Origin of the sequence: Veillonella atypica (assembly GCF_041431435.1) — a bacterium.
In the GTDB taxonomy this organism is placed as follows: domain Bacteria; phylum Bacillota; class Negativicutes; order Veillonellales; family Veillonellaceae; genus Veillonella; species Veillonella atypica.
In genome coordinates, this window is the sequence record NZ_JAPVXV010000002.1 from 1 (window position 1) to 57,671 (window position 57,671).

Sequence of the window (57,671 nt, forward strand, 5' to 3'; positions counted from 1 at the left end):
ATCTTTAAAATATAACCGCGAAATGTAGAGTAAGCAGCTGTGAGTCCATGGTTATCTACCAAGTATTGCCACAAGACACGCTTATAATAAAATTGTTGGGGTGTATCATCAGATAATAAAGTCTGTATTACGTCATAAAATTTATCAATCATAGATGGTTTATGACGATGTGGATCAGGCGTTCCATTTTCATAATGAGATTTTATGGTGCGTCTATCATAGCCTAATTCACGACCTAGTAAACTATAATTAGGTTTCAAATTGCAAACCTCCAGAATGACCCTTAATAATGGTAAGTCTAATAATGATGTTACAGTAAATGAACTGTTAATAGCGTATACGTATTGCATGTTGTTATCACCTCAACTATAGTATCGGTGATACAATTAAAATTGTACATTCTTATATCATCATTTTTGTACATTCTTAGAGTATCATTTACACCTATAGCACCAAATAATATTGAAACAATAGCAATAATCCCACGTTTATAATATAAACTGTCTCTCTTTTGAAAAAATCCTGTACATATTATAAAAAGTACGAAGAATCCCCAAGCTCCCCCAAAACGTGATATAAACTCATAATCTTTATAGACTAAAAAGTTAAAGTTTAGTAGCAATATACTTATAATGGCAATAATAGATAAATACTTGGTTAAATTGCCAAAAGTTCTGTGTCTTTTGATGTATTCATACTCTTCATCAATGACACGTTTACTAATCTCAAGTTTATATAACCCCATAGATAATGATAGAGACATAAAAATCCAAATATATCCTAACATTTCAAGTCTACTCATTTTTCTACCTTATCTTTCCACCGACGATACCCTTCTCATAACACATCTGACTCTTATTCTGCATAAACACCACTAATACGGCCTTTATCTACACCTGTAATCGTTTTACCTTTAAAATAAGACCATTATCATTATAAATAGTATACCAGTAAGAGTAATATTAAGAAATTGTATAATAACACCAAAAGACTGTAGCGAAATACAGTTTTACCGCATTTCACTACAGTCCCTTTTTAGGTATATTTCTTATTTTATTCAGGTATAAACACTTCTATCACAAAGATAAAAGCTATCTTTAAATCTATTTTATCCTAAGAAGCCACCATGCCCCATACAGATACAGTCTTCTTTTGTAATCTCATCGTCTGCGATGAGCCGTGGCACGATTTCATCAAAGGCTGTTGGTTTGCTAAACAATACACCACCTGGTACGCCTAGAATTGGGGTACCATCAGCACAGTATGCAATGCATACCATAGAGCCTGGCAATACAGGAAGTCCATAGGTTACAACGCGGTCTGCGTAGCGTTTAATGGCACCCGGTGTCAAATCATCAGGATCTACGCTCATACCGCCGGTACAGAATATGATGTCTGCGCCCGCTGCTTTCACCTTATCAATGGCCGCCACAATATCGTCTGTGTTATCCGTCACGATTTCATGGGCGATTTTTTTGACCCCAAATGGCGCACAACGTTCTTCGATGATAGGTGTGAAAGCATCTTTAATGCGTCCTTCAAATACTTCAGAACCAGTTGTAACGATGCCCATTGTTTTGCGCACAAATGGCTTAATAGTTAAGATAGGTCCACCAATTTTTTGAGCTGCTGTTACTTGTTGTTCTTCTAGCAATAATGGAATACAACGCATACCGGCAATTTTATCGCCCGCTTTCACAGGCGTATTATTCAATTTTGCAACGATGGTCAATTCGCCGATGCTATTGATAGCGTATAGTTTATCTACATCCACCTTGAGTAGACCATCCACATCGGCAATGGCCTCTATTTTGCCTTGTGCCATAGGACCATCGTGCATATGGTCGCCCTTGGCAATGGCATACAAGGCACGGGCCACATCTTCTTCGTGAAGAAAGCCTTCATCTTCTGGTTCCATCACATAAATATGTTCTTTACCAAGATCGAGTAATTTAGGTACATCTGCTTCTGTAATCACATGACCGCGGCGGAATGGTGTATCTTTCACCTCGCCGATGACGATGCGTACAATATCGTGTACCAATGCATGTCCAACTGCATCTTGTACTTTTATTTCTTTCATAATCTAACCTTTCAACATATATTCTATTTCATGTATATCAAACGTAATATATAGCAATATATTTACTATATCATATGAATGATAGCTGCTAATATGCATTTACGCACATACGAGTTTAGCAATCCACATACCGATGGCACAAAGGGCTAAACCGCCGAGGATTTGCACCGTCCCATAGAATAGAACATCTGTAATATCACCAGATGTTAAGAGCTGTAAAAGCTCAAAGGCAAATGTAGAAAATGTGGTAAAGGCACCAAGGCCACCAACGACTAAGAAGAACCGAACCCATTGAGGCCAGTCGGGTCTACAAAGATAGGCACCTAAGATGATACCGATGATTAAACACCCGATTAAATTAACCATAATGGTGCCAAAAGGATAAGGTCCTAACCGCGCCATTACCCATTCCCCTACCACTGTTCGCGCTAGTGCACCAAGAGCACCACCGCAGGCGATTGCTATATATTTTTCCATAATAGATCTCCATAAAATTAACGATTCGTGTAATTATCATATATATATAATAATTATCACATATTACGTATTAGTCAACAATGTATTTGCTAAGTATACTAAAAGCACAAGGTAGGGATCAGAAAGGAGGTCTTATGAAGGATCCTACACTTACAATGCCTGCCTACCGACGGAATCACTATCAGGACCCAAAATTCCAGCAACAATACATGTGCTTGGGTCACAAAATCTCTACCCTGCGAACATCGATGGGCATTTCACAACGACAATTGGCCGATGTCGTGGGCATTAGTCGCAGCTATTTGAGTAAATTAGAATGTGGATACGGAATATCAGGCGTATCCATCGAGGTAGTATTTAAAATTGCTTATTGCCTCAATATTTCTACGAGTCAATTGCTACATCTTCGTACGCAAGACTATAAATCCTGTAATAGACATCTTTCCAAACATTATGAAAGAGTCGAATTTTTCCGACTAGCACACCAGCGCTTTTTGGAACTAAAAAAACGTCTCTAATCTATAGACTTCATTCATGAATAGAGACAAAATTTATTCCTTATTACACTCTCTTATATTCAACAAAAACAACATTATATAACCTTCCAAAAATTAGATTAATAAAATTAAAATAATTCCTACTTAAGACGTACAACATATATAAAAGATACCCCCCTTACAATATCTTATATATGACTTTGCAAAACAAAGGACCCTATTTAGGGTCCTTTTTACTATGTCTATGTAGTTTTTATACTTCGTTCAATTTCTTATCTTGTAATTCCGCATTAGCCCGCTTAAAGATAAATGCATTATTGATATGCTTGCGCATCGCATTTTCTGCGGCCACTTCGTCGTGACGTTCAATGGCATCTACGATGTGATCATGTTCATCGTCACAATCGTGTGTGCGCACTGCATTGAAGGAACTCAAATACATATCGCGATTTACTCGTTCACGGAAATCGGCTAAGTAATCAACAACGCGATCATTGCCAGAGAATTGAGCGATCATGCTGTGGAATCGGCTATTAACCTCTACGCGTGCCGTAGCGTCCTCAATGGCATGCATCTCCTTGCATAATTCCTTAAGCTCTGCCACTTGTTCTGGCGTAGCGTGACGAGCACACAAACGCGCCCCCAAACCTTCCATAACTTCGCGACATTGATACAGCGCCACGATTTCTTCTGGTGTATCCGCCTTAACGGTAACGCCCTTCCATGGCACGATAACAACAAGATTATCTTTTGCTAATTTTCTGAAAGCTTCGCGAACTGGCGTTGCACTGACTTTGAGCTGTTCTGCGATCTTAACTTCATTTAGTTTTTCTTGCGGTAATAGCTCCCCTGTTAAAATAGCCTGTTTCAAGGTCACATAAACTTGTTCACTTAAAGGCAATCGTTCAATTGAATCTACAGCGGAAAAATGATACACATCTTTTGGTTCTTTTGTACCCTTCACGTCTTTTGTCATATTTCTAGCCTTAGGTCCCCTCTAATGTTTACACGCTTTCATACTTTCAATGAACGCCTAAAATGAGTATAATAGAATGTAAGCATTTTTATATACGAACACATGTATATATAATAATTGTATACCCTATAATTATAAGTCCCGTACATATGACTGTCAATTTCAAGATAGTCACAGTTAAAAAGTGAGGAAGTTACCCCTATGAGTCGTTGTTTGGTTATCATTAACCCTGTATCTGGCGGCGGTGCAGCACGCCGATACGCCCTTGATTTACAGTGGAAATTGAGCACCCTTTTTGACACAATTGAAGTTAAATTCACCACCGGTGCCGACGATGCAACCCATTTTGCAAAGGCCGCTTGTGAGGATGGTTTTGACGCCGTTTTCTGCATGGGTGGCGATGGTACCGTTAACGAAACGGTAAACGGTATCGCCCAAGGCGGTTTCAAAGCAACCTTTGGCTTTATTCCGGTAGGAACTGTTAACGATATGTCTCGTGCTCTCGGCATTCCACAACGACCATTAGAGGCAATTCGCCGCCTCGATATCAACCAAGTTCGCTCCATCGATATTGGTCGCTGCAACGATAAATACTTCTGCAATAATATTGCAGCTGGTGTCATTCCAAAGGTTATCGAAGAGGTAACACCAAAGGAAAAACGCATCTTAGGTCCATTAGCCTACTTCTTACGCGCCGGTCAAGCACTCTTCACTACAAAGGACTATACATACCGCATTCAAACGGAAGATGATGATTTCATCTGTAAATCGCCTCTTGTACTGGCTCTACTTACCAATGTAGTTTCCAGTTTTGAACGCTTTATGCCAGAGGCCTCCGTAGATGATGGGTATATGCGCCTCGTTATTTTTAAGGAATACTTTATCCTCGATATCTTCAAGGTTCTCCCTCTTATCCTAAGCGGCGCCATCTATAACTCTAGCAATACCACTACATTGACGGTCAGAAAAGCTCATATCGAACTATTGAGCAATGTAGATAATTTACCAACCAATATGGATGGTGATGCCGGTCCGTATATGCCTGTAGACCTCGAGGTATTACCACGAGTCCTCAAGGTATTTGCACCGACAAAACATCAAAAGAAAAAACCGCTTCTCTAAGCGATACGAACCCCCTTTGCTGGCAAATCAGTAAAGGGGGTTCGTATTATGCTAAGTAGATTGTCTTATATGTGCTTACAACAGAATCGCTTCATGCAAGCGGAAGCTATAAATATAACTTGCTTTCACAGGCATATTTGTCAATCGTTCTAGGGCCTCTTTGTAGAGGTCCATTTGTATTTTATAGCGACGAATGAGCTCATCGCCACTCTTAACGCGGTCCGTCTTATAGTCCACGAGGACCCATTGATCATCTTCTACAAAAACTGTATCGATAATCCCTTGTAAGAATAGACGCTCACCATTCTCTACATCAGGATATACCCGATTGCCGTCAAAGAGCATGCTAAACAGCAATTCTCGTTCCACTCGTTTTGATGCAATGAGACGCTGGCCAAGATCAGAGTTAAAGAATCCATATAAGCTACGATCACTTAATAGACTGCGTTCCTCATCACTAAATTTACCTTCTGCTTGCAATGAATCAAGCATATCTGTCATGGATTTTTGTGTATACTTTTTAACAGGTAGCCATTGCATCGCTTCATGCATCAATGTGCCCCATTGCGCACCCGTTACGACCTCATCAGCTGCTGCAATAGCCAGTGGTTTACGACCAAATACGGAATCGGCTAGCTCCGGTCCACTAATAGTAGGAATGCTTGTATCTAATATGGCATTCTCACCAGTCGTATCCTCAGTTATATCAAAGGATATTACTGGTTTCTGTTGCATTGATACATCTGTAGCCGATACAGCCTCCGCATCACGTTCGGCAAATCGTCGTTTCAATTCACTAACAGAAATCTTAGCCGTCGTCTTGGCCGCTACAAGATTTGGATAGGTGAAAGCAAAGCGCTGTACGATTTTCTCTGGCAATGCTACATCATTCACCTTACCTAATACGCGAACCGTATTGATGGTCGTTTCATCCACATCAGCCTTATAATCTAAATCTCCATAAAGAGAACCATCATGAATCTCTACCTTTACCTGACATTGACGGTCGAGCAAGTCAAAATTTGTTTCTCCTTCGAGTTCAATGATATTGCGAAGTGGTGCACCCCCATCTAGATGACGGGCGAAGGCGATGAGTAGCCAATGCAAATAGGAATTACCAGCTTTGATTAGATCGGCACCTAATGCTTGGGTCTGCGTCAAGGCCGCATGTTTTATATGAGCGCCAACGCCCTTTTCCTTTTTGATTTCCTTGTTAATATATCCGGTCAAGAATAGTTTATCCCGTGCTCGTGTCAATGCAACGTAGAGGATACGCTGTTCTTCGGCTTTCATAGCATCCGATTTGATGGATTTACAATAGAGCCACGGCATGGACGGATAGGATACGCGAATGTCTGGGTAGTAGCCCTTTAATCCGATACCGCCATTTTTATCGACTAATAACGGAGAATTAAAGTCCATGGTATTGAACTTCTTTTGTACGCCAGACAGGAATACAACAGGGAATTCAAGGCCCTTACTTTTGTGGATGGTCATAAGGCGCACTACGTCATCTGCTTCGGTAACTACATTGGCAACGGCCATATCTTGATTGCTATCGCGTAAGCTTTCAACAAAGCGAAGGAACCTAAAGAGCCCTCGGAATCCGGAGGATTCAAATCCCTTAGCCCGTTCATAGAGGGCCATCACATTGGCGCGACGCACGAGGCCATTCGGCATGGCGCCTACGTAGTTCACGTAGTCCAATGTTTCGTAAACATCCCACAACAAATCAGCTACACCATGACGGCGAGATAATGTGCGCCAACGCTCGATATGAGCGATGAATTGGAGCAAACGTTCATCTTGAGCCTGTTCTGTATAGAGAGGCATAACAGACCATAAAGATCCGTCCCCGGTAAGGCGCAATGCACCGAGTTCATTGGCATCAAGCCCTACAAGTCCTGAATGCAATACGGCGGCCATCGGCAAATCCTGCTCAGGATTGTCGATGATTTGTAACAAGGATAAGAGCAATTGGATTTCTTGCGCTTCAAAATAGCCATCTCGTTCATTAACAACGGCTGGAATACCGGCTTGACGCATAGCTGCTACTGCCCGTGTACCCCACCCAGCAAGGGACCTACGCAATACGGCAAAGTCGCGCCATTGAATTTGGTGGAACGAGCCATCCGCATTTTGCACCTGTTTCTTCGAGGCATGTAATTCCTTGATTTTTTGGATGATAAAATCCAGTTCTCGCTCATTGTTCTCCGGTTCATCGCCTGCGGTTTCGGAATCACCATCGGTTTCATCAGAACGATTCGTATCGCTCGTATCCAAGAGATGTAATTCTACAGCGCCGCCCACCCAATCGGATGGAGCCTCTTCTACGATACGGCCCGGTATAAGCGATTCTTTTTCGCCATAATCAAGCTCCGCTGCCTCTTGGGTCATAATTTGGTAGAAAATAAAATTCGTAGTAGTCAAAATATTTTCGTGAGACCGGAAATTCTTCGCCAAATCAATGCGGCGCTCTACGGCATCATTCATGAGCCCATACGTATTGTACTTGTTCATAAATAACGAACTATCCGCCATACGGAAACTATAAATGGCTTGCTTCACATCGCCTACATAAAAACGATTATCCACGCGGGAAATGAGGTTGATAATAGTTTCTTGTACACCATTCGTATCTTGGTATTCGTCCACCATGATTTCTTTGAACGTATCCTGTAACTCAAGGGCCACTTCGGATGGTTGTGGATCATCTTCTGTGCCTGGTTCCACAAGGAGTGCCAAGCAGAGATGTTCTAAATCACTAAAGTCCATGATGCCTTGCTCTTTTTTAGCCTCGTCATAGGCTTTGTGAAAGGCGATAGTCAATTCTACAAGGTTATGAATGAGCGGATATTGGTCTTTAAATTGCTGTTGCAGAACGGATTCATCAATATGAAATAGACCGTTTTTCATCCCCTTTAAGCTATCCTTGTTTTGAGAGCCTAGCGATTTAAATTCGTCTGCTAACGCACCATCGACTTCGCCCTTTTCTAAGGCTTTGCCAAGGCTTGTAAAATTAGCTTTTGTAAAGGTATCTAAATTACGGCATACATCGACCATATCGGACCAAGTCTGTGCCCCTTTTAATTGGGCTAATGCAGCTAATTGTTCTTGGTACACCTTGTCCCATTTCTTAGGACCTACAGGGCTTTCAAGTAAAGGTTCCATCTGTTCGATGCGGTCTGCAATGCGGTTGATTTCGGCCTGTTGGTCGTCCCACATAGCACGGCCCCATAAGGTATCTCGTAAATCCTGCTCTTGAGCAGCCTTATATGGTTCTACGGCATGGCGCATCCACCCGTCAGGATTCGATTGAGACATGGCAAATTCATAGAGGCTGAGCACCTTATCTTGCAATCCTGCATCAGATTTATCATCGCTAAAGAAATCAGATAGGTCAAAAATACCATACGTATTATGTTCATAAGCCTCTTTCAAAAGGTTCTCTAACACTTCTTGTTTTAAGAGGGCCATTTCCGCTTCGTTGCCGATGCGGGCTGTAGGCGGAATATCTAGTTTATAAAAATAAGATCGAATCACCCACTGACAGAAGGAGTGCAGTGTAGAAATATGTGCCGATGGCAATAGATTAAGCTGTCGCTCTAGGCGCGCTTGTAACGCTTTATCATCGGTGGATTCCATGGCCTTAGCTAAGGCGACGCCAATACGAGCGCTCATTTCAGCGGCAGCGGCCTTCGTAAAGGTAACGACCATCAATTCTTGTACGGATAAAGGATTCTCCATATCTTTCAACCGCGTAATAATACGCTCTACAAGAACCGCCGTTTTACCAGAACCAGCAGCAGCGGCGACGAGCAAGGTTTGAGCCCCTAGATTACTGTCCTTCGGGGACATGATGGCAGATTCCTGCTCCGGTGTCCATTTAACGCCCATTATCGTCACCTCCTGTCATAGAACTATCGGTATTAGAACTTTCACAAAAACTATCGTTAGACTCTGCCGAATTCGATGAATCATTGAGGGCATCGCGCATTTTTTCAAGGGCATTCGCCTCATTTAGAGCGCTCAAATAATTGTATTGATTGCGCTCATTATCAAAGCGACACACGGTCTTGTAATCGCAGTAGGAACAAGGAATGGCCTTATTCAACTGATAGGGAGCAATCGGGAATTCTCCCTTACCGATGGCAGAGCCGGTATCCGCCATAATCGATTCCGTATAGCGGCACATAATATCAAAGTCGCCGGAGGATTTAACAATTTTCATATCCCCAGAATGGATGGATCCCTTTCCCGTAATACGAACGGGCACATAAGGACCTTTGCTCTTATAGGTGAGCAAATTTTTATCCATCTTTTCCAACATATCGATATCATCTGTAAAATATCCTTTATTATTAAGGGCCCCATTTGTATCCGCCAAGGCTTTGGCCTCTTCATAGGACACAGGCTCACCCGCTGGCGTTCGTGGATTTTTTACATATGTATACACCACAGCGGCCGGTGTCATCGGTTGATCATGGTGTTTCTTATAAGCCGATTCTAATGCCAACAGATAGGTCATCAATTGTAATTTTAGGCCATAATAGATTTCTTGTGCATTAACCGATGTACTACCCGATTTATAGTCGATAACCATGCCGTACGTATGACCATCACGATTATATTCATCAATACGGTCAATTTGCCCTACTAAACGTAAATAGCGGTCATCTCCAAGGGATACCTTAATGGAGTCCCATCCATTGGGACGTCCAAAGTCCTGTTCTAAATACATCGTATCAAAGGAGGACCGGCTAGACCAATCAACAAGGCGCGATACCGTTTTCTGTAATGTTCTCACAACGCGCTCTTCAATAGCCTTATCATAGGCTGTCTTTTCATCCTCATCATAACGGTTTTCTTCTAATATATCCGCTGCTACGCGAGCACATAATTCTTGTTGCGCCGTTTCATCTAAATCACGCCATTGCTTATGCTCGGATAATAGTTGCGTTCCTAACCGCTCCAAATTGGCATGTAAAAAGGTACCAATTTCAGGGGCCCCAAAGGAACGAACCTTGCGAGGCTCTAATTTCAAGCCATATTGAGCATAGAATTTAAACGGACATTGACGATATTTTTCAAGGCGCGTTACCGACCCAGACATATAGCCCCGTTTGAGGAACAGACCAGTTACTAACTCCGGCGCAATAATAGGTACATCATTATTGTCGCGAATACCACGGCTCACGTCCTCTAAGCGTGGTCTGTAGGCCCCATCATGGCGAGCCCAGTTATAGAGTCCCCACCATAGGGGTGACACAGGTACTCCGCTAAACAAAGCGCCCCAACGTTCAGATAATAGAGATAGACTTTGGTATGGACGCCATAAGTATTCATCTTCTGTACCGTCTTGAATGGTGAAAGGAACCTCTATAGGGGACGTACAGAAACCGAGGGATTGTAATCGTTTAATGACGAGGGAACTTTCAAGTCCTTCCCCTTCATCATTGGAACCTGCATAGGATATGGTTAAATGCTGCTCGGCCCGCGTCATCGCTAAATAAAGAAGGAAATTTTCATTAAACGCCTTCGGCAAGGCGCCTTCCGCAAGAACGATGCCCGCCTCAGCTAATGCTTCCCGTTCTCTATCCTTGATCAAACCTTCGTCGCCCATGTTTTGTGGGAACACACCTTGATTAAGGCCCATCACATAGACCCGAGGCCACGATTGGCTGTACGCCCGTTCTATAGTGGTAATCGCTACGTGATCGAGGGACGGAGGAATCATGGAGTAATGAACATTGTCGAGGGCCTCTTCTAAGAGGGCTATCATTTCATCTAACGTCAATGGTTCCGTATCGGTGAGGACCATCATTTCATCGAGGAATCCAATGACCGCATTGTACATTTGCTCGTGACTGGCCTTAGATTCTAAATCGCCATCTCGTTCAGCCTCTAAGGACCATTCATAGAGACGTTGAGGCACTTGTAATTCTTCGAGGACTCTGTAGATATGTTTACACCATTCCGCCCCTGTATGCGCATCGCTAGACGTAGCAAAATCGAACCAAGGTATCAAAATATCCATGATGGCCTGTCTCGATGCATTCACGCGCGCATGTCTCGGTGCATCCGGTTGTTCTTCGTCTGAAAGCCCCGCTACGCGGCGCATATAGGACCAGTTATCTCGTTCCCACTGTAGATGATCAATACCAAATTCGAGCACGTAGTTTTCTAATTCATCTACGGCCTCGCGAGTAAGAGGTGTCAAATCCGTTTTCAATAAACGAAACATGATGTCACGACTATAACTATGCTTAACGATACCAAGCAAATCCGTCATCAATTCTCCGAGCGGATGATTGTTCATAGGTCGTTGACGGTCTCCAAAATGAGGTATTCCATAGCGAGTAAATACCTTTTCCAACGTATCTCCATAGGTTTCGGATTCACGCAGCATAATACATATATCGCGATAGCGCGCATTAGGACTGCTTTCAATATAGGAAAGAATATCACGAGCCACCCAATCCGCTTCGCGTTCTCGATTATAGGCACTTACAAGCGGTATATGTTCATCCGTAGTATTGTGCTTACCGTGAAAGAAATTTTCCTCTAAAGATTGCAACACAGGGGTCCCTCTATGCCCTGTAAAAGACTGAAAGGACAATTTCGTTCCATATTCCTTATGGAGATTTTCCAAGATTTCAACGGAGCGATTAAAGACGCCATGACGACCTTTATTAGCCAATATACGTTTAGGGTCAGCTGGTAAATCGACGGTGATTACAGATTCTACAGCAAGATCAAAGAGCATATATAACAGCTCAAAGTGAACCGGTGTAAACCAGTGGAATCCATCGACAAAGACATGACAGTTTTCCATCAATGGAGACTGTGGCAATGCATGAACAAGGTCCATGATAGGGTCCCCGTCAATTTGCCCATGAAGCTGCAATTTCTCTTCGTAGGCCGACATGCATAGTGCCAATTCCTGTAGCTTTTTCTGTAATACACCATTTGATACGCGCTGTGCACCAGATTCTAATTCATCAGGTCCAATGCGAAATGAGCGAAACTCAGAAAATAAACCTTGCAATACCGCTGAAAACTCTGGCCGTTTAGCGGCTTGCGACAACAGGCCTAATTCAGTTCCTTTTCGTTTCATCACAAGGCTTAGCAACATGGTTCTACCCAATTGAGATATACTCTGTTGCTGAGCCTTTACATTGCCTATCGATTGATATACCTGATAGGCCAATCGGCCAAAGCCAACGACGCGGACCGTCGTAAAGCCTCCTTGAGGCATAAATTCCGCAAGTTCCCGTTCCACGCGATAGGTGGCTGGCTCTGGAACGAGCAAAATAATAGGGTCACCTGGGCATTCGGTGATAACCTGCCGAATGCGTTCATATACGGCACGGGTCTTACCGGAACCAGCGCGACCATAATACATGGTAATACTCATACTACCTCCCACAACAATGCTTATATTTAGTAATTCTGCTTATATTTCATCATCCCTAAAACAAAATATATAGCACGGATACTTTATACGACATATAAATATATATACTATTGTACACCATGGAATATTAAAATTGTATTTGACAAATTCTCATTTTTCCCTTATTCTGTTTACAAAAATTAAAAAAATTAAAAAAATTAAATTTGTTTATATTTTATTTACATATTGACATTCATCATGTATAATGAAACCTAGATGAAGTGTTATTTGTAAAAATGTGAGATTAGGAGTCTTTATTATGAATACAAAACGAATTGCAACGGTATTTGCCGTATTGGCAGCAACAACAGTTTCTTTTTCTGCATTTGCCGCATCTATGGATGCAAATGCACGCGCTTATGAACGCGCTGCAGCAGAACAAGCTCAATATGAATACACACCTGTAAACAGTGCACCTGTTACACAAGCAAGCTATGTAGCAATGCCTCCGCGCCCTAACTATTCCCCATTGCCAGCTGTTCCTTATACAGCAGGTGATATGAGCCAACAAATGCCTGTTTCCAAAGAATTAGGCGACCCAATCTTCGTGGCTCCACAAACAACAGCTGTAGGCATGCAAATCATGGATCCAATTCCAAACCCTAATGCCCCTCAACAACAAGCTGTAGATGCACCAGCTACACTTACTTTCAGCAAAAGCGGCAGCGGTTATGTATCCACATACAGAAATAACCAATTGAACGCATTTGATGTATTGTTGAATGGTCGTTCTTATACATTCGATTTACCAGCTTATACAAATGGTTACCAAGTAAAAACTGCAAGTTCTTACAACCGTGCTGGTAACGGCATCGCCAATGTATTTACAACAAATGTTATTACAGAAGCCATCGTAAACAACACATCCTTACGCGTTACTGTTAACATGACACAACCTACATCCGTAGCTGCATCCAAATTACGCGCTATGCAACAATCTGGCCAAGTAACATTGGGCGAAGTTTCCACATTGTTCGCTTATAATGAAAGCTATGATGGCGTAAAACAAGCGGCTAACTACGATGTATACAATAATAATGGTCGTTTCATCGTTGTAAAATCCGGCGCGGTAACAGTACCAAATGGTGCACAACATCCATATGCAACAGCTATGTTCGCCATCACTGATGATACGGTAGCAGCTGTAACAATTTCTGGTAACAGTGGTGAAACTTATGAACTTGTGAAAGGCACTGCTTACGCTATCGCAGCTTCTGCACACGCTGCAGCTGACAAAACATCTAAACAAAAATAATAGACCTCAGTGTACGACGTATGTCGAGCACTACATATAACGAAAAGAGCACATCCTACAGGAACGTGCTCTTTTCTACTATAATCGTGTAAATGTTTCCAATGCCTTATAGGCCATCAAGCGATAGCCTCGCTCATTTGGATGAACCTCTCCGGCAAATACGATTTGACCGATTTGATCGGCTTCATGAAGAACGGTATAAAAATCGATAGTTTGTAAACCATGTTCTCTTGCATATTCTTGTAAACGACGGTTTACGTCCACTACCACATGATTAAGTCCATCCATTTCACTATCGATTTGTGTTTCAAGGCCCAGGATAACATGTCCCTTTTCACCGGCTATGGTAGCGGCTTTAATGAGCTTGTTATATACGTAGTCGCTATCGCGATTTTGCAAAATATCATTTGTACCGCACATAATGCATATATATCGATCCTCCTCATAGGACTTGTCGATACACCAGAATTCTAAATAATTGATTAAACCTTGCACAGATAGTCCATCGATGCCGTGATTTTCCATATGATATACGGGTAGTGCAGCGCTACATAGCTCAACCCAACCGAGACCTTCTCTCACATCATATCCACGGGTGATGCTATCTCCAAAACATATTATATTCATAAATTCCTCCCTGTACATTAATTCATCTACATTGTAAAATATATATGTATAAAGTACAATATGTTACTCATTTTCATGTATTCTTAAGTACACCATGGTACACTTTTTTCACATGGAGAGGAGAATTATAATGAAATATTTATTAGCTCTCGTGGGAACCCTATTGTGTACCTCGCAATCGGGATTTGCCATATCACAATACGAAATAGAGCAAAAGCCCACTCAGTATCAGCTAGCGTATTCTAGCGATACCGAGCATATGTATGTCGACCTTAGCTCAATTCATACAAAACAGACTGCTGCTAATTATAAAACGGTACAAGCTCGACTATTGAGCTTATACACTAAAAATAACGTAATTGCAGACTATGATACAAACTTCACATTTTATAGACAACAACCTAATGCAACGGTAACGATGACTGCGTGGAAAATATCGAAACCAACATTCTATGCGGAAAACGGATATCCTATCGATACATTACCGCAACAACGGTTAGCAAAGGATTACGGTCAACATGTGGCGGCCCCAAATAGCCCATCACAACGCATTGGGGAATTTATCTATAATACGTCTAAAGAGATGGAAAAGATTACCTATACATATGATAATCCATATATTCCACCTCAAGTATTCCCTCCTGTAGTCGATCAACAGACACGGACCGTATTATTTGGTCTCATGCCTCCTACAGATGCTGTTATTTCTACGCCAATGGATCGTGTTATACCAGCACCTCCAGCACCTCCAACTAATATGCAACCAAGCTTGCAACCAGGTCATATAGGCGGACCTAACCCAGATAGCTTAGGTGATCGTGGGCGCTTCTCACCAAATTTAAATGCACTTCAAACGGGTAAATTCCAACCATCTAATCAAAATATGGCTCTTCCAGATCGACAAGGACCTCCTGGCCCTCAAGGTTTTAGAGATAACAAGAATCGTGATAATCATCGCAACGATGGTAATCGTGACAACGGCGGTCGTAATGGCGGTGGTCGCGGGAATGGTGTCCATGGTGGTGGTCAAGGTCCTCATTAATTATTATTTACCAAAACATTTAGAAACACGAAAACCCTCATCGTTATCGATGAGGGTTTGTTTTATGGCTTTCACAAGCGAAATTTATTTTTTTAGTCTTACAAAGAACAAGGCAATAGCACCGATAACTGGTGCAATAGCAAGGGTCATCAATGCAGATTTATAGCTACCAGTTGCGGTTAGCATACTACCTAAAATCATAGGAGCCAACATAACACCGATTTGATTGAATAAGTTTACAAAACCTGCCGTAGTACCTCGCAAGTGAGGTTCTGCTGATTGTACAACGAGAGCATTCGTCAACGCACTGTGCATGAATGCGCCAATACCAAGAATTGGACCTGTAATAAAGAGCATATCTGGGTTTGTGGTGCTCGCAAAGAGTATTAAGGCCGGTCCAAATAAGAACATAACGAGTGCTGTTAAATGATTTTTCTTAATTGGCAAAATATCGGATAAAATACCAATGGTTGGCTTTGCAATAAGTGCAGCCAAGCCAAAAGCGGACATAACATGACCTGCATAGATGGCATTAACACCTAGTTGTTTTACCATGTACAAGTTTGACCATTGAGCCACCGCCCATGTAGCACCGGTAGCGAAAAAGCCGGCAAACGCAAGGCAACGAATATTGTGATTTTTTAACACGTGAAGCAAGTTTTCTTTTATGGATGGCTTGTCCCCTACAGGAACCGCTTCGACATGAGCCTCCGCTTCACGTTGAGCTAGGATTTCAGCACTTGGCTTACGAACTGTAAAGTAGCTAAGTATAAAGATAAGAACTGGCAACATAGCAGTTAAGAGGAATGCATTTTGCCAACCATAATTCGTTGCTACATAAGGGGCATATAAATTTACAGTCGCCACCCCAAGCGATGTACAAGACATGAAAATACCAACGGCTGCGCCACGTTGATTAGGACCAAAGTAATCCCCAATAGCACTCAAGCAAGAGGCTTGTACAGGACCGGATACGATACCTAATAAGAAACGCAACACCCATCCATAGGTATAATTATCAATGGTACTCATCAATGCGGTAATGACTGCCATAGCGAGTAAACTAACCAATATAGTATAACGATAACCGATTCTATCCGCTAAAATACCACCTGGCAATACCATGATGGCATAGCCCATGTAAAAGGCGGATAAATAGGTCGTCCCCATTTGTGGCGTAAAATTCAATGCTTCATTGACAATCGGCATCAATGACGCCCAAGATAGACGCATAACAAAGCTAATTAAAAATGTTAGCCAAACGCTGACGAGAATTAAAATCTGAGTTCGCGAGAAACCAATTCTACTCATACGAGCTCCTTTCTATAGAAAAATAACATATAGAGCTATCATACTATAAATAGAAAGAGTTTTTCAAATTCTTTCTATTTATCATACTACCTGTACCTTTATGTACAGCAGCAGCAATAATCCTACTTAAGTTATTTATACACTAATATTTAGGGGTTATAGGACAAAAAAGCAGTACTACTAACGTTAAGGCACAGAGTGGCAATAGCCAAGCGGCCAATCATACGTCTAGTAGTACTGCTTTTGATACTATAAGTATAAAATTGAATGGCGGAGAGGGTGGGATTCGAACCCACGGCCCCTTGCGGAGTCACTGGTTTTCAAGACCAGCTCCTTAAACCACTCGGACACCTCTCCATAATGGTATATTATAGCAGATTTGTATTGAAGTGTGCAACAATTGAATATAAGTAACCTCAGATATCTCCCATGTAGAACTACTTATATTAGAAACAAAAAAGCTGGCCTAAAGCCAGCTTTCAGCATATCTATTATAGTTATTATCTTAGAAAAGATCTTTTTTCCACATGCCAATGATGGCCACGATGGAACAGGCCACGGAGATGCCCACAACCTCGTAGAAACCATTTTCATCGTTTTGAAACGGCAATGGCACGTTGGTCCCCCACAAGCTAAAGATGATGGTAGGTACGGCCAAGGTAATCGTCAAGGCTGCCAACATTTTCATAACCATATTAAGGTTGTTTGAAATGATGGATGTAAAGGCGTTCATCATGTTCATCAAGATATTAGAATACATTTCAACCATTTCTATGGCCTGTTTATTCTCGATGATAACGTCCTCTAATAGATCCTCATCTTCCTCATACATCTTGAGAAGGTGTTTATAGGAACTGTGACCACGCAAGCGCAATAAACGCTCCATAACGGTACCATTCGTACGCAAAGCGGACGTAAAGTATGTCATGGATTTCTGTAATTCCAACAATTGGAAGAAGTCCTTGTTCTTTGTAGTATGACGCAATTGGACTTCGATATCGTCGGTACGACGGTTGATTTGTTGCAAGTAACGCAAGAACATGGTCGCCGTGCGATACAAAATTTGGAACAAAAAACGAGTCTTTTTATACGTATAGAACGTAGAAATCTGATTAGAAATAAACGGATAGAGCACTTCAGATTCTTCTAAACAGATGGTAATAAAGAAATCTGGCGTCAAAAAGATACCAAGTGGCACCGTATCGTACATATCATTGCCGCGAACAACAGGAATATTGATAACAACAAAGATATAATTGTCCTCTAACTCCACGTGAGAACGTTCTTCCATATCGAGGGCGGTCTTTAATACGTCTGTAGGAATTTCCGTTAGGATATTGATAAGGGATAACTCATCGGGGTCTGGGTTCACCAAATTTACCCATGAACCTTTTGTGGCATCTGATACCGTGTAATCGGCTACTAATTCTTCTTCTATGTGCTTGTACACCGTAATCATGTTATCCCTCCTTCCGAGCGAAAATACTGTATCTCATCTTTAAAATTATATACTATTTAGGTGTACTATTCAATTCTCTTGTGAAAGTTTTACATAGAAAAACTGCTCCTCATTGCCTAATACAATGTAGGAGCAGTTTATTATCTATCAGTATTATTTTCTACTCAAGATGCGGACAGAGTTTAAGATACAAAGGATGGATACGCCTGTATCGCCAAATACAGCCCACCACATGGATGCATAGCCTAAAATGCCAAGCAACATGATAAGGATTTTAACAGCAATGGCGAATACAACGTTTTGCCAAGCCACGCGCAATGTTGATTTGGACAAATCAAGAATATGTGCAATAGCTGTCAAAGATGGACGCATGAACACAACGTCGGCCGCTTCGATAGCCGCATCAGCGCCGCTACCCATCGCACCACCTACGTCAGCACCAGCAAGAACTGGCGCATCATTGATGCCATCGCCTACGAACATGGTAGGACCATATTCAGAGCGAATATCTTGAACAACGGACAATTTATCTTGAGGCAATAGTTGAGCACGTACTGCGCTTACACCCGTTTCTTTGGCGATATAGTTAGCGCTTGCTTCAGCATCACCCGTAAGCATAACAGTTTTAATATCTTGACGATTAAGATCAGCAATCGCTTCAGCAGAATCTGGACGAGCTTCATCGGCGATGATAATACGGCCAAGGTATGTATTACCTTCGGCTACAAGAACTTCTGTACCGTATTCAGCAGGTTCTGTTGGATAGCCTTGTACATCATAGCGTTCCATAAGGCGACGGTTACCAACAAGTACTTGTTGACCATCTGCCATACCTACCATGCCTTCGCCAGCTAATTCCTGAACGAAATCGGAAGGTTCCACTGTAAGGCCTTGATCTTTTGCTTCAGAAACAATGCTTGTTGCAATTGGATGTGTAGATACAGCTTCGATAGCTGCCGCCATGGATAATAATTGACCAGAACTTACATGGGAGCCTACAGTTTCTACGTTGTGAACTTTGAACTCACCAGATGTAATAGTACCTGTTTTATCAAGAGCTACTGCTTTCACATTAGCCAATGCTTCGATAACACGACCACCTTTAAGCAAGATGCCATGTTTGGATGCGTTACCAATACCGGAGAAGAATGCAAGTGGCACGCTTAGCACCAATGCACATGGACAAGAAATAACAAGGAATGTTAAGGCTGTATAAATCCATCTATGCCATTCGCCAGTAATGAGGGATGGAATAATCGCAACAGCAAGGGCAAGGGCTACTACGATTGGAGTGTATACACGAGCAAAGCGCGTAATGAATTTATCGATTTTAGGTTTCGATGCAGCCGCATTTTCAACAGCATCAAGAATTTTAGTAACCATGGATTCTTCTAGAACCTTATCGACGCGCATCGTAATACGGCCAGTTTCATTGATACAGCCAGACATCAATTGTGTACCTGGTTCTGCGCGAACAGGTACTGGTTCGCCGGTTACAGGAGCCGTATTGACGCGAGTTTCACCTTCAAGAATCGTACCGTCTAGAGGAATCAAATCGCCAGGACGAACTTCAATAGTCCAGCCCACCTCAACCTTTTCAGGGGACATAACTACAATTTCGCCACCGCCGCATGTATCTACAACACGCACCTCTTGAGGACGCATATCTACAGCATTCATGATTTCTGTACGGCTACGATCTGTTGCTTTTTCTTCAAAGAATTCACCGATACGGTAGAATAAAATAACACCAACCGCTTCAGGCAATGCATCGATAGCGATGGCACCTAATGTAGCGATGGACATCAAGAAGTTTTCATCAAATATTTCACCCTTTAAGATATTACGCGCGGCTGTACGCAATACAGGAAATGCAAGGAGTACATAAGCAACGTAGTAAATCGGAGTTTCAATAGATTCTGGCAATCCGATGGATGGAACAAAGGAAGTCAATGCATCATAGATCATAAATAATAGACCTACTACGATAACTGCAATTGTTACAGAGTCATTGTCCTGATTGTTTTCACGGCCATCATCCACAGCCGCTTTAGATTTACGTTCGTAATCAGCTACTGTTACGCCCTCTTCGATAGCATCACAGATATCTTGAATGTCACGCTTAAGAGCCTCACGGTCCTCCCAAGACCCAGTTAATTTTAATTGATGGGTAGCAAGTGTAAAGTTAGCTGTTTCTACCACATCCATTTTACGGATACGATCTTCGATTTTCGCTCCACAGTTCGGACAGTTTAAATTCTTTAGAAGTAATGTTTCTTCCATGATATCTCCTTTATCTATATTTGAAAGCACAGAAAGCTTTCATCCTATATGAATTAAAATAACATATGAATGTTCTTTCATATGTTATTTTATAGTGAAGGAGAATAAATGTCAATACCTATTGATATACTTATATAGGCCTCTGAATAAAACGCTCATATTCCAATATAAAATCTATTGTTGTACGTAGCATTATATGTTACTATATTAGTTGTAAAAAAATGGTGATGCATAAAGGTAATTTTAAAATGGGTCTATCAACAGCTGAAATAGAAAAAAAATATCATATAACTAGACAAACTCTCTATAATTGGATGAAAAAAGGATTACTCTCTAGACCTACGACAGGTAAAAACAACAAATTTGATTGGTTACCATCTGATGAGAAAAATATTCTTAACATTTTAACCGCAAAACAAATGCACAAAAGTCTTATCGAAAAAAGTGATAATGAATACTTACTAATCTCCAATCGCAGATATCTTGGCTCAAAGCAAAAATTGCTCCCATTTATTCTAAATATCGTAAAAAAGCACACTTCTAATGTAAAAATAGTTGCAGATATCTTCGGGGGGACTGGAGTCGTTGCACATGCCTTCTATACACAAGGAATGCAAATTATTATAAATGATATTTTACATTCTAACGTCATTTCATATGATACATGGTTCGGTAGTGATCCAGTTAACGAAAAGAAAATCAAAAAATATATTAAATATCTTAATCAATTATCTCCTACAAATGATAATTATGTCTCTATAAATTTTGGTGGGTTATATTTCTCCAATGAAAATGCAAGAAAAATCGGCCTCATCCGTGAAGAAATAGAAAACTTAAAAGTGTCGCCTCGTGAACGATCAATACTATTAACATCCTTATTGTATGCTATGGACAAAGTTGCTAACACTGTAGGTCACTATGATGCATATAGAAAAAAGATGGATTCATTTACTCCCATCTATTTAAAAGTACCTAAGATTAGCCACTATACAAACAATAATAAAATTTACAACATGGATGCTAATGAACTAGTAAAACAAATAACCCCCGACTTAATTTATATTGATACACCTTACAACTCTCGTCAATATAGCGATGCATATCATTTATTAGAGAACATTATAGATTGGAAGTTCCCCAAAGTTTATGGTGTAGCAAAAAAAATGGATCGTTCCCATATCAAATCTTCATATTCGACCCAAAAGGCTCCTGAAGCATTTGCCGACCTTATTTCAAAAATTAAGGCCAAATATATATTAGTATCCTATAACAATATGGCACAAAAAGGAAATGGTCGCTCTAATTCTAAAATATCAGAAACGGAAATTATTGATATCTTAAAATCTCGAGGCTCCGTCCAAATTTTCGAACAACCATTTCAAGCCTTCACTACCGGGAAAACGCATATTGATAATCACAAAGAGATTCTATACTTATGCACAGTAACTAAGTCTGGCAATTCAAATAAATTCACAAAATCCGCAATTAATTATACTGGTGGTAAAGCAAAATTATTAAATCAAATTCTCCCTTTATTTCCTAATGATATTCACGATTTTTATGATTTATTCGCTGGCGGAGCTAATGTTGCACTCAACGTAAAAAATAATGGTCGCCTATTTATTAATGATATCAACACTAATATTATCGAATTATATAAATTTCTATCTAAGTCTAATATATCCAATCTATTGACCAAAATCTCCAGATTACTAAATGATTATCAACTCTCAGAAACAGATAAATATGGATATTCATTTTATAACGCTAATTCATCTCAAGGATTAAAGGATGTAAACAAAAAGAACTATGAGAAACTAAGAAAAGACTTTAATAATCATACTTTTAAAAACGGGGATAAATGGATTGCATTTTATGTTCTTATAACTTTCGCCTTTAACAATCAAATTCGATTTAATAATATAGGACAATTTAATATGCCTGTCGGAAAACGTGATTTTAATATCAATATGAAAAATAAACTATGTCAGTTTATAGAAGCATTAAAGTCAAATGACATTGTATTTACTGCTTCTGATTTTAGAAAATACAAAAATCACTCATTTTCCTCAAACGACTTTGTTTATATTGATCCACCATATTTACTATCTACAGCCTCTTATAATGAAAATGGTGGTTGGTCAGAGAACGATGAGATAGATTTACTTAACTTCCTAACAGATTTAGATAATAGAAATATACGATTTGCATTATCTAACGTATTAGTCCATAAAGGCAAAACAAACCATCTACTAAAGAAATGGGCTAAACAATATAAAATTCACTACTTAAACCATAACTACAATAATTCTAATTACCAATCCACTGCTTCAAAACAATCTACAACCGAAGTCCTAATAACTAATTATTAATATTAAGGAATATAAAAAGCCGATGAAAATTTGATATGTCTCCTTTTTACTGGACAATCAGTAAAAAGGGGACATGTCAATTCATCGGTTTTTCTTAAGTTAAAAGATGTTTAATAATCGGAATTCTCCAATCATTTCTAATAACATCAATTTCCTCTTTATTAAATTTTTCTAGAACTTCCAATACAGTTTCACTAGAAATCTTTTTATCTAATAATTGTATTAATTCATCAGTAGTAAAACTAAAAATGTTTAGCCCTAAATATGTCCCCTCTATAAGAGTACCATTTAACTCGACATTTTTAATACTCCTAAAAATATTAATTACATTAGGATCTAATTCATTTGCAATAAAAATAGTTTGTACTTGTTTTGACTTGTGTTGTAAGGCAAAATTAACTGAATGCCTAATTACAGGTTCTAACTCGCCCCGTTTTTGAGTATTACTATCCATCAACGTTGCCTCGATTAATGTGGCATTACTATCAGTAACAACCTCAATATCACCCGCTCCACCTCCTTTATGAACTAACGGAAGTTTATTACCATCTAAAGATACACCAAACATCTTATATACTTTAAAATCTTTTTTATCTGATAAATAATACCAAGCAATAGTAAGTATATATTCATAAATAGTTGGAATCGTAGCTTCTTCAGTTACTAGCCTAGCAACTTGAGAGTCATCTCTATTCTTAATATAATTCAAAATATCAATAACTATATTAATTGGAAATCGTTTCTCAATAAACGTCCTATATTCACTTTCTCTTTGATTTTCTACAACTAAAGGGAGATTATCATCTAATTTATCTGTGCTAATACCTAAACAAGATCCAATATCTTCAAAAATTTTTTTAATTTCATCTTTAGATAGTGCTAAAATTCGAGTTAGTGCTATATTAGAAAACCAGGGACTTTCAAGATTAAGCTCATACTCTTCACGTGGAGAGACACCAATTAATTTAAATTTTTCGCCTAAGTTGTCTAATAATGGTTTTATAATATATCGGAAATTAAGGTTTACCAAATCATTTGAAAAGTTAATAATTCCTGTTATATTAAAGTATCTATAACACATATCTGAATACTCTCTAATTATATCCTCCGTTTTAGATAGTATAAACTGGTTATAAATATCTTCATAATTTCCAGACAATAATCTATTATCTTTATTATTATTCCAAAATGACTCTACAGTTTCTTTATTTCTACTAAAGTTAAATGGATTTTTCCCTAAGCCAAAAGCCTTTTTTATCTTATCGACTGTAGATAAACGCTTTAATCGTGAAAGAGATTCTACAGACCTATTAGCTAAAAAATCAAAGATAGAAAGTATAAACTTTTTATATTCTAAAGATATTTCACTACTTTTTCTATTCGGAAATGCTCTAATAAAATTCTCATCTGAATAATCCTCGTTTTCAAACATTTGTCGAACAAATAAACTATCGTCTTTATCTATAAAATCATTAAAAAAATTTTTCTTCCAATATGACTCAAACGTACTCCGTTCACTAACTACATCTTCATAAGATTCAAGAACTCGCTTTAATTTCTCCTGACTTATATTAGGCCGAATACTCTCCAAAATAGAAAAAAAATGCTTTTTATTTACATTTTCATATCGGCACAAAAACTTTAATGCAAATCTAAAACAATAAAAATATTTATCAGTTTCTGAATCATAGACCCGTAACTTCATATATTGTCTAAAATATAGTAGGTTATCTTGAGATAATCCTAAAAGTTCTTCTATAGAATCTGCCTTAAGATTCTCTTCTAAATAAACTTTCGCTACCTTAGAAACATTTCTTCTGTCATCAATTAATCCAGATTTAACTATAGCATTTGTTAGGGTTCTCCCTCTCTTATCTAAATCAGAACCTCTTAAATTTCGAGATAAGTTCTGAAATAAACCGGTTCCACTCTTCTCCTCTAAGCGCTGAACCTCACTAATAAACAATTTATAAAACTCAGCCTGAGCACTATTATTTCTCTCCCATTTAGGGATTCTATTAATGAAACCATTTAAAACCTTAAGAATTAATCGATTAACTTCTACAACTTCTTGAACACGAATAGAAGTATCTCCCATATTAAAAACACTTCCTGATTTAGCAAGTTTCATTTCGGCCCCCCATATAACAAAGATGAAGTAGTATATACTTGTAATTATAACATATTTCGATATTGATATATTCTCATCTTAATAGGCCTATATAAAAATAATAGGATTACCCACTTAAAAAAATACCTCTATTGTTTTTATATCAGAAAAAGAAATATTTTTTCCTATAGATAAAATTTGTTGACTTTCACTAATCATATCTACCGGCCCTATGATTTCTACATACTTATGATTATCATAATAAACGACTCGCACCCAGTCTCCACAGCGTATGGCTTGCAATGTCTTATTTAATTCATCGATTTGGTCCTCAGATAGCTCTACACGATTCTCCTTAGGCCGTGCTACGGCTGCCAGCAATGCTTCAAATCCCTTTAACGCCGCAAAAGGCATAAATTGTTTAGCCCGTTGCAAGCGCGACATCCGATGTTTCATGAATGTATACCTTCCCTCACGCAATACATCAATTCCTATTGTAAAATCTACTCTCCATTATGACCGCCTACCAATGTATTTCTAAACTGCATGGTCCCTTCTTCTTGCAAGCTAGATGCACGAAGGATAGCATTTTTACCAAAACGTCCTTTAATATTCAGCATGGTTTTCTGTATATGTTCCTCTTGCTCTGCTATATCCGTTAATGCATTACTAAACAGGTCCATTTCAGTCGGTACAGCGGCCTTATTAACTAAATCTTCAAAGCTAACGGCAATGCGTCGTATCAACTCATGAGGCCGTTTATTTTTATCAAACAAGGCTAGTACAGCTGGACATAACTCTTGAAATGAGTCCGTATAATGCGCTAAGGTCCTAGATCCACCAGTGGACTTTAGATCCTCTGCCGCATAGCCAATATGAACATGAATACATTTTGTAACCGCCTTAATCTGTAGCAGTTCAAGGACTAAGGACTCTACCATTTCACGCATGGGCAATCGCGCCTCATCAGCCGTATAATTGCGCAATAGAATTTGGCTTTGTGAAAGGGAATGTTTAGACGGTCTATAGGCGTGAATATCGGCAATGGTACAGCTTTCACGGCCCCACGCATGATCGATTAACAGCTCCGCGTTCACACCAAATTCCTTATACAATTTATGTTCCGGTACTTGGGTGATGCCATACAAATCAAAGGCGCCAAATTTACGCAAACGATTGGCGATACCGCTGCCGATTTGCCAAATATCTGTAATGGGCTGATGATGCCAAATTTGCTCTTTAAAAAGGCTTTCATCAAGATACCCGATAAAATCCGGCGCATGCTTCGCCAGTATATCAAGGGCAATTTTAGCGAGGAATAAGTTAGTCCCAATGCCAACAGTAGCGTAAATATGAGTAGCCTCGAGTACCGCATCAAGCAAAAGCTGTGCCAATTGACGAGGCGTTTTCTTATATAATTTCATGTATGGCGTAATATCGATAAAATATTCATCAATGGAATAGACATGGATATCATCAGGTGATACATAGTTTAGCAATGTTCTATAAATCTGGGCCGAAGCCTCCATATACCTCTTCATATGTGGCTTTACCGTAATATATTCAATATGAGAAGGAATTTGAAACAACCGAGCCCGATTCTTAACGCCTAGTTTCTTAAGTGCTGGAGAGATGGCTAACGTAATCGCACCCTTGCCACGAGAATTATCGGCCACCACCAACGGTGTCGTAAATGGATCTACCCCCAAATCGGCACATTCTACAGATGCGTAAAAGCTCTTTAAATCAATGCACATATACATCCGATTTGTATCAGCTGAACCCATACCAACACCTCCTTAAAACGCTAATGGATTGACTTTCACAAAAATTAGTATTTCCATAATTTCTATCATTAGTATAACAAAAATACGCAATATTTTCAAACGTATGTTTGCTATTATATAGATAATTTTAACTATAAAAAAGGTATCTATCATTAGACATATTTCTAATAATAGATACCTTTGTGCTTTGAAATTCTTTGGTGTTACGTATATACAACACCGAGTTCATTCATTTATTGTTCTGGGCCAACTTTTTCTTCGTCTACCGTATTAAGGAATCGCGTCAATTCGCCCATAAATAGAAGTCTTACCGTCCCTATAGCACCATTACGGTGTTTACGGATAAGAACCTCTGCCTCGTCCCCCATTTCAGAATTTTCATCATAGTATTTATCGCGATACAAGAAGATAACGATATCCGCATCTTGTTCAAGGGAACCAGATTCACGAAGGTCAGATAATACCGGACGCTTGTCTGGGCGGCTTTCAACACTACGAGACAACTGAGACAAAGCAATAACAGGCACATTAAATTCACGAGCAATCAGTTTTAGGTTACGAGAGATTTCAGATACCTCTTGTTGTCGATTTTCACTGCCCTTACCGGAGCTACGGCCTTGCATAAGCTGAATATAATCGACGATAACAAGATCAAGACCATGTTCTACCTTGAGGCGGCGTAACTTAGCGCGCATATCCTGCACCGTAAGTCCTGGCGTATCATCGATAAACAGGCTGGCTTGACTCATCTCATCCGCCGCAGCCATCACCTTTCCCCAATCATTAGGGTCCATGTCAGCCTTGCGCAACTTGTCTGATTCAATACCGGCCACGGAGGACAAAATACGTCCTACCAACTGTTCCTTGGACATTTCTAGAGAGAAGAATGCTACAGTCCGCTTAATCCCCATCGCTACATTTTGAGCAATGTTCAAGGTGAAAGCCGTCTTACCCATCGCCGGACGAGCCGCTACGAGAATAAGGTCCGACCGTTGTAACCCATTTAACTTGAAATCCAAATCTCTAAATCCAGTTGGTACACCTGTAATAGACCCCTTATGTTGTTGCAGTTTGTTCAGTCTATCAATATTCGTAAGGACTATATCCCTGATTGGTGAAAACGTCGATTCAGATTGTGTTTGACCACCTACATCAAGAACGAGTTGTTCCGCCTTATTCATAATAACGGTTGGTTCATCCTCACCAGCATAGGTCATACCGACAATCTTATTACCTGCATCAATGAGGCGGCGCATCTGTGCTTTTTCTACAATAATGCGCGCATGTTCTTCAATATTATAGCCTGTCGCTTCATTCGCAAGAGATGTAATATAAGCAATGCCACCTACGGTATCCAATTTTTTACGTCGTTCTAGTTCTTCACTTAACGTAATGAAATCTACGGTCTTGTTGCTTTTTACAAGATTTAAAATAGCATCATAAATGATCCGATGCGTATCACGATAAAAATCATCACGATCTACGATACTTGTTACCAGATCAACGGCTTCGCCAGATGATGAACCATCTGTTAACAATGCCCCTAATACGGCCTTTTCCGCGTCCTCATTATGCGGTGGTATGCGTACGTCCATGTTCTTCTCCCCTTAACTAGAATATGAGTATCTTCCCTATGAAAGCGTGCGTCACGCCTCTTCTATGCACAAAAAGAATCACCACACTCTGTGAGCATGGTGATTCGAAGATTATTCAGCGACTACGTTAACCTTGATAGTGCTCGTAATTTCTGGATGTACACGAACCACTACATCATGAACACCTAATGTTTTCAACGGTTCTTTAATTTCGATTTTCTTTTTATCGATATCTACCTTATATTGAGATTTCGCTGCATCGGAAATATCTTTAGCAGTCACAGAACCGAATACGCGGCCTTCTTCACCCATGCGAACCTTAACAGTAACTTCAACCTTAGTCAATTGAGCTGCTAAGATTTTAGCTTCATCATTGGCAACAGCTTTGTTATGTGCAATGGATTCTTGTTTTTGACGTGCATTGTTTACATTCGTAGCTGTACCTTCAAGACCAAGGCCTTTTTTAATCAATACATTACGACCATATGCGTCACTTACTTCAACGATTTCGCCTTTTTTACCAACTTTTTTTACATCTTCTAACAATACTACTTTCATTGTTATTCCTCCTCTTTTTCAGCGGAATGAAGGGCTTCTAGCGCTTTATCTAGAATAGCCGCCTTCGCTTCCTCTATCGTCATACCTTGTAGTTGGGCACCAGCCACTGTTCTGTGACCGCCACCACCCAAGGCTTCCATTACAACTTGTACATTTACCTTGCCTTTGGATCGAGCGCTGACGCCGATACCGCCATCATTAAGTGAGTAAAGTACAAAGGCTGCTTCAATATCTTCATTGCTGATGAGCATATCCGCACTTTGTGCGGCCAATGCCATCATATCCTTCATACCTGCTGGTGCCACAGAAATAGCAATACCTTCGGTACGATTGGCTTCAAATACCATTTTAGCACGCAATTGGATAGAATCGAAGGTTTCAATAAATAATTCTTTTACCCGTTCAATATCCGCCCCTGCACGACGTAAGAACGCTGCCGCTTCGAAGGTACGTGCCCCAGTTTGTTGATTAAAGTTTTTCGTATCTAATACGATGCCCGCATAGATACCTGTGGCTTCCGCTTTTGAAATTTTCACAGGAACTCCTGCATATTGTACAAGTTCTGTTACGAGCTCACTCGTAGATGATGCAGCTGGTTCCAAATACGTAAGCAATGGATTTTCAATAAAATCTGCTGCTCGACGATGATGATCGATGACAATGCGTCGCTCAGATACTTCAAGAGCCTCTGGCGCTGCTACCATCGGTGTTCTATGCGTGTCACAAACGATGGCCAATGTATTCGCATCAGCCCACAATTTTGCTTCTGCAGGCGTTATGATATGAGTTTTCCAAAATTCGTCTTCCACAAGAACATGTACCATTTTATCGATAGCATTTGTTTCTTTTGAAAGTACTAATCGCACCTCTTTACCAAGAGTACGTGCAATTGATACGACGCCAATAGCACCGCCTAATGCATCATAGTCCTCACGTTGATGACCCATAACAAGGATTTTATCAGAATCATTCATCAATTCATGAATAGCTTGACTAACCACACGAGCACGAACGCGCGTATTTTTTTCAACACCTGCTGTATTGCCTCCGAAGAAGCGGGTGCTTTCACCATCCATAATGCAAACCTGATCACCACCGCGCCCTAAGGCAATATCGAGGGCTGCGCGAGCACGTTCGGACACATCCTTAACAGAGCCTGCATTTTCGCCAATCCCGATACTAATCGTAGCAGGCACTTGACGAGGAGAAGGCAATTTACGGATACGTTCAAGCACACTAAAGCCGTTGTTTTCCATGTCTTGCAAAGCGCCCCGAGAAATGGCAAATGTGTACATATCATCTTGGAAGTTCCGAATGAAACCTTCGTGTTTATCGATTTCATCAACGACGATATTGTTGATTTCCGCCCATAGATTTGTATATTCTCTATCGCTGAGGCCCTTCGTCAATTCTTCGATATTATCGATTTGAATCATGCCCCATACAGGCTGTTCTTCTTGCGCCTTAATACGTTCCTTCTCAATGGCTGTAATATCCTTAAAATACAAAGCCATAACCGCATGTTCCGTTAATTCATCATTAGGATCTGCATCAGGTCTTGTATCGCGAGGGTCGATGAACTTGTACACCACTTGGAAATAGCGATCTCCGTATTGCTCTTTCAAGAACCCCGATTTGCCCCAAATCTTATCAATTCTAAATCCAGGAATCAAAGCGGACATTTTTTGCAATTTATTCCAGTCCACCGGAACCCAATCGGCAAACACACTATTATTCCATACCAATGTACCTTGCTTATTGACAAGTACAATAGCGGTCGGTAAGTTTTGTAATGCAAAGTTAGCCGCCTGCGTCACATTCTTCATCATAGCACCAAATTGTTCGCGTGCTAAGCGACGACGATTGTGGATGGTATTGTAATTAATCAAGTATACAGCAACCACCACTATGACTGACAATATGGCTAATAGCCAATTTAAATAAGCGATGATTAAGATTAATAGAATGATGACACCAATAAAGGTCCATTCCATTGCTTCCCATCTTCGTTGAAAGGATTTCATAGTAACCTCCTTTCTATTAATAACCTCGTTGATTGAAACGAGATCGTAAATCTAAAAACATATCCATAACACCAAACGTTACTAGAGATATTGGCATCATGACATATAAAAGAGCTATAATAACAATTTTTAATACCCTTGATACACCATACCCTTCTAAAACGCCAAGCAAAGAAGCGATACCATTAAGGCCACAAGCAAAGGCGCCAAATAAAGCAATGTTCATACCAACAGTTGTAAGCAGCTCATTATTGATACCAACAAAGGATGAGCCATAAATAATAATAAGACCTACAGCCAATACACCAGCCGTCCAAACAGGTATTTGCCAGGTTGAAATAGCAGGCAATGGTTGTACAGGATTATTAGTACGTTTTGCAATATATGCTGTAAACCGTGCCAAGATATAGGACGTAACAGCAAACGCACAAAACGCATAAGTAATAAGCATCCTTTTAATCTGTACTAAGCTCGCTTGTATTTGTTGTATATAAAGCTCTGTCTGTTCTGGTGGCAGCGATTGTTGTTTCACTGTGTCTATAAATGCATTTTGTACTTCATCACCAATATTTTGAATAGATGTCTGTAAATCAACAGACATAATAGACATTGATGCTAAGAGTGTAATAATAGTAGTCACTGCTAATGCTAGCGTAGGCACCAAGATTAATTTTAAAGGGGACCAACGTTTACGAAAACCGAGTCCAATAAAAATGCTTGGTACTGCATACATCAAGATTGTTCCTACAGCTGTCAATGGTCCCAATAAAATGGAAACAATGACAAAGGCTACTACAGCCGCAGAGCAGCTATAACGAACGCCCCACCTGATCCCTACTGTAGCAATCGCCGCAGGAGCTACGATAGTAGCTAACAGAGATAAAACAGGAAGACTAGCGCCTATAACGGTTAATACAACTACGATGGCCGCTAAAAACGCCGTTTCCACCATAGCTCTTGTATTTGTTTGTTTCATAATACTCCATTCAACACTAAAAGGATACTAGTTATCTTTTAATTATAGCAGTTTAATAAAGTAACTTCAAATACCCTATATAGTAGATAACTACAGCAACTACGCTACTTATGGTGTCTCAAAATAATAAAGATATCCCCCTCAAGACTGTTCGCCATGTAATCACGGCATTCTGCTTGAGAGGGATATGTTATTTAGTGTACGTCTTGAATGATTGGTAAAATCATAGGTCTACGACGTGTTTTGTCATAGAAGAATTTACCCAATGCATCGCGAACATTTTGTTTAATTGTAGTCCAGTCCTTGATACGTTGTGCTTCACAATCATCTAATACTTGATGAACGCGACGTTCTGCTTCAAGCATAAGTTCTTCTGCATCACGTACATATACGAAGCCACGAGATACGAGATCTGGGCCTGCAATGATGGTACCGGAAGCAGTATCCATGGCCATAACAACGATAACCATGCCTTCTTGTGCCAATTGTTGACGATCGCGAATAACGATATTACCAACATCACCAACACCAAGGCCATCAACGAAGATAGCACCCGCTTGTACACGGCCACCCTTACGGCCACCGTCTTTATCAAATTCAAAGATTTGACCATTATCGCCGATGAGGACCTTCTTAGGGTCTACGCCCATAGCCACACCAAGTTCACCATGACGACGTAACATACGGTACTCACCATGAACCGGGATAAAGTATTCTGGACGCACAAGGTTGAGCATTGTTTTAAGCTCTTCTTGGCTCGCATGACCAGATACGTGGATGCCACGATCTTTGCCATATACAACATGGCAACCTAGACGAAGTAAGTTATCGATAGTTCTACCAACAGCACCTTCATTGCCTGGAATTGGTGTAGCAGAGATAATAACAGTATCATTTGGTGCCAATTCTACAGTGCGGTGGTTGCTTGTAGCCATACGGGATAAGCCCGCCATCGGTTCACCTTGAGAACCAGTTGTTAAAATCATGATTTGATCATCTGTATAGTTGTGCATTACATCTACGTCGATAATCGTATTTGGTGGAATATTCAAATAACCGCGTTCTTGTGCGATTTCTGTAACATTTACCATGCTGCGACCCATAACGACAACCTTACGGTTGAACATAACCGCCGCATCGATTGCTTGTTGGATACGAGATACGTTAGATGCGAATGTAGCCAAAACGACGCGGCCTTTTGCAGCACCTACAGCTTGTTTAATAGCAGGTCCAACGGAGCTTTCAGAACCAGTAAAACCAGGTTTTTCTACATTTGTAGAATCGGACATCAATGCTAGTACGCCCTTGTTGCCAAGTTCTGCGAATTTATGAATATCCATCAATTTGCCATCAACTGGTGTTTGGTCGATTTTAAAGTCCCCTGTATGGAGTACAGTACCGATAGGTGTATCGAAGTACACCGCAACGGAGTCAGGAATGGAATGATTAGTTTGGATAAAACCAACCTTCACTTGACCGATTTGCACTTCATCGCCTGCTGCAATCGTACGAAGGCATTTTGGAGATACTTTATGCTCTTTAAACTTACCTTCAATCAAGCCACAAACAAGATTTGTAGCATATACAGGGCAGTTAATTTCCTTCATAAGGTACGCTAAGGAACCGATATGGTCCTCGTGACCATGGGTAATAACGACTGCTTTCACGCGGTCCTTATTCTCAATGATATAGCTCATATCAGGAATAACGATATCTACGCCAAGCATGTCTTCACTAGGGAACGCAAGACCTGCATCAAGAACGATGATTTCATCCTCGTATTGAAAAATGGTCATATTTTTACCGATTTCACCAAGACCACCAAGAGGGATAATTTGAAATTTACCCTTATTGGAGCCCGCTGGTTGACGACCAATTAAATCGGATTGAACCTCTTGGTTGCGAGTCATCGGACGGTTGTTAGTGCGCGTACGACGGTTATTAGTATTTTCATTACGATTATTATCATTCGCATTACGTGTACGCGTATTACGTGTATTTCTTGTATTACGAGTATTCTCGCCATTTCGTTCAGTACGATGTGTATTTTCACCGCTTCGAGTTGTACGGTTTTGACGAGGTTGGCGAGGTTTACGTTCTGTACCTTGTTGTTCGCCTTGCTCTGCTGGACGTTGACGACGTGTATTCGTTCTTGTATGTGTCGTACGTCGTTGACGGCCTTCGCCATTTTGACTAGCTTCGCCTGTATGACGGCGTTCACCAGTGCGACGACCTTCTGTATTGCGGTGTTCTCCCACAGATCGACGTGTGTTGGTACGACGGCGCGTTGGTTTTTGCTCACCTTGAGCAGACGGAGCCGTCTCTACTGCAGTCACTTGTGCAGTATGTTGATTATCTGTTGTATTCACAGTTCCTCCTAAAATTTTATTCATTAATTTGTTTAACATATATTTTCACCTATCATTAAAATTTGATCTTTACAGAGGAACGGACAAACGAAAAAGGCGCTATCCAGCAGCGTCTTTCAAATGGGCGCAAAAATAGCGCAACTCAATTGTTACCGTTCAAGTCCTTTTGTCCATTCGCCTCGTGCAAATGAGTATAGTGTACCATTAAACGCGTCAGCCGCGACGTTACGTTCTCTTCGTTACCGTTTAATGTTCATTATAATCCGATCGTTCTGATGAAAGCCTCGCTTTCATACGTTACTATTATTGTAACATAAAAATAGCGTTAACAAAAGAGGACCCTTATGTTGACGCTATTCCATTAATCCTGTACGAATTTGAGCTGATAATCGCACAAAATCTAACCGTGTTTATACATCATATTTAGTTATCATCATCAGGCAAATGTTTGTAAAAGCCTTCAATATGCCACGCACCATTTTCTTCAATAAGAGAAATATATCGCTTCATCGGTTTAGCCTCTACCATGCCTTCGCCAACCTTTGTGGTTTGTAAATCTGCTTCAAATACAATACGTTTTAAACTACCTGAACGACTCAGCCGTGCCACATCCAAGGTAACCATATCCACTTTTGTACCTTGCTGCATAGCTATGAGCCATTTTTGTTTTTCTACTGGATTGGCCCTAACTCGGTTCATCACATACGTGAAAGCCTTATCATAGTCCTTATTATTTACCGCATCAAAATAGCCTTGTACTGATGCACGAGCGGCCTCTTCACTGCCTTCACCAACAATGGCATTTGTAAACCACCCTGAAGGGAACACTTCATTTTCCGGTCCCATAGTTCGTAAAGAAAATCCAAATATACATACTATACTTACAAGCACAACAATTAAAACTCTCGTTGTTAACGAACTACTCGTAGGGGATACTTTCATAATTGAAGCTAGCCGTTTATCTATGACGATATGCTGCAATGCACCACCATATTGATTGTCCTGTGGCTGCCCCTTTTGACATAACAAGGCAAGCAAAATCAAGGGTCCTATAAAGGGGATGAGGAACAGCAACAAGCTCATACTGCCTCGTCCCGTATCATGAAGTCGGCGCACACATAACGACCCTAACGGAAGCAAGGATACTAAACATAGTATAGCCGTTAAGAACCCACCTAAACCGATTAAATACGGTCCCGTTTGAAATATAGCGGTTATAGCATAGAAAAAAGCGAGCAAACCAACTATACATACATGCCACAGCAATAGAAATTGTAAGAATTCCCTCCGCGAAGCGCGACCATCCGTATCCATGAACTTATTCATCACATAGAGATATGTATCCTTATAGCTAAGCTGATAATGGGATAAAGGATAAATTACATCACCTTCAGGTGCAATTCGCTCCACCTCTGTAGCCATCGTATACTGCCCACATGTAGGGCAAAACATAGCCGCCTCATCGCAATAATGACGGCAAGCATCACAATAACGTTTCATAAGTATCTCTCCAAAAACTCTCAAATGTTTACTATTTTAAGTATGTATCTATAGCCTCCGCAAAGCCCTGACGATATAGATTAGCACCGCCGTTTGCAGGGTGGCGCAACCCAATAGCAGACAATCCAAATTTTCCCATTGTATCTGCAGATTTTTGGCCTACGGCGAGCACAAGAGGTTCTACGCCGCCTAATTCTATATGTAAATCTAACAAGCGTTTTGTATACTCCCAACCTAATTGTTGCTCTTTATCCGTAGGTGTGCGGTTCGTCAATGGATTTCCATCCTTATGAGGATGGAAGGGGAATATATTCCACAACAACGTATCATATGGATCTATCCCCTTTTCAACGATAGCACTCCACACTACCGTATCAGTAGGTTCGTTAAAACCGTCCTTCTGCTGTGTTCCTTTTAATAAAGAGCTAGTAGGCGAACTAGTGCGTTCCAACCGAATCGGCGTTACATCCTTCGCACGAATGGTTTGGTGCTTATCTAATAGCATTCTTTCACAAGTAATAGCAATGCCACTAAAACGTCCGCCTTGATATCCTACTGCCTCTGCCACTACAAATACCTTAGCTCGACCTAATCGCGGCAATAAATAGGCTACCAAATTATCTCGACGCACTTGGGCCGCATCAAAACCATCTGTAACAATCTCTAAATCAGGATTTACCTCACCCCAAGGATTATGGACGAGACCACCTTGATACTGAGCGAGCCAGTCTACAAAATCGTGCACCTTCGCCACACACTCCGCATCGAAAGTTGCTATATATTCATCAAAAGACAAGGTCTTCTCTAACTCAAATAAAGACATACAGCCTCCAATTTAAATTTTATAGGTAATAAATAATATATATCTACTATACATGATAATGACACAAATTGCATAAGAAATAAAAAAACCACCTAGGTATGTCGTAGTCCCTAGGTGGTTTCTTTTGTGCACTCAGTGGAGCACTTACAATCTTTAGCTTCTTATAGTATACACCATAACAACTAAATATAGAACTCGATTTTGTCTTCTTTTGCTAATTGGAATTGTTCAAAGATATGGTTACGAATATTAACAAAGGATGCCGATGTGCGGTCAGTTCTATCGATGATATTTACAGGGATGATAGTTTGTACACGTCCCGGGTTTGCCGCTAGTACCACAACGCGGTCTGCTAGGACTACGGCTTCTTCAATATCGTGGGTAACAAATACAACAGTTTTGCCTTCTTCGCGGCAGATGCGAGAGATTTCGTCTTGTAAGTTGATACGTGTTAATGCATCGAGGGCACCTAACGGCTCGTCCATGAAGATAATATCAGGATCAACAGCTAATGCACGAGCGATGGATACACGTTGTTGCATGCCCCCAGATAGTTCTGCAGGGTAGCGATTACGGGCATGGTCAAGGCCTACCATTTTAACGTATTTGTCGATGATAGCAGGACGCTCTTCTTTAGGCACCTTTTTACTTTCGAGACCAAGCTCAATATTGCTTTCCACCGTACGCCACGGCAACAAGCCATAGTTTTGAAATACCGTTACATATCTGAGTTGAGGCGCTTTCACCTCTTCACCGTCGATAGTAATGGAACCAGATGTAACGAGCTCAAAGCCCGCTATAGCGTTTAATAGCGTACTTTTACCGGACCCAGAAGGGCCTAAGAGACAAATAAACTCGCCCTTTTCAATGTCTAAGTTGATATCTTCAAGAATGGTGAGTGGTTCCCCATCTTTCATAAATTCCTTGTGTGCATTGCGCACCGAAATGTAACCCATGAGGCCACCTCCTATTTCTCAATACCCCAACGTTTGTAAATCCATTTTTCGATGAGGGACACGCCCCAATCGAGTAAAAGCCCAACGAAACCGATGATCAAAATGGCTACCATCAAGAGATCGTTACGCAAGTTATTTCTCATATCGATAATGAGGAAGCCAAGGCCTGTTTGGGAGCCTACCATTTCACCGGTTACAAGGAAGATCCACGCCGTACCAAGCGCGATGTGAAGACCCGATGCAATACCAGGGAATACGGCAGGCAACACGATTTTAAATAACAGTTCTGGCTGTTTAATACCAAAGTTGCGCGCTACCTTGATGTACACAGGGTCGATATTTTGAATAGCAGACACGGTAGACAATAGCACAGGGAAGAATGCTGCGATAAAGATGATAACGATAGCTGGTGCTTGACCGATACCGAAAAAGAGAACGATAAACGGCAACCACGCCACAGGAGAAATTGGTCGAATGACTTGAACGATTGGATTGATGTAGTTCCAAATCCCCTTATACCACCCCAAGATAAGGCCGAAGAATACGCCGGCTACAACAGAAATAAGATAGCCGATAAAGAAGCGTACTAAACTGTCTGCAATATCTTTAAAGAGAACACCATCTCCGATGAGTTCTCCAAAGCCGACCAACACCTTATACGGCGTTGGCAATAGCGCTTCATTAAAACCCCCGAGGCGAACGATTAACTCCCAAATTAGCCAAGCTGCGATAAATGAACCTGGCACATATGTATATTTCTTCATGATCCCCCTCCTATGGTAACAACGATGTATCTACAAACTCTGAATAACTCGGCACTTTTTTGATTAAATCAATATGTGTCATGTGATGCACAAGAGCATTATAACGGTCCTCTGTAAGGGCTAAATCTTTAAACCCAATCACTTTGAGGGAACGTTCAATAATTGGGTCATTAAACTTCATGTACTTTGAGGAAATCTCCTCTTGTGCCTTTGGATGTTCGTCTAAATATGTACCTGCATCGAGATAGGCTTTTGTGAAAGCTTTTGCCAAGTCATGATGTTCATCGACGAATTGACCATTAAACACAAGAGCACAGCAAATATTATCATGCCAGAGATGGTCCGGATCTTCAAAGACCTTCCCAGTTCCCATTTCAAGGGCTAGAGAGCCAAATGGTTCGGCTACACTATACCCAGCAATTTGTCCTACCGATAGAGCAGAAGGCATTTCTGGAGGACTCATTTCTACGATTTGCACATCTTTTTCAGAAAGACCCGCTTGTTCAAGCATGAGGTCTACGAGAATTTTTTGAGTAGATTGTTTATGAGGGATAGCAAAGGATTTACCTTTTAAGTCTTGAACGGAGTTAATATCCTTATTTACGATGATAATATTACCCTCTGTATGACCAAGTGCAGCAGCACGAACATCTATGCCTTGTTCACGAGCCTTTACACCTAGCTCAACGAGTACCGATGCAGCATCTACCTTGCCTGTATTTAATGCATCCATCAACTCTGGCCAAGATCCATATTTAACAAGCTCTACATGAACAGGACCATCTGCTGTTTCTAATTCTTTTGTAGCGAATACCGGCAATGCATGGGTAATTGGTAAATAGGCTACGCGTACAGTCTTTAATTCTTGAGCCGTCTTTGGTTTATGGTGTTCATGATAACCATAGGCTATGCAGCCAATAACCAAGAGAACTACTCCAATGATTAGATACCATGTCTTCTTCATAACTTCCCCTCTTTCTACCTCACAACAAGGGGGCGATTTTGACACATGCCACTTCCGCACTTTTCTAAAACCTAGATGAAATAAGGTTTCAAAACACCTCGTCCTAAAAAATTATATAACCTACTATACCAATATGTTTTTAATATGTCAACAATGCATATAACTATAATAGGCTTTATTTCTAAAAAAATATAAATAGTAATTAGGACATAATATATACATTAAATATTCGATTATATACGCAAAAAAGCATCAACCGCATTGAGCGGTTGATGCTACTTTCACAAACACGATTAACAATATATTATTCTTCAATATAAGCTTGTCGTTTATTCAAAATATAAATCTCAGAGCTACCAGCCTCGCTGTACTCACCAACATATGGTGCAATACTAGACTGTTTAAAATGGTTAATTTCGCCTTTTGGAACGATGACCATGATTTGCTTACCTTCAGCCAAACGCTTGATAAACTCGTCCTCCGTCACTTGTTCCATAAGGTATTTCTTATCCCATTCAGCACTACGATGTTTTAATTTATCCTTATCATCCCAACGACTACTGTCACCCTTAATCCGAACCACCTCATGTCCAGTATAATATACGAGAGATGTGCTGTATCCATTGTAATAATATACATCACCATTATATTTATCTACAACAGGGATAAGATTGATAGAACTACGTTGTTTAACAAGAGGTACCAAACCCTCGAGTACTACAATCGATGAAATGAGCATGGTTCCGATCACGACAATGCTCAACAAACGATACCGTTGGCGAGTCCACCAGAACCATAACAGCCCTAATATGGATACGCCTGCCAAAACATAGAGCAATCCATAATAGCCCCAAGGAGCAAAGAAAGACGCCCCTACATAAGCGATCCATAACAATAGTGTGGGACCGACTACAATCCATGGGACATAACGAGGCCGACCCGGACGCAGAGCTTTCATAGCCCCTAATGTACCAAGAATACTGAAAGGTACAAGACTAATAAATGTATATAGAGGATACTTAGTGGCCATCAAGGAATAGAATAGAACAGTACCCACGCCCCAACACATGCAATACACGTACCACTTATGGTGCTGTTTAAAGCCCGTTATCATACCATAAATAACAGCGCCCGTCCATGGTAAAGAAGCGCCGAGGAAAATAGCGATATAGTACCACCACACATTATCTTCCGGGTGTTCAGACTGAGTCGCACGTGTTACATTGTTAAGGCCTAAGAATCCATCCAAAAAGGCTTGTCCATGGGCGCTATACATATAAACATACCACGGCATAGCGACGACAAGAAAGGCCAAAATCCCCTTCCAGTCAAAGAGGCGTAATAACATTTGTTTTGAACGGCAAAGCGCAACATAAACGAGTAAAATAAGGCCAGGTAAAACAAGTGCTACGGGCCCCTTTGTCAAAACGCCTAATCCGGAAAATACGTAAGCTACGACCATGGCCGTACTAGAATTTTCATTCAAGCCTTTGTACGCATACATCATAACCATCAAGGTCGTATATAACAGTACCATGTCGGTTATAACACCATGAGCAACAGCCCAGAACATAAGAGATGTACCAAGGATAGAGGAACCTACTAGGCCAACGAGCCAACGTCGACTAAAGGTCCGTAAAGTTTGAAACATGGCAGCCACTGACAAAGCCCCAAATATAGCACTTGGCAAACGAACTACCCAATCAGCGATACCAAAGATTTTAAAAGCTAATGCAATCAGCCAATAAATCATAATCGGCTTGTCATACCAATATGTCCCATAAATCTGTGGCGATAACCAATTGCCAGACAACACCATTTCCTTAGCAGTTAACGCATAATTCGATTCTACTGGATCGGTTACAGGTAGTATATTATTAGCTACCATAAAGAATACCAGCCAAACAACAAACAACACAGGCGTCAAACGAGACAATTTCATTGTGACCTCCTTATGATTTACGGCGATTCTTATAGTATTTAAATCCGAGCACTGCAGCCACAATAGCAAAGATGACAATCACAACTAGCAAAAATTCATGATTATACTGAATAAGATCTTTCCAGTTTTCCCCAAGTACTTTTCCTAAATATACGAGTAAAATCGTCCAAGGAATAGTACCGAGTACAGTCCAAACGATAAAGTGCCACAATGGATAGCGTGCCATGCCAGCCGGGAAGGAGATAAATGTACGAACACCAGGTAAAAGACGGCCAAAGAATATAGCTACTCCACCATATTTATTAAACATCTTTTCAGCGAGTTCAAATTTATGCTCATTAAAGAATACATATTTACCGTATTTCAATAACAACGGACGGCCGCCATATTCCCCCATCCAATATGACAAAATGGATCCAACGATACCAGCCAATGTACCTACGACCATTGTCGTATGCAAACCAAATATACCTTGAGAAATTAAATACCCTGCAAATCCAAGCACAATTTCACTAGGAATCGGTATATTCGCATTCTCTAGAACCATCGCAATAAACATGGCTGCATAGCCATACGTTTCCATAAACGAAATAATATATTCCACTTGTTATACCTCGTCATAACTCCCCTACAGCGGATTTATGATTTTTTAATGCTAACTAATGCTGGTAAAATATCACCATGTATACAATCTATTTTACCATAATAAAATGACCCTCACCATACGGGAGGGCCATTCGGGGCATCCTTAGCATTCTGTTTTTGCAAGAATCAACTAGTCATACACAGTTATTCAGTTTTTAGTGCTTGTATAAAATCAAATGATTTTACGGCTGCTTCTGTGTCTACAAAATGGAACGGTTCCAACAGGCGACAGAATTTAAATAGATAGTCACGCTTGTGTAACACTTCTTTCACATGAAGAACAGTATCCCGTGCACAACGGGCAGAGCTATAACCATTCATAGCTGCATATAGGTAGGTATTTGGTAAGTCTCCTTCGCGGATGAAGCTATGAATAAAAATCAGTAAATCCCATCCAGCAGGCGTGAATTCTGGCCAACGGCGTGCATTTTCCCAATCGAGGAGCATGACACTATCCGCATCTGGATTGTATACGATATCTCGTAATGCAGGACGACCATGAGCGATACCGTAATCGTGGAGCATGCCGAGAGCTTTACCAAAAGCATAAAAAATATGAACAGCCATATCTTCTAGGGAACTATCTTCTGGATGCTCCTGCGGTAAATGGCCATAGTAGGTCAAGTTCTTACCATAATTCGGTGTCACGAAATAATTTTCTCGAAAGCCTACAATTTCCGGAGCTAATGGTAATTGTGTACGCACAAAGTTCATCATATAGAACTCATGATCAAAGGATGCACGAGGGGATGGTTTGATCCATGATGACCGGTTATTACCTACAGCACGTTTTACAAAATACTCATTACCTTGAAAGGTGACTGGGAATACGCGCCCCAAATCTTCGTTATTCAATTTATGGTCTATATATTCTAATAAGGCTTCGTTCATGAGACCTCCTAATGTCATCAATACTTACCTATTTATTATATAATAAACACCATATATGTATCAAATAAAGACCCCCTAGCCAAGGCCAGGGGGTCTTTACGGTAATTATGATAATAGGTTTAATTTAGGTTTTATAAGCCAACTGAGGCACTCTAAATTAAAACGAATTAACCTACAAATTTTGTCACTGCTGCAGTATCAGTTAAGTGACGTTTAGGCATGCCCATTTCTTCAGGAGTGATGCCAAGAGCAAGACCCACTAATTGGGACATGTGCAAGATTGGCATATCTTTGCCACCGCCAACAACTTCTTTTGCTTCTTTTTGGAACATATCAAGTTGCATTTGGCAAAGTGGGCAAGGAGTTACTACGCAATCTGCGCCTTCTGTAGCTGCATCTTTGTTGATGGAGCCAGTCATTTGCATTACGGAATCATGTGCAGGGTATACAGCATGGAAACCGCAGCAATCAAGTTTACGGGAGAAGTCGATTGGTGTAGCACCGATAGCAGAGATCAAATCTGCTAAAGATGTAGGCATTTGATAGTCTTCGAAGCCCATTTCAGTTTGAGGACGAAGAATATGGCAACCATAGTATTCAGCTACACGTAAACCTGTTAAAGGTTTAACAACTTTTTCTTTCAATTTATCCAAACCGTAATCGCGAATCAATACCCATAAGAAATGAGTGATATCAGTTGTACCGCGGTATTGTTTACCGATTTGAGCTAATTTTTTGTTCACTTCTTCTTTTTCTTTTTCGTTATTGTCTAATTCGTTTTTAGCTTCACGAAGCATCAAAGTACAAGTGTTACATACAGTTAAAAGGTTCAAACCTTTTTCTTCTGCCAATGCAATGTTACGTGCGTTTGTAGCTAATGTAATTTCTGGAGCGATATCTTGAACGTGGGATGCGCCGCAGCAAGTCCAACCGTCAAGTTCTTCTAGTTCGATGCCGAGTTTTTTAGCTACTGCAACAGTTGCCATGTAATCTTCTTTGGCAGCGCTTTCAAGAACGCAACCTGGGAAAAATGCGTATTTCATTATTTGCTTACCTCCTCAGCTGCTTTCATAAGTCTGCGAACACCATCAATACCATTAACTGGTTTTTGAGGTACTACAAGTTCGAAAGGATTAATTTTGCTGTGTTTCCACAAACGTAATGCATAGAATGCTTGTTTAGCGGAATCTACAACACCGTCAGATTTCAAGCTCATAGAAACTTCTTTCAAGCGACCAGTTTTGTAAAGGTCTTCTTTGAAAGCAACTGCATGGCGAACGCCTTTGTTGTTTGTAAGGCCAGCTTTTGTAGCTTCTTTACGCATGTTGGAAATATCTTGAGCAGGTTTTAAGTGTTTAGGACAACGGGAGATACAGTTCATGCAGTGAACGCATTTCCAAAGACCATTGTCATAAGCAGGTTGAATGTGAGCCATAGGTGCATCATCACGGCTATCCAATACGAAACGGTTAGCTTTAGTGAATACATATGGTTCCAAGAAATCGTCTTGACGTGCAGTCAATTTGTTACATTCAGATGCGCAACAACCGCAAAGGATACATTCTGTACCAGCAACGAATTTTTTGAAATCAGCTGGAGTTTGACGAACGATTTTGTCGCCTTCGTTGAATTCTGCTTTAAGGAAAATCCAAGGAGCAACTGTTTTCAAACGATCAACTTTAGATTCCCAATCAACAACTAAGTCGCGGATTACACGGAAGTTACCGATAGGAGCGATAGTTAATTCATCTGTACCATAACGTTCTGTCAATTCATCAATTTTAGATTCACAACCAAGCATTGCTTCGCCATTTACGCGAATGGAGCAAGCGCCACAAACTGCGGAACGGCAAGCTGCCAAGAATGTTAATGTTGGATCTTGAGTATCTTTAATTTTTTGAAGGCCCCAAAGAATTGTACGGTCAGGTTCGTAATCGAATTTGAAAGTTTGTACAAACGCGCGACCTTGTTGGTAACGGTGGATATGATAGGTGATTTGTCTCATCTTAGTACTTCCTTTCTTGTGGTTCGTATTTAGTGAACACTACGTCGCGTTCTGTTAATTCGTATTGACCGTCAGCGCCTAACTTAATCAAGGAATGTTTTAAGTATTTTTCATCATTACGTTTTGGATGGTCTTCACGAATATGAGCGCCACGGGATTCACGACGGTGTAAAGCGCCCATTGCAATAGCTTTTGCTACTGTTAACATAGAACCGATTTCACAATAGTTTACGAATGCCATGTTGTAAGTACGTTCAGGGTCACCTACATAACAAGTTTTATAATCTTCGATCAATTGATCGATTTCTTTTAATGCTTCAGTAATACCATCTTCATTACGGAAGATACCTACTTTATTCCACATTGCATCAGCCAATGCATCGCGGATTTCTACAACTGGGCGACCGCCTTCACGAGTTGTTACTTCAGTGAATTTAGCTTCCCAAGCTTTTGCAGCTGCAGCTAATTCTGCATCTACGTTAGGTTGTTCATGTGTTTCAGCATAGTCAGCTGCACCAGCACCGGATACTTTACCGAATACTACGCCGTCTGCCAAGGAGTTACCACCTAAACGGTTAGCACCATGGATGGAAATACAAGAAGCTTCGCCAGAAGCGAACAAACCAGGCAATTCACATGCACAAGTTTTGTAGTCCACTACGTCGATACCGCCCATTGTATAGTGACATGTAGGACGAATAGGTACTGGTTGAGTCAATGGATCGCAGTGTTCGAAGCACATTGCCAAGTCACGGATACCATGAAGTTTTTCGATGATAACTTCAGGTCCTAAGTGACGAAGGTCAGCTACTACATATGCGTTAAGACCAGAACCGAAACCACGACCTGCAGCGATTTCATCTTCGATTGCTTTCGCTACAACGTCACGGGATGCCAATTCCATTTTATTTGGCGCATATTTTTTCATGAAACGTTCGCCTTCAGAGTTAAGAAGGTAACCACCTTCACCACGAACCGCTTCAGACATCAAGATACCAGTACGACCAAGACCAGTTGGATGGAATTGAATCATTTCCATATCTTTCAAGCCGTTACCAGCACGGAAAGCTGCTGCCATGCCATCGCCTGTGGAAAGGAATGGGTTTGTAGTACGAGTCCAGAAAATACGACCTGCACCACCAGTGGACAAGATGATAGCTTTCGCTTTAATTTGTTCTACGCGACCTTCTTTCATGTTCCAAACTACAGCGCCACCAACATGACCGTCTGCAGATTTAACAAGATCTAAAAGGTACCATTCTTGTAAGAAGTGTACGCCTTCTTTCAAGCATTGTTCGTAAGTTGTGTGCAAAATAACGTGACCAGTTTTATCCGCAGAGTAGCAAGTACGTGGATAGGATTGACCACCGAAGTTACGTTGCGCAATTTTATTTTCTTGAGTACGAGAGAAAGGAGCACCCATGTGGTCCATTTCAAGTACGCCTTCTGGACAACGAGAGCAGAAGAATTCGATCGCATCTTGGTCACCAAGATAGTCAGAACCTTTTACTGTATCGAAAGTATGTGTTTCAACTGTATCTTCAGCTGCTACGTTGTTCAAACATGCATTGACACCGCCTTGCGCCATTGCTGTTGCTGAACGGGTTGGGAAAATTTTAGTAATAAGTGCTACATTTAAGCCTTTGCGACGACCAACTTCAAGAGCCGCACGCATACCAGCGCCACCGCTACCTACTACTAGAACATCAAACTGTTCCATAATGACCTCCTCATAACTACCTATAAAAAGAAAATTTCTTAGACTATCTAGATTCAAAAACCTTATAAAAATTTTTGATAACCTAATCATTTTTCCTTAAAGAAAAGCCTCACACTTGTGCGATTTTTCTTATAGCTTTACTTATAATTATAGAGAGCATTGCCCCGTATGTCTAAACCTTATTATGCATAATTAATTTCGATGATTTTAATTGATACTCTATATCATTTCACATTTTTGTAGATGAATCTTGAACATTCTGATTATATTAAATGGAAATTCTATTTATTTTTATGTATATCATTTATATTGATTCGGTTCCGAATTTTTTACTTTATAGATAACCATATGAGACCAATAAATACTATGTTTTACCGACTATACCACCCCAATAAGGTCATTTATTGTTATCAAAATTTTTAAATTCCTACTAAAAATACACGGAATTTAAACGGCTTATATATATTAAAACCTCTCGATTTTAGTATACTTTTCACTTTTGATAATTATTATCATAAGTTTTTATTGTGATTTTCTTTACATCTTTCAAAATCAGTAAAATCGCTCTTATCTATGCATAAATAGCAATCTTCGATATACTTCATTTTATGAAATCTAATTACGCTAGGCAAAACTTATATAGTGGTGCTTACATGCTATATATATATGAATATATAGGGTTTTACCATTTATTACATTCATTTTTCACTCATTCCGTTTGTATAAGGTATGATAATAGATAAATTAGTTATATAATATAACTTAAATATGTTAATATTAATTTAATTACTAATGTGTTGCAGCTTTCACAAAATGGGATCTGATTAGTAATTAAGTTGTATTAAGAGAGAGTTATATAATTTAATCATACATAAGGAGAACAAACATATGAAGATTTTACTTGTAGAAGACGAAGAAATGCTGAATGGTATTACGGCCAAATATTTGCGTGCTGAAAATATGACTGTCGATACATGTTTCAACGGTCAACAAGCTATCGATTATGTAAATACATCTAGTTATGATGTCATCGTTATGGATATCATGATGCCTGTATTGGATGGCATTAGCGCATTGGCTCAAATGCGTAACGAAGGTAATACAACACCTGTTTTATTATTAACGGCGAAGGATTCCTTACAAGATAAGGTTACAGGTCTCAATACAGGTGCCGATGATTACCTTGTAAAACCTTTTGATCTTGAAGAATTAACAGCTCGTATCTATGCGTTAGCACGTCGTAACGCACGTCATGCACAAAATGATATCAAAGTTGGTCCTTTGACAATCAACGTTCCGCAACGTACGGTAAAGCGCGATGGCGAAGCGATTACATTGACAGCTAAAGAATTTGATTTATTGTATTATTTAGCAAGCAACGAAAATATCGTTTTGTCCCGTCAACAAATTCTAGATCATGTTTGGGAATACGATTATGAAAGCTACTCTAATCTAATTGATGTATATATTAAGGATTTACGTAAAAAGATTGACACGGATGAAAATGTGAAATTGATTCAAACCGTTCGTGGAGTAGGATATGTCCTCAAAACAGAAAACTAAGGAACAAGGTCACGACCTTAATTCTATGTCCGGTGCATTTAAGCACCTGTGGAATCGCATACCACTAACCTTTAAAATCATGTTGTGGTATACGTTGTTTCTGATTACCCTTCTAATTTCCATGTCCATTTTCTACTATAACTATATGGGCACGGCACGCAGCACGGAAATCAGAGATCGATTACAACAACAAACGCTCATCATGTCTACGGACATTCGCAAGTTTAAGCCTTATGAAGATGGCACATTCTATCTCGTTTACACACAAGATGGATTAATTACGAAAGGCTATTTACCGGATGGATTCCCAAATCAATCGAATTTATCGCTTGGACAGGTTGGTGAAATCGAAGCCAATGGTATGACATTTTACTATTACGATGTTCCTATCAATGCACCGAATTACCGAGGTTTCTTACGGGCTATTACGAGCCAAAAGATTACGGATAAAAACGGAGATATCCTATACGCCTTATTGCTTGTCAATTTGGTGGCGTTGCTCATCTCTTCTATCGGTGGTTATCTATTCATAAAACAAGGTCTAAAACCGTTGCGTAAACTGACTCACACAGCAAAGGTTATCGGTAAAAACAACGACTTGAGTCGTCGTATTGAATTGCCGGAAATCGCGAAGGATGAGGTCTATGAGTTGACGACCACATTCAACCGCATGTTATCCGGCCTCGAAGATTCATCCAATCGGGAAAAGCAATTCAGTTCTGACGTATCTCATGAATTGCGTACACCGATTGCCGTTATCCAAGCTGAAAGTGAGTATGCCATCAAATATGCGCGAACACCAGAGGAAATGCAAGAAGGCTTGACCCATATTTTAGAGCAAGCCAAATTCATGTCATCCCTGGTAGCGCAATTATTGGATGTAGCACGGTTAGAAAATAACTATGAAATGAATGTAGCCCCTGTGGATGTAAGTACCATGTTAAGAAACATGATACATGATTACACTCGACTTTGTGCGGAAAAGCATATCACCATCAATGCTGATATTGATAGTGATTTAATCATTACGGGCCACGAAGTATCCTTGCGTCGTGCCGTAACGAATCTTATCGACAATGCGATTAAATTCACAAAGTCGACCATCAATATCACGGCCAAGCGCAATAATCTATATTTGATTATTGAGGTTACCGATAACGGGATTGGCATCGAGGCAGATAATCTATCACAAATCTTCAACCGTATGTATCAAACAGAGCAATCACGAAATAAAAAGTCTAATCACGGTATAGGCTTAGGCCTCTATTTCGTAGACAAGGTTGTTCATTTACATCACGGTACAATCACGGCAAAGAGTGAGCTAGGTGTATTTACTACCTTCTCCATTACCCTTCCTCTATCGGAAGCATTAATAGAATAATGTAATACGTTGTACATAAAAACACCCCTCTATATGACAAGTCTCAACTACGAGAAGCACTCGTCATATAGAAGGGTGTTTTATTTTCGTATATGTAAATACTGTAATTTACATGTAAACTAGACAAGGTATTTAACCGAGTAAAGCTAATAATGGTACATAGACGTACTCAAGAAAACTCCATACCACAAGGCCAGCTACGGCACCTACAATGGCACCATTAATACGAATCCAGCTGAGGTCATCCTCTACCTTAGACTCGATAAAGTAGATAAATTTATCGGTGCTAAGTCCGCCTAATACTTGGCGTATGATGGTTTCGATGAGATCATACCCTTGTTCTAGCACATACCGTGCAATATCGTGGAGGGTAGTTTCAATGCGATTGCGAAGATCTTCAGATTGACCATATACATTCCAAAGTTCAAGGGCGATATTCACAAGAACTTGAGCTGGCGTTTCGCCATTTTCATCGCCTTCAACAAGCAACTCCTCAACGTATGGACATAAATGGTTCTCGATGATAGATTCCCAATCTTGTTCTCGTATCCAACGTTCCCAAGCCTCATCGAGAGCATCGCAGACCACATGATTTTCCTCTATGTGGCGAATCGGATCTACCCACTGACGAAGCCATGCTGTCCGCTCAGGGCTATTAGGGCGTTTCCAGTTTTCCAACATAGCATACGCCTCTGTTACAATGGCTTCTGCCATCTCACGATAATTAACAACATCAGTGGCCTCGGACAAGGAAATCAAGAAATCAGAAAGGAAGCCCTTTCGTTTTTTCTTATGCGCTTCCTCTGCAACTACGGCCGTTAGCCACGTAACCATAGCTGGATGGTTAATACGCTCTTGAATCACATTCAAGACCTGTACAACCATGCCTTCATAGCGATTGTGTTCACATAAATCAAGTAATACATGCTTTAACACAGGTACGAGGGAATGTTTTTCTAACAATGCACGAATGCGCTTAGCCCCCCACTGTGCCCATTCCTCAGTTGTTTGAGATTTCCATAACAAATGTAATCCCTGATGAATGACAAGGCGTGCGGCCCGCTGTCCCTCTGGAGATAGTAGGAATTTTTCAAATAAAGGTACGAATTGTACCTTGCCTAATAGCACTTGGCAACGATCTCGCGTTAGCATCTTCGTTTCCACCAGCTTAATTACACCATTGATCAGGCGTTCCTTATTGCGAGGAATCAAAGCCGTATGATACGGAAATCCTAAAGGTTTACGGAATAATGCAGTCACGGCAAACCAGTCCGCCACACTACCGATAAGAGCAGATTGTACTGCCCAATAGAGTGGCTGATACCAGCTTTCATCATCAAAGAAAAACTGGCCTACAAAAACAAAACAATAGAGCACGAACATCAAGCCAAAGATTCCATTGGCTCGCTGTTTCAAGGTAAGCGATTTAATATATCGTATCATCCGATCACCCCCTTAATGAGGAGGGTAAGGCCGTAGAACAGCCCGCCGAGGACGGCCCCCACAAGTGAGCCATTGATACGAACCATTTGTAAATCATAATACATTTTACCGCGTATAATGTGCGTAATCTCGTCCGGTGAATAACGAGATAGTTCTTCGCCCACCACACGATCGATAAGAGGGTTCAATTTTTGTAGCCATGGAATGCTACGCAACAAGAAGAATCGTTCAAACGGCGCTTGTTTTTCAGGATTTAGAAGTATTTCACTGCCGAGCACGTTAAATCGTTCGAGCACAATATCCATGAGGCGCACCCAATCGAGCGTATCCCCATCGATGAGCTTGCCTTCCCATTCTTCGAGGACCATTTTGACCCATTGGTCCTTATGTTCTTCGATGAAAGCCTGCCATTCCTCATTAGTTTCCAAATTATTGAAAAATCTGATGGCCTGCCCCCATATATAGCGTCCCAATGGCGAATCGATATCTTCGTTATCTTGTAAAAACTGAACTGCTTTTTTCTGTACCGTATCAACTAATCGTTCAGGTGAAAGCCCATCACCACCAAAGGCAATGGCTAGTTCACGCATAAATGAATCCTTAGTATAGGTTTTCATAATGTCTAGCATGACGCGATACAAATATGGATACACCTGATTTGACGCGATAACACGTTGACAAGTTCGGTTAAAATAAAGCCAAAATACACTAGCTGTATGGCGCTCTAGCATGCAACGCCCGAATAGAATAACGAGAGGTGTGGCCTTCCAATTGGATACCCCTTTATAAACAGCCTTATTAATCTCCTTACGCATCGGCTCAATATCCATATGGGATAATACCTGATTGCCAACACCGTATAAGAGTTCTCTCATCTGTTTTTGCCCTACATCACTCATGCCATATTCGATGATACGCACCATAACGCGTTCTCGTTTGATGGCATAGTACATTTGTGGCACCCGAAGTAATTCTTCGCTGAGCATGGTCCGGCCAATCTGTATTAACCGTTCTTTACTACGCGGCAAGATAGCCGTTTTGAAAGGAATACCTAAAGGCTTTGTAAAGAGCGCTGTCACTGCATACCAATCCGCCAAACCGCCAATCATCGCGGCCCCCGAAACGTGCATGATAAACGCCCACAGTGCATCGTGCCTATGAGGGTATGAAATTAAAAATATGATAGCCATGACAACCAACAGGGTGGTTGCCACTGGTTTAGTTTTCATCATCACTTGATCCTAACTTACTCAATTACGTATATAGACTCTCCCCATACAACGTAGTGACCACATAGGTCACGAACTTTCACGAACTACAAACTGTGAAAGTATATTTAGAATGTGCATTCATCGCCATCTTTTTGAGGCTCCCATACAGGAACATCGCCAAAGAGAGCTTTAAAATACACGGATGGCGCCCATAGTGGACCATTTAGATGCATAGGAATAAACGCCTTTTTCACCTGCACGCGGCGTAAGAATTCAATAGCACCCCATTCCATGGCATCTTCTAAACGATTATCTACAGGGAACATCGCCACATCTACGGATAGACCTTCTAGTTCCTTAAATTCACGCCAAGCCATGCGTTTTGCATCCGCATTATTCTCCGGCGTATCGCCAAGCCAATGCCACCAGTTAAGGTCACCCGCATGGAATATGGAGTCAGAGTCGATATTTGCAGTATCCGTTTTTACATAGAAAGAACCGCCTTCGTCGGTGCTACCGTACATATGAACCCCTACATCATCGAGATTTGCATCTTGGCCAGGTCGCATGGTAATGCATTTTCTTACCTTACCTTCTAATGGCACATCTTGATGGCAAATATAACGCGTTTGAGGCCCATCAAATTCCGTAATAGACGGATTAAAATGATCTGCATGGCTGTGACTAATAAAAAACCACAATTCACGGCCACGCTTTGCCAATTGCCAAACAATATTGTTTGGATCCTTATAATAATCAAACACATAGCAGCGCTTGCCATCATCTACGAGAAAGCCGCTGTGTGCGAGAAATGTTACATCTAACATCGTTATCAATACCTCTACACTATTGAGAATTTATATCATTCGTATTCTTTATTATACCATATTTTTCTATATACGTTTGTGTAAAGGAAGGCCCTATTTCCAAAAAGCCTCCACCGGCCAGGTCTGTCCCTACGGGACAGGGCCAAAGTCGTTTTTTGAAAACAGGGCCTTCCTACACCCAGTACATTAGAGATATTTAGGTATAATAAAGAATACGAATTTTGTTTAGCGACAAAAGTCGATTTTTAGGGAGTAGGTTCGTCTACATAAAACTCTATCCGAATTTAGGTATAATAAAGAATACAAATTGATTTTAGGAAAACAGGGATAAGAAATGCCGCTGGCATTTCTTATATGCGGCCAGCGGCTTTCATATAGTCGATATATTGGTTACCCCAGTTTTCAAGGGATGCTAAAACAGTCTTAAACCCTGCCCCCACTTCGGTAAGGCTATATTCAACCTTTGGTGGAATAGTACCGTATACTTCGCGATGTACAAGGCCATCATCCTCCATTTGACGCAACGCTCTAGTAAGTGTTGCTTGTGTAATTGGGTATAAGCGGCGCTCTAATTCACGGAAACGCACAGGACCTTCGGCTAATTCGTGCATGATCAATAAAGACCATTTACCGGCTAATAACTTTTGACTCGTTGCAAAGGGACATCTGCCCACTAAGTCATGAACATTTACGAGTTGCTCTGCCATTGTAATCCTCCTGTTCTGTGTATTTTACATTATTCAAATCATATCACAAATTTATCGTATTGCAATCATTTTATAGTATCATTTTTTAGGGTACAAAGCTTTTTGAATTTTTTTCAATTAGTATTCAACACTGATTCTCTATACACGAAAGAACCGCTAGTAAAAACTAGCGGTTCTTTCGGTATCTTATTTCATATTTACTATATTAGTAATACAGTCTTTTACGCTACATAGTTCCTGAACAAAAGTTTCTATGTTAGCGGATTTTATCAGATGTTATCCCAATAATGTTTTCACATCATAGTTAAATTTAGCGGTTGTTTCAGCAGCTGTTTTCTGCCATTCTGTAGGTGCTGTACCGTCTTTTTCAAGGAAGAATCCAGAGTCAAGGTAGCGAATGATGATATAGTTAGAATCCTTTTGATCAAACCAGTTACCACGACTGAAGTCGATACCATGACCTGTGTTACGTGTTACGATAGCTTCTAATAATGGCAACGTAATGGCATTCAAGGTGATTTTCATATCACATTTGTCGAAAATCTTTTTGAAGAAGGAACTAGGTTTTTCTTCTTTATAGACTAACAATTTACTAATTGTACCATTAGATGCACATATTACGCGGCGAATTTCATTAATAGGGATATCAATCTTACCATTTGAGATAACACCATTTTTAATGGTGATTTCTCGTTTCCCCATGTAGGAGTAATCAAGTGGCAATTGAAGGGTATCTAAATTTGCAGGGAATTCCGCTGTCAATTTATGGCGAGTAAAGGCAGCAATGATTGCTTTTGTTTCGCGGATATTGTGACCAGCATTAGATTCTGTACGGTCCGTATCTAAATCTTGGCCTTTTATATTTTTCCAATTATGGTCTCTAAACATAATCGTATAGTTACTATTTGAATTTAGATATCTTGTAAGATATAGCTCATTTACATCTTCAAAATCAATGTCAGTTATAACCTTTCCATTTGCATCTTTGCAAAGTACACCATTGTAACTAATAGTTAATATACGACCTTTATCTTCAAATGTAACAGGATTTGTGTCGAATACAGAAATCATAATTCTCTCCTTCTATACTTTCACAAGTATGATGATTACTATACACAAAATATATTGTTAATTTTATTATATACTAACCAGAATTGAAACACAAAAAGCTGGCTCATAGAGCCAGCTTTCAGCATATCAAATCATATATGACATATGTTTATATATAATTGTATGAGTAACTATTAGATGCTTTCAACAGCAGCGATAGCAGCAACGTCTACAACGTCTTGAGCGGAGCAGCCACGGGAAAGGTCATGAACTGGTTTAGCCAAACCTTGAATCAATGGGCCAAGAGCGTCAGCACCGGAGAAGCGTTGTACCAATTTGTAACCAATGTTAGCAGCTTGAAGATCAGGGAAAATCAAGATGTTAGCTTTACCAGCTACGTTGGAACCAGGAGCTTTCTTTTCTGCTACGGAAGGAACGATGGAAGCGTCCAATTGTAATTCGCCATCGAATTTGAAGTCAACGTTGCGTTCTTTCAAGATGTTAACAGCTTCAACCACTTTGTCTACTTCTGGAGTAGAAGCGGAACCTTTTGTGGAGAAGGATAACATGGATACGCGAGGATCAGCCATGCCAACAACTTTGCGAGCTTTTTCTACAGTGGATTCTGCGATATCAGCCAATTGTTCGCTAGTTGGGTTAGGCAATACGCCGCAGTCGGAGAATACGAGCATACCGTCGTCGCCATATTCTTTTTTGCTTGTGAACATGAACATGGAAGAAGATACAGTTTTAAGACCTGGTTTAGTACCTACAACTTGTAATGCAGCACGCAATACGTTTGCAGTTGGGCAACCGGAACCAGCAACCATGCCATCTACTGCGCCAAGACGAACAAGCATAGCACCGAAGAATAAGCAGTCACCTTTCATAGTTGCGTCAGCTTTTTCAGGAGTCATACCTTTTTTAGCGCGCAATTCTACGAATGTATCAACCATTTCTTGGTAACGATCGTAGTTAGCTGGATCGATGATTTCAGCACCTTCTACGGATACGCCAACAGCTTTAGCAGCTTCTGCGATTTCAGCTGGGTTACCTACTAATACAGGTGTTACGAAACCTTCTTTCAAAATGATTTCAGTTGCTTTCAATACGCGTTCATCTTTGTATTCTGGCAACACGATTTTTTTACCTAATGGTTTTACTTGGTCTTTTAATTTTTGAATTAAATCCACGATTTTTGCCTCCTTAACATTGGCTTATGCCATATCAATACTATTATTATAGCAATTTAATAGCTCTCTAACAACCATTCTAAAACATTTCGTTGTTGAATTCCGTCATAATTTGCATTTTTATTTAATTCATCCAATGTAAGTAAAAACTTTGGATATTGGTCTTGTACAGCCTTAAGAGGTGCGAGCTCACGATTTAGCGTATTAGGATCTAACACAGTTTCGCTTACCTGATAGTATTCTGTAACACCCGCTTTTTGTGCAACAAAGTCAATTTCACCCTTAGCTAATTGGCCTACATATACAGTATATCCACGACGAATGAGTTCAAGAAAAACGATATTCTCTAAAATATGTCCTGTATCACGACTCGCGTTGCCAACTAATAGATTACGTAATGTTGCATCCACACAGTAGTACTTTGCATTTATACGCAATAATTCTTTACCGCGCACATCATAACGATTAACCTTATATAGCAACAAGCTATCTTGCAAGCCTTGTAAATATCGTTCTACCGTTTTATTATCTATTTTTCTACCGGCGCTAACGAGCGAATTTGCAATCTTATTAGGTGAAAGCAAACTACCTATGTTAGACATAATATATCTCACAATATCTTGTAAGATTGTAACATCACTAATCTTCAATCGAGCCACAACATCATGTAATAATAAGGTATTGTATAGGCCTCGTAGATATTCTTGTATATCAAAATCTTCGCCCCCTAATTGTTGCGTATAAGGGAATGAGCTTTCACGAAGATAGGACTCATAGGCAGGAATTAAAGAGTACTGATTACCATCGTATTTGCTATGGTAAAACTCACTAAAGGACAGTGGTAACATCTGAATTTCCACATATCGTCCAGTTAGTAGCGTAGCGATATCGGATGACATAAAGTATGCATTGGATCCCGTAATATATAAATCTGTATTTTCTTTTACAAACAAGCTATCTACGACGCGATGAAACTGATCAACGTGCTGAATTTCATCAAGGAAAATATAATTCATTTCATCAGGCTGCATACGCTCTAAAATATATTGATACAGCGCATGATAATCTCGTAAATGCTCATATTCTAGTTCTTCAAAATTAATGGATATTATCTGTTCAGGTTTAACGCCTTCCGATAACAGCTCATCCTTAAATAGCCTAAATAACGTAGATTTCCCACAACGACGTATCCCAGAGACAACCTTAACAATAGGCCGATTCCGATTACGTCGTAAAAAATCTAGATATCCTTGGCGCTGAATTAATTTCATAAGGGCCTCCTCATCTATGTACGTTCTCATAGATGGAACCCTCTTATTAGTATTGTCAAATATCATATCGACTACCTAATAACTCTGGATTCCATTCCAACTTTATATTAATTTTATCATAAAATTGGATTTCATTCCAAAGTTTTACTATTTAGTGTTCAAATATGGATTCTATTCCAATGTTTTATACAAAGAACATTCTATACTATCAGTATCATTCTTTTACCTAAAAACAGAGTCTCCTTATGTTGAATAACCACCACATAAAACAGTACAATACTAGTAATAGAAATACTGTATTACTTAGAAAATAATCTTTACCTTACATTACTTCGAAAATACTGTTTACCTCACTAGTTTATATGTAATATGGGAGGACTCATGGCCAACACAGACACAACAATCAATGCAGTTATCAATCCTCAAATCAACGATG

44 protein-coding genes, 1 tRNA gene and 1 pseudogene (1 of these 46 running past the window's edge) are annotated in these 57,671 nt (G+C 40.2%); 8 read left to right on the forward strand and 38 right to left on the reverse strand.

Features of this window, described 5'->3' with window-relative positions; translation table 11 throughout:
• From O3598_RS02720 to crcB, 4 genes and pseudogenes are all read right to left on the reverse strand, one after another.
• A pseudogene (locus O3598_RS02720) lies at positions 1–350 on the reverse strand (IS21 family transposase); the annotation flags it as partial.
• Complete coding sequence (locus O3598_RS02725; protein ID WP_244167425.1) at positions 311–802, reverse strand: hypothetical protein; 492 nt, start codon at positions 800–802, stop codon at positions 311–313. The gene O3598_RS02725 and the pseudogene O3598_RS02720, both read right to left, overlap by 40 nt.
• Before the next feature lie 306 nt (positions 803–1,108).
• A complete protein-coding gene (locus O3598_RS02730; protein WP_371451673.1) occupies positions 1,109–2,083 on the reverse strand; it encodes a molybdopterin-binding protein in 975 nt (324 codons plus the stop codon).
• Positions 2,084–2,182: 99 nt separating this feature from the next.
• Positions 2,183–2,560, reverse strand: coding sequence for a fluoride efflux transporter CrcB (crcB, locus tag O3598_RS02735; RefSeq protein WP_371451674.1), 378 nt, complete (start codon positions 2,558–2,560; stop codon positions 2,183–2,185).
• A gap of 209 nt (positions 2,561–2,769) precedes the next feature.
• Between crcB and O3598_RS02740 the strand changes: the two genes are divergently transcribed.
• Positions 2,770–3,078, forward strand: a complete 309-nt coding sequence (locus tag O3598_RS02740; RefSeq protein ID WP_255308923.1) for a helix-turn-helix domain-containing protein — start codon at positions 2,770–2,772, stop codon at positions 3,076–3,078.
• A gap of 232 nt (positions 3,079–3,310) precedes the next feature.
• On the opposite strand, the gene O3598_RS02745 is transcribed toward O3598_RS02740, so the two are convergent.
• Entirely contained in the window at positions 3,311–4,033 is a 723-nt protein-coding gene (locus O3598_RS02745; protein ID WP_005384516.1) for a GntR family transcriptional regulator, read from the reverse strand.
• Positions 4,034–4,234: 201 nt separating this feature from the next.
• On the opposite strand from O3598_RS02745, the gene O3598_RS02750 reads away from it, so the two are divergent.
• Positions 4,235–5,155, forward strand: a complete 921-nt coding sequence (locus tag O3598_RS02750) for a diacylglycerol/lipid kinase family protein (protein ID WP_156718313.1) — start codon at positions 4,235–4,237, stop codon at positions 5,153–5,155.
• A 75-nt stretch (positions 5,156–5,230) separates the two neighbouring features.
• Here the strand turns inward: O3598_RS02750 and addA are convergent, their stop codons facing one another.
• Positions 5,231–9,052, reverse strand: coding sequence for a helicase-exonuclease AddAB subunit AddA (gene addA, locus O3598_RS02755; protein WP_371451676.1), 3,822 nt, complete (start codon positions 9,050–9,052; stop codon positions 5,231–5,233).
• On the reverse strand, positions 9,042–12,572 hold the full coding sequence (locus O3598_RS02760; RefSeq protein ID WP_371451678.1) for a PD-(D/E)XK nuclease family protein: 3,531 nt from the start codon (positions 12,570–12,572) through the stop codon (positions 9,042–9,044). Before O3598_RS02760 ends, addA begins: the two co-directional genes overlap by 11 nt.
• A 298-nt stretch (positions 12,573–12,870) precedes the next feature.
• Between O3598_RS02760 and O3598_RS02765 the strand changes: the two genes are divergently transcribed.
• A complete protein-coding gene (locus tag O3598_RS02765; protein WP_371451680.1) occupies positions 12,871–13,866 on the forward strand; it encodes a hypothetical protein in 996 nt (331 codons plus the stop codon).
• Between the two features lie 78 nt (positions 13,867–13,944).
• Here the strand turns inward: O3598_RS02765 and O3598_RS02770 are convergent, their stop codons facing one another.
• The gene (locus O3598_RS02770; protein WP_371451682.1) at positions 13,945–14,493 is read right to left on the reverse strand and encodes an SGNH/GDSL hydrolase family protein; all 549 of its coding nucleotides are present in this window, start codon (positions 14,491–14,493) and stop codon (positions 13,945–13,947) included.
• Between the two features lie 130 nt (positions 14,494–14,623).
• On the opposite strand from O3598_RS02770, the gene O3598_RS02775 reads away from it, so the two are divergent.
• Positions 14,624–15,535, forward strand: coding sequence for a hypothetical protein (locus O3598_RS02775; RefSeq protein WP_371451684.1), 912 nt, complete (start codon positions 14,624–14,626; stop codon positions 15,533–15,535).
• An 84-nt stretch (positions 15,536–15,619) separates the two neighbouring features.
• Here O3598_RS02775 and O3598_RS02780 read toward each other — a convergent pair whose 3' ends face one another.
• The 4 genes from O3598_RS02780 to O3598_RS02795 form a co-directional block, all read right to left on the reverse strand.
• The gene (locus O3598_RS02780) at positions 15,620–16,846 is read right to left on the reverse strand and encodes an MFS transporter (RefSeq protein WP_371451686.1); all 1,227 of its coding nucleotides are present in this window, start codon (positions 16,844–16,846) and stop codon (positions 15,620–15,622) included.
• Positions 16,847–17,114: 268 nt separating this feature from the next.
• Positions 17,115–17,203: transfer RNA gene (locus O3598_RS02785), tRNA-Ser, on the reverse strand.
• A 148-nt stretch (positions 17,204–17,351) separates the two neighbouring features.
• A complete protein-coding gene (locus O3598_RS02790) occupies positions 17,352–18,305 on the reverse strand; it encodes a magnesium transporter CorA family protein (RefSeq protein ID WP_227068334.1) in 954 nt (317 codons plus the stop codon).
• Between the two features lie 153 nt (positions 18,306–18,458).
• A complete protein-coding gene (locus tag O3598_RS02795; RefSeq protein WP_227068333.1) occupies positions 18,459–20,588 on the reverse strand; it encodes a heavy metal translocating P-type ATPase in 2,130 nt (709 codons plus the stop codon).
• A gap of 248 nt (positions 20,589–20,836) precedes the next feature.
• Here O3598_RS02795 and O3598_RS02800 point away from each other — a divergent pair, with 248 nt between their 5' ends.
• On the forward strand, positions 20,837–22,960 hold the full coding sequence (locus tag O3598_RS02800; RefSeq protein ID WP_016476365.1) for a Dam family site-specific DNA-(adenine-N6)-methyltransferase: 2,124 nt from the start codon (positions 20,837–20,839) through the stop codon (positions 22,958–22,960).
• Positions 22,961–23,054: 94 nt separating this feature from the next.
• Here the strand turns inward: O3598_RS02800 and O3598_RS02805 are convergent, their stop codons facing one another.
• The 19 genes from O3598_RS02805 to O3598_RS02895 all read right to left on the reverse strand — a co-directional run bounded on the left by O3598_RS02805 (position 23,055) and on the right by O3598_RS02895 (position 46,589).
• Positions 23,055–25,091 (reverse strand): AlwI family type II restriction endonuclease, encoded by a 2,037-nt coding sequence (locus O3598_RS02805; protein WP_371451688.1) that lies wholly within the window; start codon positions 25,089–25,091, stop codon positions 23,055–23,057.
• Positions 25,092–25,205: 114 nt separating this feature from the next.
• A complete protein-coding gene (locus O3598_RS02810; protein WP_316578996.1) occupies positions 25,206–25,526 on the reverse strand; it encodes a YolD-like family protein in 321 nt (106 codons plus the stop codon).
• A 47-nt stretch (positions 25,527–25,573) separates the two neighbouring features.
• Positions 25,574–26,857, reverse strand: coding sequence for a Y-family DNA polymerase (locus O3598_RS02815; RefSeq protein ID WP_371451690.1), 1,284 nt, complete (start codon positions 26,855–26,857; stop codon positions 25,574–25,576).
• A gap of 233 nt (positions 26,858–27,090) precedes the next feature.
• On the reverse strand, positions 27,091–28,452 hold the full coding sequence (dnaB, locus tag O3598_RS02820; RefSeq protein ID WP_281742036.1) for a replicative DNA helicase: 1,362 nt from the start codon (positions 28,450–28,452) through the stop codon (positions 27,091–27,093).
• Positions 28,453–28,563: 111 nt separating this feature from the next.
• Positions 28,564–29,010: a 50S ribosomal protein L9 gene (gene rplI / locus O3598_RS02825; RefSeq protein ID WP_275249516.1), complete on the reverse strand. Its 447-nt coding sequence runs from the start codon at positions 29,008–29,010 to the stop codon at positions 28,564–28,566.
• Positions 29,011–29,012: 2 nt separating this feature from the next.
• Complete coding sequence (locus O3598_RS02830; RefSeq protein ID WP_371451693.1) at positions 29,013–31,034, reverse strand: DHH family phosphoesterase; 2,022 nt, start codon at positions 31,032–31,034, stop codon at positions 29,013–29,015.
• Positions 31,035–31,050: 16 nt separating this feature from the next.
• Positions 31,051–32,010: a DUF2232 domain-containing protein gene (locus tag O3598_RS02835; protein ID WP_005384554.1), complete on the reverse strand. Its 960-nt coding sequence runs from the start codon at positions 32,008–32,010 to the stop codon at positions 31,051–31,053.
• Positions 32,011–32,204: 194 nt separating this feature from the next.
• The gene (locus O3598_RS02840; protein ID WP_371451695.1) at positions 32,205–34,418 is read right to left on the reverse strand and encodes a ribonuclease J; all 2,214 of its coding nucleotides are present in this window, start codon (positions 34,416–34,418) and stop codon (positions 32,205–32,207) included.
• Positions 34,419–34,802: 384 nt separating this feature from the next.
• On the reverse strand, positions 34,803–35,879 hold the full coding sequence (locus tag O3598_RS02845) for a DUF805 domain-containing protein (RefSeq protein WP_285416870.1): 1,077 nt from the start codon (positions 35,877–35,879) through the stop codon (positions 34,803–34,805).
• Between the two features lie 31 nt (positions 35,880–35,910).
• Positions 35,911–36,702, reverse strand: coding sequence for a uracil-DNA glycosylase (locus O3598_RS02850; protein ID WP_285416873.1), 792 nt, complete (start codon positions 36,700–36,702; stop codon positions 35,911–35,913).
• Between the two features lie 182 nt (positions 36,703–36,884).
• Positions 36,885–37,658, reverse strand: a complete 774-nt coding sequence (locus tag O3598_RS02855) for an ABC transporter ATP-binding protein (RefSeq protein ID WP_060807604.1) — start codon at positions 37,656–37,658, stop codon at positions 36,885–36,887.
• 11 nt (positions 37,659–37,669) lie between these two features.
• The gene (locus O3598_RS02860; RefSeq protein ID WP_323726179.1) at positions 37,670–38,422 is read right to left on the reverse strand and encodes an ABC transporter permease; all 753 of its coding nucleotides are present in this window, start codon (positions 38,420–38,422) and stop codon (positions 37,670–37,672) included.
• Between the two features lie 10 nt (positions 38,423–38,432).
• On the reverse strand, positions 38,433–39,386 hold the full coding sequence (locus tag O3598_RS02865) for an ABC transporter substrate-binding protein (protein ID WP_323725290.1): 954 nt from the start codon (positions 39,384–39,386) through the stop codon (positions 38,433–38,435).
• Between the two features lie 304 nt (positions 39,387–39,690).
• Positions 39,691–41,328 carry an ArnT family glycosyltransferase gene (locus tag O3598_RS02870; RefSeq protein WP_009660632.1) on the reverse strand — a complete coding sequence of 546 codons (1,638 nt, stop codon included), beginning with the start codon at positions 41,326–41,328 and terminating at the stop codon, positions 39,691–39,693.
• Positions 41,329–41,338: 10 nt separating this feature from the next.
• Entirely contained in the window at positions 41,339–41,932 is a 594-nt protein-coding gene (locus O3598_RS02875; RefSeq protein ID WP_371451699.1) for a DedA family protein, read from the reverse strand.
• Between the two features lie 185 nt (positions 41,933–42,117).
• Positions 42,118–42,864 carry a BUD32 family EKC/KEOPS complex subunit gene (locus tag O3598_RS02880; protein WP_287509074.1) on the reverse strand — a complete coding sequence of 249 codons (747 nt, stop codon included), beginning with the start codon at positions 42,862–42,864 and terminating at the stop codon, positions 42,118–42,120.
• 167 nt (positions 42,865–43,031) lie between these two features.
• Positions 43,032–43,907 (reverse strand): CoB--CoM heterodisulfide reductase iron-sulfur subunit B family protein, encoded by an 876-nt coding sequence (locus tag O3598_RS02885; protein ID WP_005378080.1) that lies wholly within the window; start codon positions 43,905–43,907, stop codon positions 43,032–43,034.
• Positions 43,907–44,869 carry a succinate dehydrogenase/fumarate reductase iron-sulfur subunit gene (locus O3598_RS02890; RefSeq protein WP_005381216.1) on the reverse strand — a complete coding sequence of 321 codons (963 nt, stop codon included), beginning with the start codon at positions 44,867–44,869 and terminating at the stop codon, positions 43,907–43,909. Before O3598_RS02890 ends, O3598_RS02885 begins: the two co-directional genes overlap by 1 nt.
• A 1-nt stretch (position 44,870) precedes the next feature.
• Positions 44,871–46,589: an FAD-binding protein gene (locus tag O3598_RS02895; protein WP_005381164.1), complete on the reverse strand. Its 1,719-nt coding sequence runs from the start codon at positions 46,587–46,589 to the stop codon at positions 44,871–44,873.
• 888 nt (positions 46,590–47,477) lie between these two features.
• Between O3598_RS02895 and O3598_RS02900 the strand changes: the two genes are divergently transcribed.
• Both O3598_RS02900 and O3598_RS02905 read left to right on the forward strand, forming a co-directional pair.
• Positions 47,478–48,152, forward strand: a complete 675-nt coding sequence (locus O3598_RS02900; protein WP_005378137.1) for a response regulator transcription factor — start codon at positions 47,478–47,480, stop codon at positions 48,150–48,152.
• On the forward strand, positions 48,130–49,533 hold the full coding sequence (locus O3598_RS02905; RefSeq protein ID WP_060807609.1) for a sensor histidine kinase: 1,404 nt from the start codon (positions 48,130–48,132) through the stop codon (positions 49,531–49,533). Before O3598_RS02900 ends, O3598_RS02905 begins: the two co-directional genes overlap by 23 nt.
• Positions 49,534–49,665: 132 nt before the next feature.
• Here the strand turns inward: O3598_RS02905 and O3598_RS02910 are convergent, their stop codons facing one another.
• The 7 genes from O3598_RS02910 to O3598_RS02940 all read right to left on the reverse strand — a co-directional run bounded on the left by O3598_RS02910 (position 49,666) and on the right by O3598_RS02940 (position 57,235).
• Positions 49,666–50,976, reverse strand: coding sequence for a DUF445 domain-containing protein (locus O3598_RS02910; protein WP_371451702.1), 1,311 nt, complete (start codon positions 50,974–50,976; stop codon positions 49,666–49,668).
• Positions 50,973–52,208 carry a DUF445 domain-containing protein gene (locus O3598_RS02915; protein WP_060807611.1) on the reverse strand — a complete coding sequence of 412 codons (1,236 nt, stop codon included), beginning with the start codon at positions 52,206–52,208 and terminating at the stop codon, positions 50,973–50,975. Before O3598_RS02915 ends, O3598_RS02910 begins: the two co-directional genes overlap by 4 nt.
• A 104-nt stretch (positions 52,209–52,312) precedes the next feature.
• Positions 52,313–53,014, reverse strand: coding sequence for an MBL fold metallo-hydrolase (locus O3598_RS02920; protein ID WP_371451704.1), 702 nt, complete (start codon positions 53,012–53,014; stop codon positions 52,313–52,315).
• 350 nt (positions 53,015–53,364) lie between these two features.
• Positions 53,365–53,721, reverse strand: a complete 357-nt coding sequence (locus tag O3598_RS02925; protein ID WP_287543036.1) for a winged helix-turn-helix transcriptional regulator — start codon at positions 53,719–53,721, stop codon at positions 53,365–53,367.
• A 276-nt stretch (positions 53,722–53,997) separates the two neighbouring features.
• Positions 53,998–54,792 (reverse strand): hypothetical protein, encoded by a 795-nt coding sequence (locus O3598_RS02930; protein WP_295211259.1) that lies wholly within the window; start codon positions 54,790–54,792, stop codon positions 53,998–54,000.
• A gap of 173 nt (positions 54,793–54,965) precedes the next feature.
• The gene (gene pta, locus O3598_RS02935; RefSeq protein ID WP_005378201.1) at positions 54,966–55,964 is read right to left on the reverse strand and encodes a phosphate acetyltransferase; all 999 of its coding nucleotides are present in this window, start codon (positions 55,962–55,964) and stop codon (positions 54,966–54,968) included.
• 56 nt (positions 55,965–56,020) lie between these two features.
• Positions 56,021–57,235 carry an ATP-binding protein gene (locus O3598_RS02940; protein ID WP_038124207.1) on the reverse strand — a complete coding sequence of 405 codons (1,215 nt, stop codon included), beginning with the start codon at positions 57,233–57,235 and terminating at the stop codon, positions 56,021–56,023.
• A 381-nt stretch (positions 57,236–57,616) separates the two neighbouring features.
• Between O3598_RS02940 and O3598_RS02945 the strand changes: the two genes are divergently transcribed.
• A protein-coding gene (locus O3598_RS02945) for a lactate utilization protein (protein ID WP_287532594.1) crosses the window boundary here: on the forward strand, positions 57,617–57,671 show its 5' portion. 623 nt of this gene lie beyond the right edge of the window; only the first 55 of its 678 coding nucleotides appear in the window; its start codon is at positions 57,617–57,619; its stop codon lies beyond the right edge, outside the window.

What these genes read in the sequence shown, in the direction of transcription:
- O3598_RS02725 (WP_244167425.1), bottom strand. Translation starts at nt 802, where the DNA reads ATGAGTAGACTTGAAATGTTAGGATATATTTGGATTTTTATGTCTCTA.
- O3598_RS02730 (WP_371451673.1), bottom strand. Translation starts at nt 2,083, where the DNA reads ATGAAAGAAATAAAAGTACAAGATGCAGTTGGACATGCATTGGTACAC.
- crcB (WP_371451674.1), bottom strand. Translation starts at nt 2,560, where the DNA reads ATGGAAAAATATATAGCAATCGCCTGCGGTGGTGCTCTTGGTGCACTA.
- O3598_RS02740 (WP_255308923.1), top strand. Translation starts at nt 2,770, where the DNA reads ATGTGCTTGGGTCACAAAATCTCTACCCTGCGAACATCGATGGGCATT.
- O3598_RS02745 (WP_005384516.1), bottom strand. Translation starts at nt 4,033, where the DNA reads ATGACAAAAGACGTGAAGGGTACAAAAGAACCAAAAGATGTGTATCAT.
- O3598_RS02750 (WP_156718313.1), top strand. Translation starts at nt 4,235, where the DNA reads ATGAGTCGTTGTTTGGTTATCATTAACCCTGTATCTGGCGGCGGTGCA.
- addA (WP_371451676.1), bottom strand. Translation starts at nt 9,052, where the DNA reads ATGGGCGTTAAATGGACACCGGAGCAGGAATCTGCCATCATGTCCCCG.
- O3598_RS02760 (WP_371451678.1), bottom strand. Translation starts at nt 12,572, where the DNA reads ATGAGTATTACCATGTATTATGGTCGCGCTGGTTCCGGTAAGACCCGT.
- O3598_RS02765 (WP_371451680.1), top strand. Translation starts at nt 12,871, where the DNA reads ATGAATACAAAACGAATTGCAACGGTATTTGCCGTATTGGCAGCAACA.
- O3598_RS02770 (WP_371451682.1), bottom strand. Translation starts at nt 14,493, where the DNA reads ATGAATATAATATGTTTTGGAGATAGCATCACCCGTGGATATGATGTG.
- O3598_RS02775 (WP_371451684.1), top strand. Translation starts at nt 14,624, where the DNA reads ATGAAATATTTATTAGCTCTCGTGGGAACCCTATTGTGTACCTCGCAA.
- O3598_RS02780 (WP_371451686.1), bottom strand. Translation starts at nt 16,846, where the DNA reads ATGAGTAGAATTGGTTTCTCGCGAACTCAGATTTTAATTCTCGTCAGC.
- O3598_RS02790 (WP_227068334.1), bottom strand. Translation starts at nt 18,305, where the DNA reads ATGATTACGGTGTACAAGCACATAGAAGAAGAATTAGTAGCCGATTAC.
- O3598_RS02795 (WP_227068333.1), bottom strand. Translation starts at nt 20,588, where the DNA reads ATGGAAGAAACATTACTTCTAAAGAATTTAAACTGTCCGAACTGTGGA.
- O3598_RS02800 (WP_016476365.1), top strand. Translation starts at nt 20,837, where the DNA reads ATGGGTCTATCAACAGCTGAAATAGAAAAAAAATATCATATAACTAGA.
- O3598_RS02805 (WP_371451688.1), bottom strand. Translation starts at nt 25,091, where the DNA reads ATGAAACTTGCTAAATCAGGAAGTGTTTTTAATATGGGAGATACTTCT.
- O3598_RS02810 (WP_316578996.1), bottom strand. Translation starts at nt 25,526, where the DNA reads ATGAAACATCGGATGTCGCGCTTGCAACGGGCTAAACAATTTATGCCT.
- O3598_RS02815 (WP_371451690.1), bottom strand. Translation starts at nt 26,857, where the DNA reads ATGGGTTCAGCTGATACAAATCGGATGTATATGTGCATTGATTTAAAG.
- dnaB (WP_281742036.1), bottom strand. Translation starts at nt 28,452, where the DNA reads ATGGACGTACGCATACCACCGCATAATGAGGACGCGGAAAAGGCCGTA.
- rplI (WP_275249516.1), bottom strand. Translation starts at nt 29,010, where the DNA reads ATGAAAGTAGTATTGTTAGAAGATGTAAAAAAAGTTGGTAAAAAAGGC.
- O3598_RS02830 (WP_371451693.1), bottom strand. Translation starts at nt 31,034, where the DNA reads ATGAAATCCTTTCAACGAAGATGGGAAGCAATGGAATGGACCTTTATT.
- O3598_RS02835 (WP_005384554.1), bottom strand. Translation starts at nt 32,010, where the DNA reads ATGAAACAAACAAATACAAGAGCTATGGTGGAAACGGCGTTTTTAGCG.
- O3598_RS02840 (WP_371451695.1), bottom strand. Translation starts at nt 34,418, where the DNA reads ATGTTAAACAAATTAATGAATAAAATTTTAGGAGGAACTGTGAATACA.
- O3598_RS02845 (WP_285416870.1), bottom strand. Translation starts at nt 35,879, where the DNA reads ATGAAACGTTATTGTGATGCTTGCCGTCATTATTGCGATGAGGCGGCT.
- O3598_RS02850 (WP_285416873.1), bottom strand. Translation starts at nt 36,702, where the DNA reads ATGTCTTTATTTGAGTTAGAGAAGACCTTGTCTTTTGATGAATATATA.
- O3598_RS02855 (WP_060807604.1), bottom strand. Translation starts at nt 37,658, where the DNA reads ATGGGTTACATTTCGGTGCGCAATGCACACAAGGAATTTATGAAAGAT.
- O3598_RS02860 (WP_323726179.1), bottom strand. Translation starts at nt 38,422, where the DNA reads ATGAAGAAATATACATATGTGCCAGGTTCATTTATCGCAGCTTGGCTA.
- O3598_RS02865 (WP_323725290.1), bottom strand. Translation starts at nt 39,386, where the DNA reads ATGAAGAAGACATGGTATCTAATCATTGGAGTAGTTCTCTTGGTTATT.
- O3598_RS02870 (WP_009660632.1), bottom strand. Translation starts at nt 41,328, where the DNA reads ATGAAATTGTCTCGTTTGACGCCTGTGTTGTTTGTTGTTTGGCTGGTA.
- O3598_RS02880 (WP_287509074.1), bottom strand. Translation starts at nt 42,864, where the DNA reads ATGAACGAAGCCTTATTAGAATATATAGACCATAAATTGAATAACGAA.
- O3598_RS02885 (WP_005378080.1), bottom strand. Translation starts at nt 43,907, where the DNA reads ATGAAATACGCATTTTTCCCAGGTTGCGTTCTTGAAAGCGCTGCCAAA.
- O3598_RS02890 (WP_005381216.1), bottom strand. Translation starts at nt 44,869, where the DNA reads ATGAGACAAATCACCTATCATATCCACCGTTACCAACAAGGTCGCGCG.
- O3598_RS02895 (WP_005381164.1), bottom strand. Translation starts at nt 46,589, where the DNA reads ATGGAACAGTTTGATGTTCTAGTAGTAGGTAGCGGTGGCGCTGGTATG.
- O3598_RS02900 (WP_005378137.1), top strand. Translation starts at nt 47,478, where the DNA reads ATGAAGATTTTACTTGTAGAAGACGAAGAAATGCTGAATGGTATTACG.
- O3598_RS02905 (WP_060807609.1), top strand. Translation starts at nt 48,130, where the DNA reads ATGTCCTCAAAACAGAAAACTAAGGAACAAGGTCACGACCTTAATTCT.
- O3598_RS02910 (WP_371451702.1), bottom strand. Translation starts at nt 50,976, where the DNA reads ATGATACGATATATTAAATCGCTTACCTTGAAACAGCGAGCCAATGGA.
- O3598_RS02915 (WP_060807611.1), bottom strand. Translation starts at nt 52,208, where the DNA reads ATGATGAAAACTAAACCAGTGGCAACCACCCTGTTGGTTGTCATGGCT.
- O3598_RS02920 (WP_371451704.1), bottom strand. Translation starts at nt 53,014, where the DNA reads ATGTTAGATGTAACATTTCTCGCACACAGCGGCTTTCTCGTAGATGAT.
- O3598_RS02925 (WP_287543036.1), bottom strand. Translation starts at nt 53,721, where the DNA reads ATGGCAGAGCAACTCGTAAATGTTCATGACTTAGTGGGCAGATGTCCC.
- O3598_RS02930 (WP_295211259.1), bottom strand. Translation starts at nt 54,792, where the DNA reads ATGATTTCTGTATTCGACACAAATCCTGTTACATTTGAAGATAAAGGT.
- O3598_RS02940 (WP_038124207.1), bottom strand. Translation starts at nt 57,235, where the DNA reads ATGAAATTAATTCAGCGCCAAGGATATCTAGATTTTTTACGACGTAAT.